The sequence below is a fragment of the Rothia nasimurium genome (assembly GCF_928392795.1).
GTDB classification, from domain to species: Bacteria; Actinomycetota; Actinomycetes; order Actinomycetales; family Micrococcaceae; genus Rothia; species Rothia nasimurium_F.
Map to the genome: position 1 here is coordinate 173,015 of NZ_CAKMTJ010000004.1, position 49,652 is coordinate 222,666.

At 61.2% G+C, this 49,652-nt stretch carries 38 protein-coding genes, 3 tRNA genes and 1 other RNA gene; 26 read left to right on the forward strand and 16 right to left on the reverse strand.

Features of this window, described 5'->3' with window-relative positions; genetic code table 11:
- Window positions 1-65 precede the first annotated feature (65 nt).
- Window positions 66-441, forward strand: a transfer-messenger RNA (tmRNA) gene (gene ssrA / locus L6963_RS06100).
- Between the two features lie 64 nt (window positions 442-505).
- On the opposite strand, the gene L6963_RS06105 is transcribed toward ssrA, so the two are convergent.
- Entirely contained in the window at window positions 506-1,882 is a 1,377-nt protein-coding gene (locus L6963_RS06105) for an MFS transporter (RefSeq protein WP_237207151.1), read from the reverse strand.
- A 142-nt stretch (window positions 1,883-2,024) separates the two neighbouring features.
- Between L6963_RS06105 and L6963_RS06110 the strand changes: the two genes are divergently transcribed.
- The 6 genes from L6963_RS06110 (at window position 2,025) to L6963_RS06135 (ending at window position 9,106) form a co-directional block, all read left to right on the forward strand.
- Window positions 2,025-3,230 carry a PucR family transcriptional regulator gene (locus L6963_RS06110; protein ID WP_237207150.1) on the forward strand — a complete coding sequence of 402 codons (1,206 nt, stop codon included), beginning with the start codon at window positions 2,025-2,027 and terminating at the stop codon, window positions 3,228-3,230.
- A 22-nt stretch (window positions 3,231-3,252) separates the two neighbouring features.
- Entirely contained in the window at window positions 3,253-3,528 is a 276-nt protein-coding gene (locus tag L6963_RS06115) for a hypothetical protein (RefSeq protein ID WP_237207149.1), read from the forward strand.
- A 158-nt stretch (window positions 3,529-3,686) separates the two neighbouring features.
- Complete coding sequence (locus L6963_RS06120; protein ID WP_237207148.1) at window positions 3,687-4,208, forward strand: DUF4190 domain-containing protein; 522 nt, start codon at window positions 3,687-3,689, stop codon at window positions 4,206-4,208.
- A 139-nt stretch (window positions 4,209-4,347) separates the two neighbouring features.
- On the forward strand, window positions 4,348-7,176 hold the full coding sequence (locus L6963_RS06125; RefSeq protein WP_336603538.1) for a GNAT family N-acetyltransferase: 2,829 nt from the start codon (window positions 4,348-4,350) through the stop codon (window positions 7,174-7,176).
- A 72-nt stretch (window positions 7,177-7,248) separates the two neighbouring features.
- The gene (locus L6963_RS06130; RefSeq protein ID WP_237199753.1) at window positions 7,249-7,872 is read left to right on the forward strand and encodes a DUF5998 family protein; all 624 of its coding nucleotides are present in this window, start codon (window positions 7,249-7,251) and stop codon (window positions 7,870-7,872) included.
- A 1-nt stretch (window position 7,873) separates the two neighbouring features.
- A complete protein-coding gene (locus tag L6963_RS06135; protein WP_237207147.1) occupies window positions 7,874-9,106 on the forward strand; it encodes an alkaline phosphatase family protein in 1,233 nt (410 codons plus the stop codon).
- Between the two features lie 33 nt (window positions 9,107-9,139).
- Here L6963_RS06135 and L6963_RS06140 read toward each other — a convergent pair whose 3' ends face one another.
- Entirely contained in the window at window positions 9,140-10,147 is a 1,008-nt protein-coding gene (locus tag L6963_RS06140; RefSeq protein ID WP_237207146.1) for a hypothetical protein, read from the reverse strand.
- Window positions 10,148-10,399: 252 nt separating this feature from the next.
- Window positions 10,400-11,734 carry a septation protein SepH gene (gene sepH, locus L6963_RS06145; RefSeq protein ID WP_237207145.1) on the reverse strand — a complete coding sequence of 445 codons (1,335 nt, stop codon included), beginning with the start codon at window positions 11,732-11,734 and terminating at the stop codon, window positions 10,400-10,402.
- A gap of 424 nt (window positions 11,735-12,158) precedes the next feature.
- On the opposite strand from sepH, the gene L6963_RS06150 reads away from it, so the two are divergent.
- Entirely contained in the window at window positions 12,159-12,458 is a 300-nt protein-coding gene (locus L6963_RS06150; RefSeq protein WP_083091691.1) for a DUF4193 domain-containing protein, read from the forward strand.
- Between the two features lie 111 nt (window positions 12,459-12,569).
- On the opposite strand, the gene L6963_RS06155 is transcribed toward L6963_RS06150, so the two are convergent.
- Complete coding sequence (locus L6963_RS06155; RefSeq protein WP_237207144.1) at window positions 12,570-13,037, reverse strand: DUF3093 domain-containing protein; 468 nt, start codon at window positions 13,035-13,037, stop codon at window positions 12,570-12,572.
- A 132-nt stretch (window positions 13,038-13,169) separates the two neighbouring features.
- On the opposite strand from L6963_RS06155, the gene dut reads away from it, so the two are divergent.
- The 3 genes from dut to L6963_RS06170 are packed head-to-tail and all read left to right on the forward strand — an operon-like array spanning window position 13,170 to window position 15,002.
- Window positions 13,170-13,613, forward strand: a complete 444-nt coding sequence (gene dut / locus L6963_RS06160) for a dUTP diphosphatase (protein ID WP_237207143.1) — start codon at window positions 13,170-13,172, stop codon at window positions 13,611-13,613.
- Between the two features lie 34 nt (window positions 13,614-13,647).
- Entirely contained in the window at window positions 13,648-14,460 is an 813-nt protein-coding gene (locus tag L6963_RS06165; protein WP_237207142.1) for a DUF3710 domain-containing protein, read from the forward strand.
- A gap of 5 nt (window positions 14,461-14,465) precedes the next feature.
- Complete coding sequence (locus L6963_RS06170; protein ID WP_237207141.1) at window positions 14,466-15,002, forward strand: asparaginase; 537 nt, start codon at window positions 14,466-14,468, stop codon at window positions 15,000-15,002.
- Window positions 15,003-15,083: 81 nt separating this feature from the next.
- Here L6963_RS06170 and L6963_RS06175 read toward each other — a convergent pair whose 3' ends face one another.
- Together L6963_RS06175 and L6963_RS06180 are read right to left on the reverse strand one after the other, a co-directional pair.
- Window positions 15,084-15,737: a potassium channel family protein gene (locus L6963_RS06175; RefSeq protein ID WP_237185374.1), complete on the reverse strand. Its 654-nt coding sequence runs from the start codon at window positions 15,735-15,737 to the stop codon at window positions 15,084-15,086.
- Window positions 15,728-16,420 carry a potassium channel family protein gene (locus L6963_RS06180; RefSeq protein ID WP_237199538.1) on the reverse strand — a complete coding sequence of 231 codons (693 nt, stop codon included), beginning with the start codon at window positions 16,418-16,420 and terminating at the stop codon, window positions 15,728-15,730. Before L6963_RS06180 ends, L6963_RS06175 begins: the two co-directional genes overlap by 10 nt.
- Before the next feature lie 190 nt (window positions 16,421-16,610).
- Here L6963_RS06180 and L6963_RS06185 point away from each other — a divergent pair, with 190 nt between their 5' ends.
- Together L6963_RS06185 and L6963_RS06190 are read left to right on the forward strand one after the other, a co-directional pair.
- Complete coding sequence (locus L6963_RS06185) at window positions 16,611-18,563, forward strand: APC family permease (protein ID WP_237207140.1); 1,953 nt, start codon at window positions 16,611-16,613, stop codon at window positions 18,561-18,563.
- A 38-nt stretch (window positions 18,564-18,601) separates the two neighbouring features.
- Window positions 18,602-20,062, forward strand: a complete 1,461-nt coding sequence (locus L6963_RS06190; protein ID WP_237207139.1) for a class I SAM-dependent RNA methyltransferase — start codon at window positions 18,602-18,604, stop codon at window positions 20,060-20,062.
- Between the two features lie 108 nt (window positions 20,063-20,170).
- On the opposite strand, the gene L6963_RS06195 is transcribed toward L6963_RS06190, so the two are convergent.
- Window positions 20,171-20,368 carry a DUF7455 domain-containing protein gene (locus L6963_RS06195; protein WP_135011882.1) on the reverse strand — a complete coding sequence of 66 codons (198 nt, stop codon included), beginning with the start codon at window positions 20,366-20,368 and terminating at the stop codon, window positions 20,171-20,173.
- A 196-nt stretch (window positions 20,369-20,564) separates the two neighbouring features.
- On the opposite strand from L6963_RS06195, the gene L6963_RS06200 reads away from it, so the two are divergent.
- The 6 genes from L6963_RS06200 to L6963_RS06225 all read left to right on the forward strand — a co-directional run bounded on the left by L6963_RS06200 (window position 20,565) and on the right by L6963_RS06225 (window position 31,279).
- Complete coding sequence (locus L6963_RS06200; RefSeq protein WP_237207138.1) at window positions 20,565-22,658, forward strand: DNA gyrase/topoisomerase IV subunit B; 2,094 nt, start codon at window positions 20,565-20,567, stop codon at window positions 22,656-22,658.
- A gap of 36 nt (window positions 22,659-22,694) precedes the next feature.
- The gene (locus tag L6963_RS06205) at window positions 22,695-23,711 is read left to right on the forward strand and encodes a malate dehydrogenase (RefSeq protein WP_237207137.1); all 1,017 of its coding nucleotides are present in this window, start codon (window positions 22,695-22,697) and stop codon (window positions 23,709-23,711) included.
- 283 nt (window positions 23,712-23,994) lie between these two features.
- On the forward strand, window positions 23,995-25,566 hold the full coding sequence (locus L6963_RS06210; RefSeq protein WP_237207136.1) for a cytochrome ubiquinol oxidase subunit I: 1,572 nt from the start codon (window positions 23,995-23,997) through the stop codon (window positions 25,564-25,566).
- A gap of 17 nt (window positions 25,567-25,583) precedes the next feature.
- On the forward strand, window positions 25,584-26,663 hold the full coding sequence (cydB, locus tag L6963_RS06215) for a cytochrome d ubiquinol oxidase subunit II (protein WP_237207135.1): 1,080 nt from the start codon (window positions 25,584-25,586) through the stop codon (window positions 26,661-26,663).
- A gap of 182 nt (window positions 26,664-26,845) precedes the next feature.
- A complete protein-coding gene (cydC, locus tag L6963_RS06220) occupies window positions 26,846-30,547 on the forward strand; it encodes a thiol reductant ABC exporter subunit CydC (protein ID WP_237207134.1) in 3,702 nt (1,233 codons plus the stop codon).
- Window positions 30,548-30,781: 234 nt separating this feature from the next.
- The gene (locus L6963_RS06225; RefSeq protein WP_237207133.1) at window positions 30,782-31,279 is read left to right on the forward strand and encodes a hypothetical protein; all 498 of its coding nucleotides are present in this window, start codon (window positions 30,782-30,784) and stop codon (window positions 31,277-31,279) included.
- Between the two features lie 158 nt (window positions 31,280-31,437).
- On the opposite strand, the gene L6963_RS06230 is transcribed toward L6963_RS06225, so the two are convergent.
- Both L6963_RS06230 and L6963_RS06235 read right to left on the reverse strand, forming a co-directional pair.
- The gene (locus tag L6963_RS06230; RefSeq protein ID WP_237207132.1) at window positions 31,438-34,005 is read right to left on the reverse strand and encodes a DNA gyrase/topoisomerase IV subunit A; all 2,568 of its coding nucleotides are present in this window, start codon (window positions 34,003-34,005) and stop codon (window positions 31,438-31,440) included.
- Between the two features lie 81 nt (window positions 34,006-34,086).
- Window positions 34,087-34,752, reverse strand: coding sequence for a hypothetical protein (locus tag L6963_RS06235; protein WP_237209161.1), 666 nt, complete (start codon window positions 34,750-34,752; stop codon window positions 34,087-34,089).
- A 390-nt stretch (window positions 34,753-35,142) separates the two neighbouring features.
- Between L6963_RS06235 and acnA the strand changes: the two genes are divergently transcribed.
- The gene (gene acnA / locus L6963_RS06240; protein ID WP_237207130.1) at window positions 35,143-37,827 is read left to right on the forward strand and encodes an aconitate hydratase AcnA; all 2,685 of its coding nucleotides are present in this window, start codon (window positions 35,143-35,145) and stop codon (window positions 37,825-37,827) included.
- 189 nt (window positions 37,828-38,016) lie between these two features.
- Here the strand turns inward: acnA and L6963_RS06245 are convergent, their stop codons facing one another.
- Both L6963_RS06245 and L6963_RS06250 read right to left on the reverse strand, forming a co-directional pair.
- Window positions 38,017-38,640, reverse strand: coding sequence for a mismatch-specific DNA-glycosylase (locus L6963_RS06245; RefSeq protein ID WP_237207129.1), 624 nt, complete (start codon window positions 38,638-38,640; stop codon window positions 38,017-38,019).
- Between the two features lie 79 nt (window positions 38,641-38,719).
- Complete coding sequence (locus tag L6963_RS06250; protein WP_237207128.1) at window positions 38,720-40,252, reverse strand: alanine/glycine:cation symporter family protein; 1,533 nt, start codon at window positions 40,250-40,252, stop codon at window positions 38,720-38,722.
- A 326-nt stretch (window positions 40,253-40,578) separates the two neighbouring features.
- Here L6963_RS06250 and dxs point away from each other — a divergent pair, with 326 nt between their 5' ends.
- Window positions 40,579-42,555, forward strand: coding sequence for a 1-deoxy-D-xylulose-5-phosphate synthase (gene dxs / locus L6963_RS06255; protein WP_237204820.1), 1,977 nt, complete (start codon window positions 40,579-40,581; stop codon window positions 42,553-42,555).
- A gap of 242 nt (window positions 42,556-42,797) precedes the next feature.
- Here dxs and L6963_RS06260 read toward each other — a convergent pair whose 3' ends face one another.
- The 3 genes from L6963_RS06260 to msrB form a co-directional block, all read right to left on the reverse strand.
- Entirely contained in the window at window positions 42,798-43,295 is a 498-nt protein-coding gene (locus tag L6963_RS06260; protein WP_237195618.1) for a Rieske (2Fe-2S) protein, read from the reverse strand.
- A gap of 9 nt (window positions 43,296-43,304) precedes the next feature.
- Complete coding sequence (locus tag L6963_RS06265; RefSeq protein WP_237207127.1) at window positions 43,305-44,576, reverse strand: HRDC domain-containing protein; 1,272 nt, start codon at window positions 44,574-44,576, stop codon at window positions 43,305-43,307.
- A 72-nt stretch (window positions 44,577-44,648) separates the two neighbouring features.
- The gene (gene msrB, locus L6963_RS06270; protein ID WP_185173061.1) at window positions 44,649-45,071 is read right to left on the reverse strand and encodes a peptide-methionine (R)-S-oxide reductase MsrB; all 423 of its coding nucleotides are present in this window, start codon (window positions 45,069-45,071) and stop codon (window positions 44,649-44,651) included.
- A gap of 83 nt (window positions 45,072-45,154) precedes the next feature.
- Between msrB and L6963_RS06275 the strand changes: the two genes are divergently transcribed.
- Entirely contained in the window at window positions 45,155-46,483 is a 1,329-nt protein-coding gene (locus tag L6963_RS06275) for an alpha/beta hydrolase family protein (RefSeq protein ID WP_237207126.1), read from the forward strand.
- On the opposite strand, the gene ybaK is transcribed toward L6963_RS06275, so the two are convergent.
- Window positions 46,421-46,915 (reverse strand): Cys-tRNA(Pro) deacylase, encoded by a 495-nt coding sequence (ybaK, locus tag L6963_RS06280; RefSeq protein ID WP_237207125.1) that lies wholly within the window; start codon window positions 46,913-46,915, stop codon window positions 46,421-46,423. The two genes, L6963_RS06275 and ybaK, sit on opposite strands and share 63 nt — an antisense overlap.
- A 231-nt stretch (window positions 46,916-47,146) precedes the next feature.
- On the opposite strand from ybaK, the gene zapE reads away from it, so the two are divergent.
- The gene (zapE, locus tag L6963_RS06285; RefSeq protein WP_237207124.1) at window positions 47,147-48,208 is read left to right on the forward strand and encodes a cell division protein ZapE; all 1,062 of its coding nucleotides are present in this window, start codon (window positions 47,147-47,149) and stop codon (window positions 48,206-48,208) included.
- A gap of 271 nt (window positions 48,209-48,479) precedes the next feature.
- Here zapE and L6963_RS06290 read toward each other — a convergent pair whose 3' ends face one another.
- A complete protein-coding gene (locus tag L6963_RS06290) occupies window positions 48,480-49,049 on the reverse strand; it encodes a GNAT family N-acetyltransferase (protein WP_237207123.1) in 570 nt (189 codons plus the stop codon).
- A 228-nt stretch (window positions 49,050-49,277) separates the two neighbouring features.
- On the opposite strand from L6963_RS06290, the gene L6963_RS06295 reads away from it, so the two are divergent.
- The 3 genes from L6963_RS06295 to L6963_RS06305 all read left to right on the forward strand — a co-directional run bounded on the left by L6963_RS06295 (window position 49,278) and on the right by L6963_RS06305 (window position 49,555).
- Window positions 49,278-49,350 (forward strand) — tRNA-Gly (locus L6963_RS06295).
- A 24-nt stretch (window positions 49,351-49,374) separates the two neighbouring features.
- A tRNA-Val gene (locus L6963_RS06300) sits at window positions 49,375-49,446 on the forward strand.
- Window positions 49,447-49,479: 33 nt separating this feature from the next.
- Window positions 49,480-49,555, forward strand: a tRNA-Gly gene (locus L6963_RS06305).
- Window positions 49,556-49,652: the final 97 nt, after the last annotated feature.

Sequence of the window (49,652 nt, forward strand, 5' to 3'; positions counted from 1 at the left end):
GATGAGTTGCGACTCGAAAGAGCACTGGAAAACGCTTAGCTTGGCGTTCTTTGATAAAAGAATATGGGGATGATCGGTTTCGACGATGTGAGTTGAGATGGATGAAGCGTGCCGAGGACGCAGGGTTATCTCGTTAACGCCCTCTGCAAAAAAATAAGTGCAGTATCTAAGCGCACTGACTTCGCACTCGCTGCCTAATAATCCCAGCGATGCAGTCTGGTAGCCTGAGCTTGCCTTTGGCTCAGCCCCTACCATCAGTTTAAAAGGCCACTGCTGCCCGTCCTTGTCGTAGGGCCGGGTGGGACTTTTATACGGCTAGGTTAGGCCTTGTAAGTGTTTGCGCAAGCAAGGTAGCCGAAAACACCGCTTTCACAAACTGCGCACGGAGAAGACCCGTTGACGCCACATCGGACCGGGGTTCGATTCCCCGCATCTCCACAGTATTGAGGCCCTCCGCCCGGATAATCCGGGCGGAGGGCCTTTTCTGTGTCTCCGCGAGTTGGCGTTACTTCTTAGGCTCTACCGTGGGGATAGATGAAGTAGCAACCTTCTCCATGAGGTCAGCATCGGCATCACGTACCCGCTGATAGTTTTTCTGAGTGGTAAACGCTGCGGCAAGGAACGAGAGAACCGCGCACCCGATGAAGAAGTACATGGGCGAGGTGATATCGCCGGTGGTATTCACCAGGTAGGTTGCGATAAAGGGCGCTGAGCCACCGAAGACCGCAACGGGAATGTTGTAGCCCATAGAAATGCCGGTGGCGCGAATGGACGTGGGAATCAGGTCGCTCATCACCGCGTAGGGGGTTGAAGAGTAGAGGCCAAAGAACACGCAAATCACCATAAAGGGCAGGAAGATTTCGGACGGGGTTGAGCCCGGGGCCGTGGTGAAGTACCAGTAGAGTGCGGGTATGGTGAGCGCAGAGGTTGCCATGAGGAACCAGCGCCGGCCGAATACATCGGTAATCAGGCCACCCAGGGGCATGAGGGAGGCTGCCGTTAGACCGCCGATGGTGATGAACCAGAAACGGGTGTTAGCTGAGAATCCTAGATCCTTGACGAAGTAGGTGGAGGAGTAGGTCAAAATAAGGTAGAACATGCTTGCCAGCAGGGCGATAGAGCCTGCGACCAGGGTGATGTTGAGTTTCCACTGGAAGGTGGCGCGGATGGGGCGCTTCTCCTGATGGCCGGATTCTGAAATCGCCTCAAACTGGGCGGTATCTTCTAGGCGGGAGCGGATGAAAGCTGCGATGAGGCCGAGCGGGCCTGCAATGATGAAGGGAATGCGCCAGCCGTATTCCTGCATGGCAGCATCGCCCAGGATTGAGGCAAGGCCGTTGGCTACGATGGAGCCTAAGATAAGGCCTGAGACTGCGATGGTCATGAGCAGAGAGGTAGCTAGGCCGCGACGTTCGGGACCGCCGTATTCGGCGACGTAGGAGGTGACGGTGCCGATTTCACCGCCCGCAGAGAGCCCCTGAAGGCAGCGTGCCAGAATCAGTAGAGCTGGGGCTACAAAACCGATGGTTTCGTAGGTGGGGAGCAGGCCAATCATGAAGGTAGAGCCCGACATGAGGAACATGACCAGGGCCATGGTGTTTTTGCGTCCGATGCGGTCACCGAGCGGGCCGAAGACGAAGCCACCGAGGGGCCTCATAAAGAAGGAAAGCGCAAAGGTTGCGAAGGAGGCGAGCAGGGCTACGGCCGGTGTGTTGGCTGAGAAGAAAGCAGCGCCTACGTAGATGGCGACGAAGCCGTAGACACCGTAGTCGTACCATTCGATGAGGTGCCCGGCGACAGCCCCGATAAAGGCTTTACGCTTTTGCTTTGTGGTACGTACAGGCTGCATCACCTTTTCTGCTTTGAAGATAGCTTCTGTCATCTTGGGTTCCCTTGGTGTTGTTTGTGCGGACGCCCCCGGTGCGGTAGGCGTTCCACTAACAGTAATAATGTGATTTACATCATGGCAATGTAGGTTTTTTCATTACATGTTGTGCTTGTGTGTAATTTCCTACAATGGTGATATGAGTGAGATACCTTACATTAGGCTGGATGTATTGCTGCAGTCTTTAGCGGTGGAAAAGGACGCCCTGGTGGTGGGGGCGGTTGGTGCTGTTGTTGATGAGCTTCCTGAGTATCGTGCTGTGCCCCGCGAGGAGCTAGTTGAGAGCGTAGCCGGTGTTTTTGATGCGGCTATAGCCTGCTTGGGTAGTTCTGCTTCTGTTGACGAGGTGTTGGGTGAGGGGGCGGGGAGCCTTTATGCGGTTGCTCCGCGCCGAAAATTGCAGGGGGTTTCTTTGGCTTCAGTCTTGAGGGCGCACCGTTTGGCTCTATCTGCAACCCAGAGTAGGTTGGCGCAAATGGCGGATGATTCTGGCTTGCCTCTTGAGGAGCGGTTGCGGGCGATGGGTGTGATCTGGGAAGTGGGTGAGTGGTTTATGGTTCAGGTTGCTCGTGACTATGAGCCTGCGCAGCTTGCCGAATCTGAGCGACGAGGGGTTGAAAAGCGAGATTTCTTGACTCGTCTTTTCCAGGGGTCTTTGAGCGCTGCGGAACAGCAGGTTCGCTCGAGTGGTTTGGGGTTACCTGGCGATCAAGAGTATCAGGTGGTTTTGGGGCGCGGGTTTGCGCCATGTGATTGGGTATCTGGGATTGAAGGAGCTTTTTCGTCGTTGCATGCGCCGGCTCTTGCTGATGACGTTGAGGGAGGTCTGGTGGGTGTGGTTCCGGTGCTGGAGAGTGTGGACGCTGCCACCTCCCGAGCGGGTGGCTGGCAGGAGCTTCGCGGTGGAGTTTTTGCTCTTGGGCGTCCTGTTCACATGGGTAATCTGGCGGCATCGCTGGAAGAAGCGCGAATCGTCTTGGCTTCGTTAGAACCGGGCAGCGTAGGTTGCTTTGATGTGCGTAGCCGGGGCTGGCGCCTAGCGGTTGCGTGTGCTCCCTGGCTGGGGGATGTTGTAGAACAAGGGTTGTTGGTGCCTCTGCGGGAGAATCGTGGCGGCGGTGAAGCCCTGCTGATGTATGTGTGGGCGTTTTTGGAGCATGGCCGTAGTTATCGTGATGCTGCCCAGGCTCTCTATATCCACGAGAATACTTTGCGGAATAAGGTCGCGAAATTTGAGCAGATCACCGGCTGTAGGTTGAATGACATTGATGTCTGTATCGAACTAATGTGGCTGCGGCACGATATGGCCCTGAAAGGTGCTCTTAGTGTAGGTGATTCAGTCTGAAGCATTTCTTGAGAGGGCTACCATGTCATGCCTTGCCGGGCTTGTATCGATTCTTGCCGCCATCGTCATGCTGATTGGAGGTGCCACCGTGTGGGTTGCAGCGAGCAACCAGCTCGCAGAAGAACTTCAGACCCGCCGCAACCTGGTGATGGACGCTTCTTTCTTGCGCGCTTCTCTCTTCACCTCGGTTGTTTCCTTTGGTGTATCAGCCCTGGTCATGGGACTGGGAGTTGTGCTTGGTTTTATCGGTGCCGCTCTGCTCAAAATTGCTCCGAAAAAGGTAGCTGTTACCGCCTAGTTCTCTGAGTAGCAGCAAGTCCCAGCCCCGTTTCTTCGCCTCTATGCGGTGAGTAGAAGCGGGACTGTTGCCTAGATTACGAGGTGACGGTGCTGGTAAGCTGACCATAGGATAAGGCCCAGTAGCGGGCCAATGGTTTTAGGAAGAAAGAGGACGCCGTGAGCACCCAGCCCCCCGCATACCCCCAGTCGCAAGCACCCGCGGGCACAGGCGTCCTTCTGCCTCCTGCGCTGGACTGCGAAACCCTCGGCGAACCTACCCAGTACCGGGTGCCTGATGCCCACCGTCGGCCCTATGGGGCAATGGTGCGTGACAAGCGAGGCCGTGGCTACTACCAGGCTGTCATGGCTCTATCGGTGGGCGTGGCGAGCTGGCTTGTAGTGCTCATGGCGGGCGTTTTTGCCCTGCTAGCTCTCATTCCTGCGGTGGCAGCTATCGTGCTGGGTATCAAAGCCTTACACGCTCGCAAGCGTAACCCGCGCACCCGCTTTCATGGGCAGACAGCCGGTATGGCCTGGGGCGGTATTGCCCTGGGCATTCTCTGCATCCCGGTGGCGGTCTTCTTTTACTTCATGGCGAGCTGGTTCCTGAACGGGGCCGAAACCGCAAACTGCGAAATCACCCACGCCGGGGACGAAGAAGCTATCGCGCGCTGCATCGAGAGCAACACCAGCTACTAAAAATGAGTGGGAATCTGCAGCGACTCTTATTCTTCCACAAGTCATCGAGAGGGCCCATCGCAACCATAGGGCTGTGAGCTCCACCTCAATCGCGTTATGATGGGGGAAAGCGCCCCCCCAGCACGCCCAGGAGCACCCCGTGACTGAATCAGAAGCACCCGCAGGCCGCTACGAGCAGGACGGCCAGGCCCCGCGTTTCACCCCGGCTGACCCAGCCCACCCCACAACCGACGAAATCCCCTTCATCTACCCGGCCCACTGGGAGGCGGACGTCGTCCTGCGCGACGGAGCCACCGCCAACCTGCGCCCCGTCGTCCCCACCGACCGGGCAGCCCTCGAAAAAATGTACGCGGGCCAGTCTGAACGCACTATCTACCTGCGTTTCTTCACCCACAAGCCCACCCTGAGCGACAAAGAACTAACCCGGTTCACCACGGTGGACCACAATAACCGGGTCGCCTTCGTCATCATGCTGGGCGATGAAATGATCGGCATCGGCCGCTACGACCGCACCCACAACCCCAACGAGGCTGAAGTAGCCTTCATGATTTCCGATGCCCACCAGGGCCGCGGCATCGGTTCGATTCTGCTAGAACACCTTGCAGCCGCGGCGAATGAGCGGGGTATCGACAGGTTTAGCGCCGAAGTGCTGCCCCAGAACCGGAAAATGCTCAATGTCTTTACCGATGCAGGTTACGAAATCTCCCGGGAATTCGAAGATGGCCTGGTCATGGTCTATTTCAACATCGACCCCACCGACCGCTCCCGCGGCGTGATGGAAGCCCGTGAACACCGCGCTGAAGCCAAATCTATCGCCGAGCTCCTTGCCCCCGACACCGTTGCCGTGATCGGTACAGCACCCCGCTGGGAAGCCAACGGCCACAAGGTCATTAAAACCCTGGTGGCAGGCGGATTCACCGGCACCCTCTACGGAGTTAACGAGGATCAGCTACCTGCCGGTGAGGTGCCCATTTACCCCAGCATCGGTGAAGTACCGGCCCGTGTAGATTTAGCTATTATCGCCGTCCCCATCGCCGAGGTAGCCGCAGCCGTAGAAGCCTGCGGCGAGGCGGGCGTCCGCGGCGTCCTCATCTACACCTCCGGCTACGCGGACGACGGGGCCCGCGGCCGCGCCCGCCAAAAAGCCCTGGTGAAATCAGCCCGTAGCCACGGTATGCGCGTCATCGGCCCTGCCTCCTTCGGCCTGCTGAACAATAACCCTGGCGTCCGCCTTGACGCCACTATCAGCGCCCAGGACCCCAAGCCTGGCGCCCTGGGTCTCTTTAGCCAGTCCTCAGCTATTGGCGCCATGTTCTCTAACACCGCCGTCAAGCGCAATATCGGTGTATCGTCCCTGGTTTCAGCGGGCAACCGCGCAGATGTGTCGGGTAACGACATCATGCAGTACTGGGAAGATGACGAAGCAACCCGCGTCTGCGCCCTCTACCTTGAATCTATCGGCAACCCCCGAAAGTTCTCCCGTATCGCCCGCAGGCTTTCCCGCGTCAAGCCCGTGCTCGTGGCCAAGAACGCTGTGACCGGCCAGCAGCTCCCTCCCGGGCATTCGGGGCGAACCTCCATCGCCCCCACCGAAGCCCTGGACGCCATGTTCAAGCAGGCCGGAGTTATCAGCGCCGAAACCTTCGACCAGGTGCTTGACGTTGCCCAGGTGCTGGTCTCCCAGCCCCTTCCCGCTGGGCGGCGTGTGGCTATCCTCTCCAACGCCTCAGCCCTGGGGCAGATTATCGCCGATAAATCTGAGGGCCTGAACATTGATGTGCGGGTGACTGAGTCCATGCTGAGGCTTACCGACGACGGCATCGACGGGCTAGAGGTGCTTGAAGATGTGGCAACCAGCGCCCTCGAAGCATCAGATATTGATGCTGCCATTGGCGTCTTTCTCACCGGCGACTCTATCGACCCCAAGGATGTTGCCCGCGTGCTCTACCGAGCAGGGCAAAAGACGGGTAAACCTGTAGTGGCCTCCTTCCCCGGCACCCTGAGTTTCGACGCAGCCCTTCGCGGAATCTGGGAAGACCCGGATGAGCGGACGCCCGCCCCGGCAGAGGGGGACACAGCGGGGGAGAGCGCCCCCATCCTGCAAGAAGGGCTGCCCTGCTTTGAGTCCCCGGGGGCTTCTATCCTGGCCCTGGCAAGCGTCATGGACTATGTGGAGTGGCGCGAGAAAGAAACCGGGGTTCTGGCTACTCCCGAGAACGTCAGCCCCAAGGCTGCGGCCGCTGACATTGCCCAGCACCTGACCCAGGTGAGCGGCGAGAACCTGCTCGATGTACCGGCTTCTGCCACCGAAGAACTCCTTGCCCACTATGGCATTAGCCTGCTGCCCGAGTACGGTTTTGACACCGCAGAAGAAGCGGTTGAGGCCGCTGCCCGGGCAGGCGGCTACCCGGTCGTTTTGAAAACCACAGACGACTTCCTGCGCCACCGCATAGATCTGGGCGGTGTGCGCCTGGGCATTGAAAGCGACGCCGAACTCATCAGCGAAATAGCCCAGATGCACCGCGTGCTTGAACCCTACGGCAGGTTCGACCTCACCGTGCAGAAACAGGCCCCGGCCGGCCAAACAGCGGTACTCACCGGCATCGAAGACCCCCTGATTGGCCCCGTGGTCTCCTTCGGCATGGCTGGGGATGCCACCAGTCTGTTGGAAGACTGGGCCCACCGCATCCCACCGCTGACCGAACGAGATGTCTACAAGATGGTGCGCTCGCCTAAGGCAGCAGCCAAGCTCTTTGCCGACGGCGACCTGCCCCAGGTGCGGGTTGACCTGCTCGAAGACCTCTGCGCCCGGGTAGCCCTGATGAAGGACAACCACCCCGAGATTGCCTACCTTGAGCTCAACCCCGTCCTGCTCTCACAAGAGACCCTCACGGTGGTGGGCGCCAAGATACGCCTGGGCAACCCCCAGCAGCGCACCGATTCTGCCCGCCGAACCATGAGCAGCTAAGTGTAACCTGGCCATGACCTAAGATGGAGGGTAGACCTACCGGCCATATCTACCCTAGAAAGAGACGAGACGATGAACCTCAGCGCAGCCGAAGCCCTCACCAGGGATATTCAGCAGGCAGGCTTTTACCCCGAGCTCGTCCTCGATACGGTCGATGAAGCCCTGGCGGGGCTGGTGCCTACCTCGCACCTGGTTCAGGTAGAGACCCACTTTGACCAGAACGAGGTGCACCGCCACATTACGGTGCTGGTGCTGGCCGGTCAGATGCTCCTGGTTGCCCACCTGGATGACCAGAACCTCGACGAAAGCGGCCAGCAGGTGCTCGCCCACGTGTCGGTTGAGACCCTGCACGTGAGCCGTATTCGAACCCTGACCATCAGTTACACCTACCCACAACCCCAGCACTACCGGGCCGGTAGCCCCGTTTCAGAAGTCTCAATGCTGATTGCCTGGACGGGCTCCCAGCGCCTTGACGTACAACCGGCAGACTGCCCCGACCCCGCTTGCGACGCCGACCACGGCTACACCGGCATGGGCCCCCGGGAAGACATGCTCCTGCGCGTGAGCGCCCCGGCCGACGGGGAAGAGGCTACCGCCCAGGCCCGGAGCTTCGCCCGCGCTCTGCGCTCTGCCCATATGGCAGCTATGAACCAGGTTGCCGCCCCAGCAGGCGGCCCCGCGCAGGCAGGAGCCTAAGATGAGCGTCCTAACCGATTACTGCGGTAACGCCCTACCCACCGAACCCGGCTATGGCGGTAACAACCTAGCTGACCTCTTCGAATCCTGCGGCACCCTGGTCGCCCAGGGATCTATCACCCCCGACCCGCACCCCCTGCACGGGGCAGGACGTCACGACCTGCTCGGCCTGGCAGACCGCCTGCGCGCCGCCGGGGTTGACCCTACCCGCTACCGCAGCGTCTGCCTGGTCATGGTCGACGGTCTGGGGCAGAGCCTGCTGAATGCCTACGGCTCCTATGCCCCCTTCCTGAAGAAGGCCACCCAGCTCGGCCCGATTCACTCGGCCGTCCCCTCAACCACGGTGGCTTCACTCAGTAGCCTGGGCACAGCAACCCCACCGGGCTACCACGGCATGGCCGGGTACGAGGTGAAAAACCCGGCGACAGGAACCGTGATGAACCAGCTGTCGGGCTGGGACAAAGCCGTTGACCCCCACCAGTGGCAGCCCCACCCCACGGTCTTTGAGCGCTACCAAAACCATCTGGATGTAGCGACAGTATCGCTGAGCAAGTACGCGGGCACCGGTTTGAGCGAAGCGGGTCTGCGGGGCGGACGCTTCGTACACGCAGCCGGGTATGCCGCCCGCACCACCCTAGCTGCTAGCCTGCTGAACTCCCGTAAGCCGTCCCTGGTCTACCTCTACTGGGGGGAAATTGACCAGGCCGGGCACAAGTTTGGTACCCGGTCCGACCAGTGGCTAGAGCAGCTTGAAGAGCTGAACCTCGCGCTGAAGTCGCTGGCTCGCAGACTGCCCCCGCACGTGTTACTACTGGTGACGGCGGATCACGGCATGGTCGATATCGCCCCTGAGAATCGCATTGATTACTCGGCCGATACGGCTCTGCTGGATAATATTGAGCTGACGGCGGGTGAACCCCGCATGGTGCAGCTCTACCTAAAGGACGCCAGTACTTCTGCTCGCCAGGACGCCCTGGGCCGGTGGGCTGAGGCATGGGGAGAACAGGCCTGGGTCTTTGACTCAGAAGATCTGTTCGATGCCGGTTATTTTGGTCAGCCGATAACCGACGAGGCCCGCCGCCGTATCGGCGATATTATCGTGGCTGCCCGCGAACCTATCGCCCTCTACGACATGCGGCACTACAAGCCCCACGCCCTGCAGATGGTGGGTCAGCACGGATCGCTCACACTTGAGGAAACACAGGTGCCCCTGTTGATGCTACCCACCGGCTAGAACCGGTGCGGACGCCCGCCCCGCCGCGCGCGGCTAGGGGCCGGTAGTTGCCGCTAGGGTGGGGTCTACGCTACTGCCGTCCGCAGCCGGAGCGCTAGATAGGCTCGCTGCGCTAGCAGTATCGGTAGCGGCAGTTTCAACGGAACGGTCCGGTTCTTCGGCAGGTGCAGCGTCATCAGGAGCTACAACTTCGCCCGGATCAGTAGCCACCTCAGTCGGCTCCAGAACCAGGGTTTCTTCTGCTACCGGCGTCTCTTCTACGGGAGCCGGTTCGGTAGCTTCAATGACTGTCTCAGCTGCTGTAGGCTCAGCGGCCTGCTCAACTATAGGAGCTTCTTCGGTCGGCGCGTAAAGAACACTGCCGGGGGCGACCGGCTCTTCGGTACCGCCGTCTTGTTCCGTGACAGTCGGTGCCTTGGTGTTAAAACTAGGAACGGGTGCCGCCGTTGAACTTTCTGCAGCCGCTGAGCTGGTCTCTGCTACCGTGGGTGTCGGGGTCGCCTCTACCGTGGTTTGTTGAGAGCTTTCGTCGTTGAGGGGTAGTAAGAAAGCGGCGACTAGGGTGATAGCGGCTGCCGTGAGTACCGCGGAACCGATAAAAAAGACCTTTGACCCGGTCTTGCGTTCTTCCTGCTCCTCTTCCGCATGATGGGGGTTCAGCTGATCACGTTCAGCTGCTGCGGCCGCCGCTGCGGCAAGAGCCGCCTGCCTGCGGGCCTCTTCTGCCCGTTCAGCTTCTTTAGCTGCGGCCTTTTCGGCAGCCCTGTCTGCCCGTCGCTCTTCCCGGGTGAGTTTCTCAACGACGTCGCCGTTGCGCATGAGGCCAAAGGCCAGAGAGTCGTCGTCCGTATCTACAACAGTACGGGTGCTCCCGTTATCTTCAGTCACGTACTCGTAACCGTTAGCTAGCGGCATAGCTTCGGTTGCATCATCGGTAGCGCCCTCGGCAGCGGGGGAAGGGAAAGCTTCTGTGGTGTCGTCGGCGGTGGTGGGCTTCTGGTCTTTAGAATCTGGTGACTGGTGGGAACGGGGCGTGGTCACGGTTTCCTTATCAAGTATTTATAAGCCCTTTACCCGTCTGCGAAAGGGGCGCGACATGGGCTGGTGCGGTGAAAATAAGAGAGATTACTGTATCTAGTGTACGCGCTGAAAGCTTGCCGGTGCTGTGGTGCCTCTAACGAAAATGTTGGCGGTGCGGGGCAATCCCTTCAGCTTCTCGTTAGACGGTAAGGCCCCGCGTTCTACCTAGACAGGCGGACGCGGGGCCATAACCTACACCGGATAACGGTGGCTCTATCGGCGCTGGTTGCCGAAGATGATGTCATCCCAGCTCGGTACGCTCGTGCGCTTGGCCCGGCTCGACTTGGGCTGCTGGGTCTTAGGCTCTTCTGCCTGCTCGGCCTGAGCCTCAGGGGTATCTTCTACAGCTTCGGTGAGGGGAGCATCAGCATTCTGGGCGTCGTTTTCACTCTTAGACTCCACAGCGACGGGCGAGCCCTCAGCTCCCTGGACCTGCTCATCAGGCAGGGCGCCCTGAGCAGTTGAAGTCTCGGCGGGCAGGGGGGCTTCTTTAAGAGCTGCCGGAGATTCGGCACCCATCTCGCTAGCCTCCTCAGGCACCTGCTGCTCTACGGTATTTTCACTAGCGGTATTTTCGCTAGCGACTGTCTGCGGCTGGGCTGTTTCGTCGACTACCGACGCAACAGGTTCTTCGGCTTCAGGGGCAGGTTCGGCCTGCACCTCGGCCGCGGGGGCAGGACGAGAGCTGCGGCGGGCACGTTCGAGTAGGTCGGCCAGTTTGCGCTCGCTGGCGGGGTCAAAGGAGCGGACGCCGCGGCGAGCGGTGAGCTCGTCGAGCAGCTCGTTCTGTTCCTTCTGCTCGGGAACGCTCACGCGGGTCAAACGGGGTTCAGCGACCTGAACACCAACGGGGGCGGGGGCTGCCTGTTCAGAGGCTTCCTCCGCAGAGTCCTCCTGATGAGCTGCAGCCTGTTTAGTCGGGCCCGGAATGGGAGCATCGTGGGAGTGGTCGCGGCCCATGAGGAAGTAGGCAGCTTCATTGGACGCGTAGATGCTCTGGTTGGCAGGGTTGAAGTTCCATCGGGCAGGGAACATGACGCCGCGCGGTAGGTTGGCCTGGGCGTCCTCGCCTAGCTCTACATCGACAGACACGGTCCACTGGCCAGATTCCTGCTGCCAGGTGCTCCATTCCATGGGGGCTTGGGCGAAGCCGAAGCGCTCAGATACGGCTTCGATGTGCTGGTTGAGGCTTTGTGCCGCTCCGCCCTGGCCGGGGGCGGGGGAGATGACCACGGTGCGGGCTGTCTGGATGATGTTGGCGCGTTCAGCGACGATGGGCCACTCGTAGCGGCGCACGCGCTCCGGCTCCCACCCTGACTCTGCGGCAATCTCTTCAACCGTTGCGCCCTGGCGGAAACGGGTCTGGATGTCGCGGGGGCCAAAGGTGCCGCTAGCGCTTCCCCCGCGCAGGGGGCTGATACGGCGGGCGCGGGCAATGCTCTGCCGTAGGTTCTGGTCGATGGGCAAGAGGTAGGTTGCGCCGTCAGATGATTCGAGGACAAGGTTTTCACCGTCGTCGTGAATGCCAGCAAGTCGCAGTTCTCGCACTGCTCGGTCTCCTTAGATGGGGCCGGGCACCACCTCAACAGAGAGGGGTGCTCACTTCAATCTTTACACTTACTTGAAAGACTACCGGCTCAAGCTGTGCTTGAAAGCTAAAGTAGCTGGGGACGGGAGAGAAGTTTTGGAAAAACCCGGTTTTTCAAGGGTTTTTCGCTCAAGTTCAGCAAGAGCTTGAAATATTTTTCTGCTCCCGTATCAGCCCTGTCTGAGCCATTGTGACTCGCTGAGAGAGAACATGAAGTTTCCACTTGCATTATCGGGGGCAATGGTGAACAATTCTACCCGTCACCTCAACACAGTCGTAGACCCTGACGAGCGCAGAGTTGGTCGACACCAAGACCGAGGTGCAGGTACCCCAGACCAGACAGAGGGGGTATCTACCCTTCGCACACTTAATACGGAGAAAACCATGGCAACCGATTACGATGCACCTCGCAAGCAGGATGAAGAGAGCAAGGACCAGTCCTTTGAGGAGCTGCGTTCACGCCCCTCAGAAATGCAGTCAGGTGCAGTGGATGAGGACGAAAACGCAGCGGCCGAAAGTTTTGAGCTGCCCGGTGCTGACCTCTCCAATGAAGAGCTGAACGTTGTGGTGCTCCCTGCACAGGACGACGAGTTCACCTGTGCTTCTTGCTTCCTAGTGCGTCATCGTTCCCAGATTGCCCGCGAAGAGGGCGACCTCAAGTTCTGCATCGAGTGCGAGAGCTAAAGACTAAGAAACTTCAAAAGTAAGAGGGCGGGCCCGCGTTATACAACGCGGGCCCGCCCTCGTATCGCCTAGAGACTTAGGTCTGCCAGGTACTAACAGTCTTTGGGTGTCTTAGTCTTCTTTGGGCAGCCCCTCATTCAGGATGGCGGCAATTTTTTCGGGGTGGCGGGAGGACGCAATCCAGTAGGGAGTGGGGTCTGCCGGGTCAGTAATCTGAACACGAATGACCGAGGTAATCCACCCGCGGAAACACATGTAGGCACGGCCATCGAGGGCCGGGCCGGTAGCGAGGCGGGCCTCTTCACCTCGGAAGGCGTAGGCTCGACCAACATAGTCACGTTCGATACGGGCCCTGCCAAAACGCACGGTGGTCTCGGTAATTTCGATGGTGGGGGAGCTGCCGTAGAGTATTCCGCCGACCAGAAGGAACATCACGATACCGGCAATAATGCCAGCGGTGATATTAATCGGTGCGCCGACAAGGAAAGAGGCTAGGCCAACACCCAGGCAGCCTATCCACAGGCCGATTCCGGGGGCCAGACGTTCACGGTACAGCACGGTGGGGGCGGTAGCAGGCATAGCTTCCTTCGACGAGGGACAAATTGTGAAGTATGAGCCGGGGCAAACCCGGCGCACAGGTTCTAGTCTAAGGGGTTTTGGCGCCCGATGTGGGCGGCACCGGAGAGCTTAAGCCGGTACAGTAAAGGGGTGATGAACCAGATTAAGATTGATATCAAGATGCTCGATGAGGGAATTGAGCCCCCTGCCTACGCCCAGCCCGGGGATGCCGGTGCTGATTTGCGCTCGCGCGTGGACCTCACCCTGCAACCGGGTGAGCGGGCCCTGGTGCCGACCGGTGTGGCGATCGCCCTGCCTGAGGGCTATGTGGGTCTGGTGCACCCCCGTTCGGGTCTGGCTGCTAAGCACGGCATTACGATTGTGAACGCACCGGGCACAGTTGATTCCGGGTATCGGGGCGAGCTCATGGTCTGCCTGCTCAATACCGACCGAGAGCAGGCTTTTGAGATTCAGCGCGGTGACCGCATTGCGCAGCTGGTTATTCAGCGGTTTGAGTCGGCTACTTTTAATGTGGTGGAGAGTTTGAGCGAAACTGAGCGTGGAACTGCCGGGTTTGGTTCAACGGGCGTACAGTAAGAGCAGTAGATAGGCGAGGGCCGAAGGAGGCACTATGTTTGGTTTTGGTAAGAAAAAGAAGGACGCGGACGCCGCAGCTGAGTCTGAGCAGGGCAAGCTAGCGGCAGCTGTAGAGAGCGACGAGAAAGAAGCTGCCACTGACGATGCGCCTGCGGAGGCTCCCCAGGGCGGCACCCAGCAGCCTGCGGCGTCCTTCGTGGAATTTACCCGTGATAACGGCCCCTTTGACATCACCGAGCAGCGTACTGGCTCTAGCTACATCGATCTGGGCGGCCTGATGGTTAAGAGCAACCCGGGGCTGAACCTGCGCCTTGAGGCTGACCAGAAGACCCAGCAGGTTATCGCGGTGACCCTGCAGCTGGGCGAGGGCACCCTGCAGGTGCAGGCTTTTGCGGCTCCTAAGAGCCGCGGTATCTGGGATGAGATCCGTAAGGAACTGTCTGAGAGCGTGCGCCGCCAGGGTGGCCAGGTTGATATCAATGACGGCCCCTTCGGGCGTCAGCTGATCTCCCGCGTACCCGCTGAACTCCCCGACGGACGCAAGGGCTTCCGTATTGCCCGCTTTGTGGGTGTGGACGGGCCCCGCTGGTTCGTCCGCGGTGTCTTCTCGGGCAAGGCCGTGCTACCCGGTGAGAGCGCTACCGCCCTTGAAGAGGTCTTCCGCACCATCGTGGTCAACCGTGGCTCTGACCCCATGCCCCCGCGCGATCTTTTGCCCATGCGCGTACCCCAGAACATTCAGGACGCCGCAGCCGCCCAGGCCGCTGCCGCAGCGGCTGCCCAGGCTGAGAAGAAGCCCACCGTTGAGGTGCCCCGCCGCGGCCCCGAAATCACTGAAATTGGCTAGCGCCCATGCCTGAGACTGAGTCTCCCTTTACCCAGCAGCGGGCTGCCGGGCCGGTGACCCGCCTGGAAGAGTACCCCGAGCGTTTTCGCGCCAGGGCCGCCGGGCGGGTGACCCGCGTGCATATGTCGCATGTGGGGGCTAATCCCCGGTTCGAGGTGACCTTGCTGGTCGATAAGTCTAAGCCCCTGCCTCCGGCGAAGACCCACCCCATGACGGGTATGCCCATTGCAGAGACCGGTGAAGATCTTGATGACACCACCGATGTGAGCACCACCGAAGACACCTCAACCGGCCAGTTTTCTGTGCTGGATGAGGAGACCGGCTTCACCACCCGGTTTAGCGTCAACAGGCCGGCTCCCCGGGTGCTCTACCCGGAGTTCCCGCCCCTGAGCCCAGGTACGGTGCTGACCCTGATTTGGCAGGGCCAGCGTCAGGTGCCGGGAATAGAGGCAGGCGGCTATCTTCGGGTCTCGGGCATGCTGAGCACCCGCGAGAAGCCCCTCATGTACAACCCTCGCTACGAGATTGTTCCGGCCCTCTAGTAGCAGTAACAAGGACGCCAGCCCCACCTTCGGCGAAGAAGGTGGGGCCGGCGTCCTTTTTGCTGATAAGCAGGAAGAGGGCTAGCTAAAGAGGGCGCGGATGTCGTCCTCACCGGTGGGGGTGGTGATGAAGAAGAGCTCGTCGCCGCCCTCAATCACGTCGTCGCCGCTCGGGGTAATCGGTACCCCGTCGCGCAGAATAGCGGTAAGGGTGGTCTCGTAGGGCCACTGAACGTTATCGACGGTGTGGCCAATAATCGGGTGGTCGGTAGGCACGGTGTACTCGACCAGGGTGGCGCTGCCGGTCTTGAGGGTCAGCAGGCGCACGACGTCGCCCACCTCAACGGCCTCTTCCACCAGGGCGGTCATGAGGCGCGGGGTAGAAACCGCAACGTCCACGCCCCAGGAGTCGTCGAAGAGCCACTCATTTTTGGGGTTGTTCACGCGGGCCACGGTGCGGGGCACCCCGAACTCGCTGCGGGCCAGCAGCGATACCACCAGGTTGGTTTTATCGTCGCCCGAGGCTGCCACAATGACGTCCGCGTTCTCGGGCTTGGCCTGACGCAGAACGGACAGCTCGCAGGCGTCCCCAATCACCCAGTGGGCGTGCTGAATGTCGCTGCGGGAAATCGCCTCGGGCTTGATGTCGATAATGGTGACCGTGTGGCCGTGAGAAAGCAGCTCGCGGGCGCTTGATGAGCCCACCGAACCAGCGCCGATGATGATTACTTCCATTCCAGATCCCCCTCAGCGTTGCGTGCCGGGGGAGCACCCAGCACCCTGGCAATGTCGTTGATGTCTTCGGTGCGCATCATGGCGTGCACCGTATCGCCCTGCTGGTAGGAGGTTTCCTTGGTGGGGAGCATGCCCTCCCCAAACCGGGTCAGGTAGGCCACGCGAACACCCGCTGCCTGTTCAATCTCGGTGAGGGCGTGACCGGCCCAATCCTCATGCAGCTGGAGCTCGCCCAGCATCAGACGGCCCGAAGCTTCACGGAAGTCACCGGCCATGGCCTGCTCCGGCAAAATTCGGCGCAGCACCTGATCGGTGGACCAGCGCACTGCCGCTACCGTCGGAATACCAAGACGCTGGTAGAACTCGGCCCGGTTGGGGTCGTAGATACGGGCCACCACGTGCTGCACCCCAAAGGTCTCACGGGCCACACGGGAGGCAATAATGTTGGAGTTATCGCCAGAAGACACCGCGGCAAAAGCGTAGGCGTGCTCAATACCGGCCCGCTTGAGGGTCTCGCGGTCAAAGCCCACACCGGTCACCTTCTTACCCGCAAAATCCTTGCGCAACCTGCGGAAAGACCGGTCATCCTGATCGATCACAGCAACCGAATGACCCGCATCTTCTAGGGTATGGGCCAGCATAACGCCCACACGACCAGCACCCATAATCACAAAATGGGGCACTTAGCACCTCACGAAACCACGACGGAAACAAACATAAACCCCGCACAGCAGGGTTGCCTCTAGTCTACGCCCGGCGGCCCCACCACCCAACCGGCGCGCCATAGCCGCGCGGGGGGGCGTCCTGACCCACGAGCAAAATGTGGTGTGTATAGCTGTGTTTTCCCGGCTCTACCGACTACGGTTAGAGCCTGTGAGAAATATTAGGAGCGCGGCCACCCGCCTGATTTTTGGTGCCCCCGTCACCAGCAGGCACGCCAAGAAGGGCAACCTGCCCAAACGCCGTGCCCTACCCCTCTTCGGGGCGGACGGGTTCTCGTCGGTTGCCTATGCCCCCGACGAAATTCTGCTGACCCTGCTCCTGGCCGGCCACGGTGCCTTAGCCTACTCGCCCCTGGTGGGGCTGGGTATTGCCCTGATTCTGCTGGTTGTGGTGGGTGCCTACCGCTATAACATCCAGCATGTGGGGGAGCACGGCGATTTCGCCCTGGTGCACCAGAACCTGGGGATAACCGCCGCTATCGTGCTGGGCGCTGCCCTGATGGTTGACTTTATGCTCACGGTTGCGGTGTCGCTGTCTTCTGCTGCCCAGTACCTTGAATCGATTACCCCGGTACTGCTGGGGCATCAGCGGCTGATTGCCTGTTCCCTCATTGCTCTGGTGACCTTTATCTGTCTGCGCGGCCTCAAGGTGATGCTGCGGGTGTCGCACCTTCCCTCCTACGTCTTTTTGGTGCTGCTTGCAGTAACCGTGGCCTGCGGTCTCATTGCGGACGCCACCGGGCAGCTCGGGCGCGCAGTATCGGCTGAGTACACGGTGGTGGTACCCGACGGTGCTGCCGAGGTGCTGACCACCCAGCTCGGTGTTGGCCTGCTGTTGGTGAGGGCTTTTGCCTCGGGTTCTGTGGCGCTGACCGGGGTAAACACCGTCAGTAACGCCGTGAAGGCCTTTGCGCCGCCGCGTCAGCGCAACGCTGCCACCAGCCTGATGGTGATTGGCGGCCTGTCTGCCCTGTCCCTGCTGGGGGTGCTCTACCTGGCCCGGCAAACCGGGGTGGTCAGCGTCCTTGACCCAGCTCAGGGGCTACTGATTAACGGGCAGCCCGCGGGCGAAGACTTCCACCAGGTACCCGCTCTACTCCAAATCACCGACACTATCTTCGGCATCCCCCTGGCCAGCGTCCTGCTGGGTGCAGCCACCATCGGCGTGCTCATCGTGGCGGCCATGACGGCCTTCACCGGCTTCCCCATGCTAGCGACCACCATCGCCGCAAAACAGTACCTACCGGTGCACCTCTCAGCGCGCAGCTCCACCGCGCTCTACGCCAATGGTGTGCTGGCCCTGGGCTCCAGCTCTATGCTGCTGGTCGCTATCGTCGGGCCCAACGTGCATGCCCTGGTACAGATGTATATCGTGGGCGTCTTTACCGCCATGACCCTCACCCAGTACGCGGTGCTTCGCAACCGCTGGCGGGCCCAGCGCATCACCCTCGACACAAAAAAACGCCGCACCCTCTGGCGCGATATCGGTATCAGCGGCATCGGTACCGGCGCCTCGGTTACCGTACTCGTGGTCATTATTCTTACCAAGTTCACCCACGGTGCCTGGTTCACCGTACTCCTCATACTTTTTCTGACCTGGCTCATGATAAAAACCAACAAACACTACAGCAGTATCGACCGGCAGCTAGCCCTCTCAGCCGACCCCGACCAACTGGCCGCAGACCGGGCACTGCCGTCCCGCGTCCACGCCCTCATCTACGTTGAGCGGGTACGTAAACCCGTGCTCCGGGCCCTCGCCTACGCACGGGCCTCCCGCCCCTCGTCCATCGAAGCTCTCGTCGTGAACGTAGACGAAGCCCGTACCCGCGAAAACATCGACACCTGGGAAGCCCTCGAACTGCCCGTCGACCTGACCGTGCTCGACTCGCCCTACCGCAACCCCGCCGCCAGCGTGCTCGAATACGTGCAGCAGATGCGCCAAAAATCCCCCCGCGACGTGCTCGTGGTCTACCTACCCGAATACGTGGTCTCCTACTGGTGGCAGGGCATCTTCCACCGCCGCACCGTGCACAAACTCAAAGCCCGCCTGCGCCACGAACCGGGCGTCGTTGTAGCCTCCGTGCCCTGGCAAATCGAACGATAAACTAAAACCCACCGAGCCACCCTCAAAGCGAGAAACACATGTCTACCACCCCCACCACACCCGAACCCGCTATCGGTGACCTCCTAGAACTCACCCCCGAGCGTCCGGCCCACGGCGGCGCCCTCGTCGCTAGAGCGGGTGACCGCGTCATCTTCGTCCGCCACGGAGTCGTGGGGGAGACCGCCACCGCCCGCATCACCGGCCGCGGCCCCAAAGGCCGCTTCTTCTTCGCAGACGTCGTCTCCGTAGAGACCCCCGCACCGCAGCGCCGCCCCCACCCCTGGGCACCGGCGGACGCGCTCGCGTCCGCTCACCCCCTCGGCGGCATGGAATACGGCCACCTGGACCTAGCGACTCAGCGGGCCTACAAGCAGCAGATCGTGAAGGAACAGCTGGTGCGCCTGGGCGGGGTACCTGAACATCACCCGCTGCTGGCTTCACTGCCCGTTCACGCCCTGCCCGGCGATGACCGGGGGCTGCACTGGCGCACCCGTGTGCATTTTGCGGTGGAGCGCGAAAGCCAGCAGATTGCCATGTTCCCGCACTCAAGCTCAACCCCCGTGCCCGTCACCGGCTTTCCCCTGGCCGATGAGCGCATTGAGGCCCTCGAACTGCACCGGCTCAAACTGACCGGTATCACCCGGGTCGATGTGGCTGTAGCCGCCACCGATATGCTGGCGGTGGTCTTTACCGTGTCATCGCGGACTACGCCCGCTGAGGTCGCCGAAGGCATCGAAGAGCAGGCCCGGGCCCTGTGGGGGCCGCTGGAAGAGCGCATGATTACCCTGGTCTTCACCCCCGAGAAAAAGGGCGGACGTCGCCGCGGCACCAAACCCGCTGACGTCATCGCCGGTGCCGCCAACCCCAACCTGCTGGAGACCGCCACCGTCTACGCCCAGGACTTCTACTGGAACGTGGCCGCTACCGGCTTCTGGCAGATTCACCGGGCTGCTCCCGAGGTGCTGGGTAACGCCGTGCTTGAGGCCGCCCGCCTGAAAAAGGGGATGACGGTCTACGACCTCTACGCAGGTGCTGGCTTCTTCACCGCCCTGGCCGCTGACGCGGTGGGGGACAGGGGCACGGTGCTGTCCGTTGAGGGATCCCCGTTGACCAGCGGCAACGCCTCCGAGAACTTTGGCGACGAAGGCCCATCACGTACCCACAGGTCTGAGCGGACGCGCGTGCGCGTGGAACGCGGGGACGTCGCCCGGGTGCTTGAGAAGATCAGCGGTGAGGTGGCCGAGGGGCGCTACGCCGCCCCTGACGTGGTGATTTGCGACCCGTCCCGTGAGGGCGCAGGCCGTACCGTGATGGAGCAGGTATCTGACCTGAACCCCTCCACCCTGGTTTATGTTGCCTGTGACCCGGCAGCCCTGGGGCGCGACACCGGCTATCTGCGCGCAGCGGGCTGGCGACTTGTACGCGTTGAAGCCTTCGACATGTACCCCAACACCCACCACGTGGAAGCGGTGGCGGTGTTTAGCCGGTACGGGGCCTAGCGGTTCCCAGAAAAGACCATTTAAATCAGAAAAACCCACCTAGTTGGTGGGTTTTTCTGATTTAGGTGGTACCTACCCGGCGGGGCGGGCGGGACAGGGGAGCAGACGTTAGCTCAGGCGGTCAGTCTGGTCGTCCCACTCGGCCGCTACAGCGCGCAGGGCCTCTTCCTTGGCACGAGCATGGTGGCCGCAGAAGAGCAGGTCGAGACCTGACTCCATCACCACACGCACATAGGCCTGGGCGCCGCAGGCATCGCAACGGTCAGCAGCAGTCAGTTCGCGGCGGGTCTCAAGAGTTGCACTCACGATAGGCTCCTTTCAAAAGCTTTCTTCCTCACCCTCCATACAACCACCGACCGGGCCGCCCCGCACGTCCTTTCGCCCACAGCGCTAAACCCGCCCTCCCCGCCTGCCGCGGGCGTCCGCGCCGCCAAAGACCCACCAAACCGAACACGTGTACTACACTAGATAGGCACCCCGTCCATACCTGCAGGAGAGTTTCGTGGCAGCAAACAACTACACCGCCCGCAACCTATCGGTGCTCGAAGGCCTCGAAGCCGTGCGCAAGCGCCCCGGCATGTACATCGGCTCCACCGACTCGCGCGGCCTCATGCACTGCCTCTGGGAAATCATCGACAACTCGGTCGATGAAGCCCTGGCAGGGTTTGGCCAGTCCATCCAGGTGATTCTCTACAAGGACGGCTCAGTTGAGGTGCAGGACGACGGCCGCGGCGTACCCACCGACATTGAACCCCGCACCGGCCTCTCCGGCGTTGAAGTGGTCTACACCAAGCTGCACGCCGGCGGTAAGTTCGGCGGTGGCTCTTACAACGCTTCGGGCGGTCTACACGGTGTGGGTGCCTCGGTTGTTAACGCCCTGTCCTCCCGCCTGGACGTGCAGGTAGATCGCGGCGGCAAGACCTACCAGATGAGCTTCCGCCACGGTGTTCCCGGCATCTTTGATGATGCCCGCACCCCCAAGCCCGATGCCCCCTTCACCGCCTCCTCGGACGCCCTGCAGGTAGTTGGTAAAGCCAAGCGCGGGGTGACCGGAACCCGCGTGCGCTACTGGGCTGACCCCATGATTTTCACCCCGGACGCCCGGTTCAGCTACGAGAACCTGGCAGCCCGAGCCCGCCAGACCGCCTTCCTCATTCCCGGCCTGCGCATTGCCGTGCGCGACGAACGCCGCCTGCCCGGAACTCTCGGCGAATTCGAGACTGTTGAGGAGGTCTTCCAGCACGACGGCGGCATCTCCGAGTTCGTGGACTACCTGGCTCATGACCAGGCGGTGACCGACATCTGGCGCTTCACCGGCACCGACACCTTCACCGAGACCGTCCCTGTGCTCGATGCCGATGGCCACTCCCAGCTCACAGAAGTTGAGCGCGAGTGCGAGGTGGATGTTGCCCTGCGCTGGGGTACCGGCTATGAAACCAAGCTGCGTACCTTCGTCAATATCATTTCCACTCCCAAGGGCGGTACCCACCAGACCGGCTTTGAACAGGGCCTGCTCAAGACCTTCCGCAAGCACATTGCCGATAATGCGCGTAAGTTCAAGGCGGGCACCGACAAAATTGAAAAGGACGACGTACTGGCGGGGCTGACCGCCGTGCTCACCGTGCGTCTGGCCGAGCCCCAGTTTGAGGGCCAGACCAAGGAGATTCTGGGTACCCCGGCGGTGCGCCAGATTGTCTCCAAGGTGGTTGCCAAGCAGCTGGCGGCCAAGCTGAACTCCACCGCCCGGGGCGAGAAGACCCAGGCAGCGGCTGTGTCTGAAAAGGTGGTCGCCGAGATGAAGTCGCGTATTTCGGCGCGAGTTCACAAGGAAACCCAGCGCCGCAAGAACGCCCTGGAAACCTCATCCATGCCCACCAAGCTGGTTGACTGCCGCTCCACTGACGTGGAGAAGTCCGAACTCTTCATCGTGGAGGGTGACTCAGCGCTGGGCACCGCCCGCCTGGCGCGTTCATCGACCTATCAGGCCCTTCTGCCCATTCGCGGCAAAATCTTGAACGTCCAGAAGGCCTCGCTGACCGACATGCTGGCGAATGCCGAGTGTGCCGCCATTATTCAGGTCATTGGCGCCGGTTCTGGCCGCACCTTTGATCTAGAGCAGAAGCGCTACAACAAGATCATCATGATGACGGACGCGGACGTGGACGGCGCCCACATCCGCACCCTGCTGCTGACCCTCTTCTACCGCTACATGCGTCCGCTGGTTGAGGCAGGCCACGTGTACGCCGCCGTACCGCCCCTGCATCGGGTTGAGGTGGTCAACCGGGGTAAGGCTAATGAGATGGTGTACACCTATTCTGAGAAGGAGCTGCACGAGCTCTTGGATAGGCTGGAAGCTGAGGGTAAGAGCTATAAGGAGCCAATCCAGCGCTACAAGGGTCTGGGTGAGATGGACGCTGACCAGCTAGCGGAAACCACCATGGACCCCCGGCACCGTATGCTCCGCCGGGTGCGAGTGGAGGACGCAGAGGCTGCTGAGCGGGCCTTTACCCTCTTGATGGGCTCAGAAGTGGCACCGCGTAAGGACTTCATCATTCGCGGTGCGACTAAGCTCGACCACACAGCTATCGACGCCTAAGCGTGTTGTGGGCAGGGGAAGGGTAAAATGTTGTGCATGACACATGCAATGAAGCACCCTGTTACTGTCACCGTTACTGGCGCCGCTGGCCAGATTGGGTATGCCAGCCTCTTCCGCATCGCAGCAGGTGAAATGCTGGGCCCAGATACTCCCGTGCGCCTGCGCCTGCTCGAAATTCCTGCCGGTCTCAAGGCCGCTGAGGGCACCGCAATGGAGCTTGCCGACTGCGCCTTCCCCCTGCTTGAATCTGTCGATATCACCGATGACCCCTCCGTTGGCTTCGACGGCACCAATATCGCCCTACTCATTGGCTCCCGCCCCCGCACAAAGGGCATGGAGCGTGCCGACCTGCTCGAAGCTAACGGCAGTATTTTCTCGGTGCAGGGAAGGGCCATTAACGACCGGGCTGCTGACGATGTGAAAGTAGCTGTGGTGGGTAACCCGGCTAATACCAACGCCCTCATTGCCGCCTCCCATGCGCCGGACGTCCCCCTGGAACGCTTCACCGCCCTCACCCGCCTTGACCACCACCGGGCGGTTGCCCAGCTGGCTGCCGCCACCGGTGCTACCGTGCCCGAAATTGACGGCATCACCATCTGGGGTAACCACTCTGCCAGCCAGTACCCCGACCTCTTCCACGCCACCGTCGGCGGCCGCCCCGCTATCGACGCACTTGCCGACAATAACCTTGGCCAGACCTGGATCGAAGAAACCTTCATCCCCACCGTTGCCCAGCGTGGAGCCGAAATTATCGCGGTGCGCGGTGGGTCGTCCGTCGCCTCAGCTGCCCACGCCGCCCTAGCCCACGTGCGTGACTGGGTGCTGGGAACGGGGGAGCGGACCACCTCTATGGCGGTGCCCTCCGACGGCTCCTACGGGGTGCCCGAGGGGCTCATCAGCTCTTTCCCCGTCAAATGTTCATCAGGTGGATATGAGATTGTTCACGGTTTGCAGCACTCAGATTTTGCCAGCCAGCGCATCGCGGCCTCTGTGGCTGAGCTGGTTGAAGAGAAGGACGCCGTCGCCCAGCTTGGCCTGCTCGGGCCCCGCTAAGACGCCCGCCCCGGCGTGACTAGACAAAGTGTCACTAACTGGGTGCCCGGTGTAAAAAACCTGCTGAGACTCCCGCTGAACCCTCTAGGTCAGCGGGAGTCTTAGCGTTTAAGTGACCTTTAGTGAAGCGTCAAATCACCTGGTGAAGAGGTCAAAACTACCCTAAGGGTACGCTCATGCAAGCCCGCTATCCTAGAGCAAAACACACCCGCACCGTTGCGCCGGGCCCACGGCGGCATGCCAGCCCGCAGACGGTGCATCACTTTAACTCTCAAGGATGTCAATGGATCCCCTCGAACTAGCGCGGTGGCAATTCGGTATCACCACCGTCTACCACTTCATGATGGTTCCGCTGACCCTGGGCCTGGGTGCCGTTGTAGCTGGCTTCTACATCGCCTACGTGCGAACCAAGAAGCACGAATACAAGCGCATGACCAAGTTCTGGGGCAAGCTCTACCTCATCAACTTCATCATGGGCGTTGCAACCGGCCTTGTGCAGGAATTCCAGTTCGGTATGGCCTGGAGTGAATACTCCCGCTTTGTGGGCGACGTCTTCGGTGCCCCCCTGGCCATGGAAGGTCTGCTGGCCTTCTTCGTCGAGTCCACCTTCTTGGGCCTCTTCATCTTCGGCTGGGACAAACTTGCCCCCAAGGTGCACGCAGCCTGCCTGGTGATTGCTGTAGCGGCCTCCTGGCTCTCTGCCTACTTCATCATCGTGGCTAACTCCTGGATGCAGCACCCTGTTGGCGTTGAAATGATTGACGGCCGCCCGGTCATGACCGACGTCTTAGCTGTGCTGACCAACAACACCGCCCTGGTCGCCTACCCCCATGCTATCTTCGGTGCCCTGCAGGTTGCCGGTGGCTTCCTGGTCGGTATCGCCTGGTACAAGCTCTGGAAGCGCCGCCGCGACGGCATCGACACCATCGGGGAAGACGGCAAGGTTATCGTCGGCGAAACTACCGAAGGTGCCCGCGACAAGACCGACTTCAACGTCTGGTTCAAGTCCCTGCGCATCGGCGCTATCGTTGGCTTTGCAGCCTTCATTGGCACTGCCTTTACCGGCCACCACCAGGCCCAGCTCATGATTGAGCAGCAGCCCATGAAGATGGCAGCTGCCGAGGCAGCCTGCCACGACGGCACCGGCTTCTCTGTCCTTTCTCTCTCATCACCTGGTGCCCAGAACTGTGACGAGGTCCAGGCAGTGATTGAAATTCCCGGCCTGCTCTCCTTCCTGGCCTACAACAACTTCACCACCGACGTCCCCGGCATCACCACCCTGCTGCCCCAGTACGAAGAAACCTACGGCACCACCATCCCCGATAATCCCGAGCTCTACGGGGAACGCGCCGGTACCGAGGTCGAGTACCTGCCCCTGATGGAAGTGACCTACTACGGCTTCCGCGGCATGATCACCTTCGGCGGCATCAGTGCCCTCTCCTTCCTCTACGTTCTGTGGGTAACCCGCAAGAAGGGTGAAGGTACTGTACCCGAAGCCAAGTGGATTTCCTACCTGGCAATCGCGGGCATCCTGGCCCCCTTCGGTGCCAATGCCACCGGCTGGATCTTCACCGAAATGGGCCGTCAGCCCTTCGTGGTTGCCCCCAACCCCGATGGCAACCCCGCCATCATGATGTTTACCGCCGCAGCCGTCTCACCCGGTGTTTCGGGCTACGAGATTCTCTTCTCGCTCATCTCCCTGGGGCTGCTGTACGGCATCCTCATGGTTGTTGAGGTCTACCTGCTGGCTAAGTACGTCAAGGCAGGTGTCGCAGCGGCCATGCCCGAGCTGGTCGAAGACCCGCACGATAATGACGAGAAGAACGACCGCGACGTGCTCGCGTTCGCCTACTAAGAAAGGGGCTTACACACATGTTTGAGCTTTTTGCTGACCAGCCTCTTCTGCCGACTCTCTGGTTCGCCGTCATCGGCTTCTTCTGGGTGGGGTACATCATTCTGGACGGCTTCGACCTGGGCGTAGGTATGCTCATGAGCCGAATCTTCGCCAAGAACGAGAAGGAACGCCGCCTGCTGCTGAACACCATCGGCCCCGTCTGGGACGGTAACGAGGTGTGGGTTGTTACCGGCGGTGCCGCCACCTTCGCAGCCTTCCCGCTGTGGTACGCCTCCCTCTTCTCGGCTCTCTACATCCCGCTGACCCTGGCCCTGCTGGCCCTAATTTTCCGCGCTGTTGCTATCGAGTACCGCGGTAAGAAGGATTCAGAGCGCTGGATTGCCGGCTGGACCCTGGCTATCTCCCTGGGCTCCTTCTTCATCGCCTTCCTGGTCGGTGCCCTGCTGGCCTTGACCTCCACCGGCCTGCCCATCAACGCAAACGGTGACCGTGTGGGCGGTGCCTTCGCCTGGCTGACCCCCGCTGTCTTTATGGGCGGCCTAGCCATGGTCGGTGTTTCCCTGGTTATGGGTCTTGCCTTTATCGCGCTGAAGACCGACGGCGAGGTGCGCCACCGCGCCGGTGCCGCCCTGGTCAAGTTCTCACCCCTGCTGGTGCTCCCGGTTGTCGTCTGGGTCGTTTACATGCAGGTGACCACCGGTAACGGCATCTCCTATGCCCTGACCGTCCTTGCTGTATTGGCTCTTGCCGCTGCCTGGTTCTTCGCCAGCCGCAGGAGCGAAGGCAAAGCCTTCTCCGGCTTTGCGGTATTTGTGGGCTTCGGCGTCCTGGCCATCTTCCTGGCCCTGTACCCCAACGTCCTGCCCTCAACCCTCGATGAGGCCTACAACATCACCATCGCTAACGCATCAAGCTCCGAGTACACCCTGCGCGTGATGAGCTGGGTCGGTCTCTTCGGCATCCCGATTCTGCTCATCTACCAGAGCTGGACCTACTGGGTCTTCCGCAAGCGCCTGCGCGTTGAGAGCATCCCCGATGCCCACGACGCCACCGAGCTGGCCACCCGCGCCACTCGTGCAAGCGCCCACAACGCCTAGCAGCTAGCACAGGCGCAGTGACGAAAGGACGTCGGGAGCCGCTCCCGGCGTCCTTTCGCCTACCTTGAGGGGCAGTGTGCTGACACCCACTGCCCAGCTATCGACATCGGGGTCTACCCCACCCAGAAGTTCCCACTAGAATAGTGAACAAACTATTCGCGGCACCAAGGACACTATCGAGAATGACCGCTCCCACAACGAGCAAGCGGCCCCCGCTGGGGCCCCACGCCAAGAAAAACCTCACCGTTTTTGCCGTGCTCACCGCACTCAAAACCCTGGCGCTCATTGTCTTTGCCGCGGTGCTGGGCACCGCCATCACCCTGCTAGCCCGCATGACCTACGCGGTGCTCTACGAGGGCAAAACCTACGAGTCTGCCCATGCCGAGCAGCTTGCCGTCTTCGCCGGTAACGGCCAGGCCCAGCTCACCGGTATCTTCTTTGCCGCCCCCTTCATGCAGCCGGGCCTGCTGTCCTTGGCGGTCACCGGCGTCATTGCACTTTTGGTGCGCGCAGCCGCCGACTGGTCCCTGGGCTTCTACGCCCAGCAGGCAGCGGTGGGTGCCAAAACCACCATCCGCCGCAAACTCATCCGCCGCGTCCTGGCTACAGGCGGTATCGATACCCCCGACGGCACCGGTGCCACCGCCGTCCTGCTTTCCCGAGGCCTCAACGCCCTGGATGACTACTACACCAAGACTCTTACCGCCTTTGTCTCCACGGCCGTAGTGCCCACCCTGCTGCTCATCTTCATCGCCTTCTACGACTGGGTCTCAGCCCTGGTCATCATCTGCACCCTGCCACTGATCCCCCTCTTCATGGTGCTCATCGGCCGAACCACAGCAGAAGACACCGCCCGCGCCCAGCGCGACCTGCTGCGTCTTTCTGACCACATCGTCGAACTGGTCAAGGGCCTGCCCGTGCTGGTGGGCCTGGGGCGCTCGCGGGCCCAGTCCAAGGCGCTGGGTGATCTAGGAGAGCGCTACCGCAAGGCCACCATGTACACCCTGCGGTCGGCCTTCCTTTCATCGCTGGCCCTGGAACTGATTACCACCATCTCGGTAGCCCTGGTGGCGGTGCTGATTGGCCTGCGCCTGGTGGAGGGGAACCTGGGGCTCGACGTCGCCCTCTTCGCCCTGCTGCTGGCCCCCGAGTGCTACCAGCCCCTGCGCGATGTGGGCACCGCCTACCATCAGTCTGAGGACGGCGTGGCAGCCCTCCGCCGCGCCGAGGCTATCATTGACCAGCCCATTCCCCACGCCACCGTCGCTCCCGGCGGCGACCGCATCTCGGTGCGCCAGCTCTCTGTCGCCTACCCGGGCCGCGACCGCACCCTCACCGGCGTGAGCTTCACCCTGCGCCACGGAACCACCACCGCAATCACCGGGCCTTCCGGCTGCGGTAAAACCACCCTGCTCTCGGTACTGGGCGGAGCCCTGCGCAACGATCTGGTGCCCACCGGAACCACCGAACCGGTACACGTCTCTGGTCTGGTGTCCGGTACCGGATCCACCGTCTGGATCAGCCAGTCGCCCACCTTCATTGCCCCCACCGCCCTGGCAGAGGTCGCCCTCTACGCCACCGTAACCCGCGGCGAAGGTGCCCTCGAAGGCATCAACTACGCCTCAACCCTGCTCGATGATTCCGTCGCTTTCACCGCTGAGGACCGCGATTACTTCACCTCCTTCCTGCACTCCGTAGGGTTGGCTGACCTCGCCGACCTGCCGCCGGAAGCCCTTTCAGCCGGCCAGATGCGCCGTCTTGCTATTGCCCGCGCCCTGGCTCGCGTTGCCACCCTGCAAGCCCAGGAAGAACGCGTCACCGTACTGATTGACGAACCCACCGCCCATCTTGACCCGGTTTCAGCGGCCAAGGTGAACGTCGCCCTAGCTGCCCTGCAGGAGACCGGCGCAACCCTGATTATCGTCACCCACGACACCGCCCTGGCTGCCGCCACCAACAACCTGCTCCAGGCGACTTCAAAGCCCCACGGCGTTACCTGGGAGCTCACCGCCCAGAACACCGACGGGCTGGGTGGTTACGCTCTTGCAACCCTGGCGGACGCCGTCGCCACCGGCGAGCTCGAAGACTCGGCCCCCGTGCAGGCTGCTGCAAGCTCAACCGAACAGGCGGCAGAGCCGGCCGCGGCGGGCGTCCTGAAAACCCTGCGCCACCTGGGGGAGCTCACCGGCATTCGCAAGCGCGATATGGCCCTGCCTATCCTGCTGTCGGTACTCACCGTGGTCTTTGCTGTCAGCCTTACCGCGCTTTCTGGCTGGCTCATTGTGCGCGCCGCTGAGCAGCCCGCGATGATGTACCTGCTGGTAGCCGTTACCGGTGTCCGCTTCTTTGGCCTGGGCAGGGCGACCTCCCGCTACGCCGAGCGCCTGCGCACCCACAACCTGGTGCTGGGGGCGGCTAACACCCTGCGCGTGCGCGCCTGGGATGCTGCTGGCCGTACCGTCCTGTCGGTGCGCTCCCTGCTGCGAGGGGATAAGATCCTTGACCGACTGGTCGGCGACATCGACGAGCTGCGCGACGCTATCCCGCGCGTCATCTTGCCGGTTGCCGCCCACCTGATCGTGATGCTGCTGGTGCTGGGCGTGACGGCCTGGGCTACCCCGCAGGCCCTGCTACCGGTCGTCATCGCTATTCTTATCTCTACCTTCGTGATTCCGGCAGTGGTGCTGCGTGCGGACGAGCGCGCAGACGCCGTTGCCCGCCGGGAAACCTCAGCCATGCTCCGCCTGGGCGTCTCGGCCCTGGACGCTGCCACCGACCTGCACAATAACGGCCTTGACCAGACCGTTGCCCTGGCTGTCTCCCGCCAGGACGGCTATGCCCAGGCCTCCCGCCTCAAGAGCTCCCGCGCTATCGGCGTGGGTCAGGGCCTGATGGTCGTTACCTGGTGGGGTGCGGCTCTGGCTGTGATTGCCAGCGTCTGGCCTGCCGTTGAAGCTGGGGAGGTTACCGCGCCGACCGCAGCTATCGTTATCTTGATGATGACCGGCCTGTTTGAGACCACCGCAGCCCACCTGGACGCCGTTCGCGGCTGGCCCGCCTTCGCAGCCCTGGTTGCCCGCACCCGCGCTAACTTTGAAACGGTGGACGCCGCCGCTGCGGTTGAGGGGCAGGACGCCGGTCAGGGAGAGATTCGAGATATTCTCGGGGACCCCGGTATTGGTGCTAAGAATCGTGCCGCTCATAAGTCCATCACCCTGGAACTTGATTCGCTGGCCACCCGCTGGCCTGATATGGATGACCCGGTCTTTAGTGGACTGTCGGCATCTGTCTCTTCAGGCCAATGGTTGGGTATTACCGGCCCCTCGGGTTCCGGTAAGACAACCGCCCTTGCAACTCTGTTGGGCTTCTTGCCTGTTGAGCAGGGTCAGATTCGGGTGAACGGTCGTGCCTTCGATGCCCAGTCCCTGCGAGGGTATGCGGCCTGGTGCCCCCAGTCGGCCTATATCTTTGAATCCACCATTGCTAACAACCTGGCGATTGCCCGGTCGGCGGACGAGCGCCCCACCGATGAAGAGATGTACGAGGTGCTTGACCGGGTAGGGCTGGGCGATTTTGTGCGGTCCCTGCCTGCTGGCCTGCAGACCCTGGTGGGGGCTGGTGGTTCTTATGTGTCGGGAGGCCAGCGTCAGCGCATCGCTATTGCCCGCACCCTGCTGGTGGATTCGCCCCTGCTGCTCATGGATGAGCCGACCGCCCACCTCGATGCCCCCGCTGCGGTGGCTCTGATTAATGAGGTTGCCCGCGGTACTAAGCGCGCCCCCGGCCAGAAGCTTAAGGGCAAGACCAAGCTGCCTGCGGTCGTCCTGGTCTCCCACCGTGCCGAAGATATCGCCGCCTGCGATACCGTGGTGAAGCTTCGATAGTAGCTAGAAAACCCCTCCCAAGGTTCTTGCAAAAGGACGCTGTGGGAGGGGTTTTCTCTATCTAAGGGTGGGCTGCTGCTAGCTAGGGTCGCTGGCCTATGTCTAGGAATAAGACGGGAGTGTGTGGAGTCAAGGGACTCTTGTTGGCTGTCTGGAAATTTACTATGGGGGGGGTAAAGTGTGTTCTAGATAATAATTTTCTAGAGCCTGAGTGGCAGATAGTGAGTGAATCCCATGCCTACTCTTCAAGAGCACAGCTACCTTGCGCCCCTGACTAAGAAGTTCAAGCTGTTTCTTTGCGGGGTCATAGTTTTTGTGCTGCTGAGTGTTGCACTGCCCATCATGATTTTTGGCCCCGTTGATAAGGACGGCACCAGCCAGGGGCTTCTCGTTTCAGCGCTTGTGGGAGCTTCCGCAGCGCTGGTTATTATTCCGATGATCTTTAGCAGCACCCGCATTGACCTGCTCGATACTTCTCTCAAAATCACCACCATGAAGTTCTTCTCGAAAGAGCTACCCTACAGCGAGATTGAGAAGGCAGAAGTGGGTCCAGAAACCGGTCTGGCACAGGGGGCCGGTCTCAGAATTATGGGCGGAGGTAACACTGGCTACCTCACCGGCGGCCCTTCCGTTACCTTTACCCTGGCCAACGGTAGGCGGGTGACGGCGTCCGCTACCAACCCCGAGCAGGTGGTTGCTGAGGTGAACTCCCGGCTGCGTTCAGCAGTGTAGCGGAAGAAAGTAGCGGGCGCGCCCGTAACTGACTGCAGGGGAGGGAGTGTTGGTGTGCCTGCTGGCTCGGGGCTGGCGTGAATTGGGCGAGCGCCCCAGCGCGAGCCCAAGAGGGTCGGCAGGCACACCAACATTCCCTTTCCCGCTATCCAGGTTTATTAGAAGAGAGCATCCTCTTCAACCTGAACTTCAGGCTGGTCGGCGGGTTCTTCTGACACCGCTGATACAGGTGCAGGGGAGGTTAGTGCCTGGTAGTTGGGGCCGATTGCGTCGATGCTCTGGGCTAGGAGCACGCCGGATCCGTCGCGGGGGCCGAATTCGGTGGGTAGGGTGCGGGCAACACCGGCTGCTGAGACTGCCTTAGCGGGGCCGACGCCCACCCAGGCTAGAGCCAGAGCGGTTTCGCCCTTGAGGAAGCGGTGGGCTCGCATGCCGCCGGTTGCGCGGCCCTTTTGGGGGAACTCGGTGAGTTCGGTGACTTTGGCGGTGGCTCCGTCTTCGCCGCCGTCGGTGATGGTGACGACTTGGGCGTCCGCGCCGGGAGCGGTGACGCCGAAGGCGATGAGTTTGTCGTCGTCGGCTACCTTAATGCCGGCCATGCCGCCGCCGGTGCGTCCTTGGGGGCGGACCTTGGAAGCATCAAAGGTCAGAAGCTTAGCCTGCTCGGTAATAAAGGTGAGTACCGCGTCGTTAGAATCGCAGACAGCTACGCCCACTATGGCGTCTTTGGGCTTGAGCTTCATGATCTCAAACTCGGTGGCGTTGAGCGGGTAGTCGGGGTTGACTCGTTTGACGACGCCGCGTTCGGTGGCCAGGGCCAGGATGGCGTTGAGCGGTGCTAGGCCGACGAGTTTTTCGCCGCGGGCTAGGGTGATGGCGTCTGCAGCTTTGACGCCGCTGGTGGGCTGGGGGGTGCCGCCGGTCTCTTCGAGGACGGGTAGGTCAATGACGGGCACACGAATCAGGCGGCCGCTTGAAGTTACCGCACCGATTTCACCGCGGGCGCTGGTGGGCACGATGGAGAGGTAGGCGTCGTGTTTGATGCGTTTGCCCGGGTCGAGCAGGGTGGGGCGTTGGCCCTTGACGCCGCTGGTGCGCCCCAGTTGGCCCGAGGTGGAGAGCAAGACCCAGCAGGGGTCGTCCGCGATTTCGAGGGAGAGGCCGGCTTCTTTTTTGGCCTTGGAGGCGGACGCCGACAGGGCGGCCACGGCGTCGGCCAGCTCGTCCTTGGTGACGATTTTGGTGCGGCGGTCGGTGCCGTATTCGTCGGCGACCTGCTGTAGTTCTTCGGAGACCAGGGCGCGGAGTTTTACGTCGGAGCCGAGGATTTCTTCGAGGGAGGTGATTTCTGCTAAGAGTTCGTCGCGTTCGGCTTCAAGCTCGATGCGGGAGTACTTGGTGAGCTGGCGCAGGCGCAGTTCGAGAATGTGGTTGGCCTGTACCTCGCTCAGGTCGTAAATCTGCATGAGGCGCTCACGGGCCTGGGCGGTTTCGTCGGAGGAGCGGATAATCTGGATCACCTCGTCGATATCGACGATGGCTACCAGCAGGCCCTCGACCAGGTGCAGGCGGTCGCGGCGCTTGCCCAGGCGGTGGTTGGTGCGGCGGCGCACGACGTCCAGGCGGTGGTTGACGTAGACGTGCAGCAAATCGAGCAGGCCCAGTGTCTGGGGCTGGCCGTCTACCAGGGCGACGTTATTGATACCGAAGGAATCTTCCAGCGGGGTGTGCTTGTAGAGGGCCGCCAGCACGGCCTTAGGGTTGAAGCCGTTCTTGATTTCAATGACCATGCGCAGGCCGTTTTTGCGGTCGGTCAGATCAACGACGTCAGAAATGCCCTGGAGCTTCTTGGAATTGACGCCGTCCTTGATTTTTTCGATGACCTTTTCGGGCCCAACCAGGTAGGGCAGTTCTGTGACCACAATGCCCTGCTTGCGGGCGGTGACCTGTTTGATGGACACCTTGGCGCGAGTCTTGAAGATACCGCGGCCCTTTTCGTAGGCGTCCTTAATGCCGGAGGTGCCCACGATGGTGCCGCCAGAGGGCAGGTCGGGGCCGGGCACGAACTTCATGATGTCCTTGAGGGTTGCATCGGGGTAATCGAGCAGGTGGCGGGCTGCGGCAATGACCTCGCGCAGGTTGTGGGGGGCCATGTTGGTGGCCATGCCGACGGCGATGCCGGCTGAGCCGTTGACCAAAAGATTGGGGTAGGCAGCGGGCAGGACGGCCGGCTGCATGAACTGGTTATCGTAGTTGGGTACGAAGTCCACGACGTCTTCGTCCAGATTGGCGGTCATGGCCAGGGCTGCCGGGGCCATGCGAACCTCGGTGTAGCGGGAGGCTGCCGGGCCGTCGTCCAGGGAGCCAAAGTTACCGTGACCATCGACCACGGGCAGGCGCATGGAGAAGGGCTGGGCCAGGCGCACCATAGCGTCGTAGATGGCGACGTCACCGTGGGGGTGCAGCTTACCCATCACTTCGCCGATCACGCGGGCGCTTTTGACGTGGCCCTTGTCGGGGCGCAGGCCCATCTGCTGCATCATGTAGAGGATGCGGCGCTGCACGGGCTTGAGGCCGTCGCGGGCATCGGGTAGGGCGCGGGAGTAGATGACCGAGTAGGAGTATTCCAGGAAGCTGGTTTCCATTTCGCTGGTCACGTCGATATCGACGATATTTTCGACGACGTCGGTGGGGTAGTCATCGTGCGCGGTGGTGCGGCGAGCCATCGAGACCTCTTCCTGGGAATTCGAACATAGGTTCGTTTATTCTACCGCGAAAGGGGACCGCTAGCAGGTTGGATGCTGGTGCTAGCGGGTACGGGCAGGTACAAAGAGCCCGTAGATGCCCAGCGCGCCGAGCACGAGGGTAGCTACCCCAAACGGAACAGCTGTGGGGGAGTGCTCACCGCCGGTCGTTATGAATGTATCTGCCAGCCCCACGCCCATGTGCCAGCCCCACCCCAGAAAGAGAAGGAAGCAAGCGATAGCTACAGCAAGAGAACAGAAACCGATAGCGCGTTTGGTGCTGTAGGATGCCATGCCCCGCAACCACTCGTGCACGTTCGGCAGAGCAGCTAAAAGAAGCGCGACGAAAAAGCCCCACACAACCACGACAAGGAGGCTAAACTGGTTGGTCTCCTTCAGCAGGCTGTAAATCTCGCTGAGAGTGTAACCCGGGGCTGCAGCCAGCGGGTTCCACCAAAAGGCATGCAGGCCGTAGTAGATAGCTAGCAGCAACCCGAGCACACAAAAGGTAAGAGGCAGGCGGACGCCCGGGGTCGGCTTTCCCTGCAACGTGTTGGTTTTTGGTTCGGCGGCGGACGAACCGCGAAAAATCTCGGTGATACCAACGCCCAGCAAGGCGGCGGCGCCTGCGAGGAAGGAAAGCCCTGCCGCCCAGTTGATGAGGGAAGCGAACTGAATTGAAGCTGGGTGGGGGAGAGCTATCGCTCCTGAGGTAGCCAGCGCAAACACCGCAGCGCTACCGATAAGGAGCCAGCGAAAGACTGCATTGAGTGTGTTTGCTACGGGCCTAGGCTGTGCCCGATGCAAGCGATCAGGAGAAACCGTCATGCTCCTATTCTGGCACGAGAACGCAATATATTAACGGCACATTTTCCTTGCCAAAGCCGAAAAATCGCGCCCGAGGTGGGGCGCGCGTCCGCTCCCTGAAAGATGCAGACGAAACATTTGCTTACGAACCGTCTTCAAAATATGTGAACAACGTGATACGCGGTACACTAAAAAGCAGTGGCCTCGTGCCCACCGGCTCAACAGCGAGCATCACACACCCGTCGCGCAGACGCGACGGTGCCCACAGGCGCACGAGCCAATCGCAAGACAGTGTCGAGAGGAGTCCCACATATGAGCACTGTGGATAGCTTCGGTTCAAAGGGCGTACTTTCCGTCAACGGAACCGACTATGAAATTTTCCGTCTAAAGGCAGTAGAAGGCTCACAGAAGCTGCCTTACTCCCTGAAGGTTCTACTCGAAAACCTTCTGCGCACCGAAGACGGTGCCAACATCACCGAAGGCCACATCAAGGCACTCGCCAACTGGGATCCCTCAGCGGAACCCGACACCGAAATCCAGTTCACCCCCGCCCGCGTCATCATGCAGGACTTCACCGGCGTACCCTGTGTCGTTGACCTTGCCACCATGCGCGAGGCCGTGAAGGAACTGGGCGGCGACCCCTCCAAGATCAACCCCCTGGCACCTGCCGAACTGGTCATCGACCACTCCGTGCAGATTGATACCTTCGGCACCGCCGACGCTATCACCCGCAACATGGACATCGAATACCAGCGCAACGGCGAACGCTACAAGTTCCTGCGCTGGGGCCAGACCGCCTTCGACGACTTCAAGGTCGTTCCCCCGGGCATGGGCATCGTGCACCAGGTCAACATCGAATACCTGGCCCGCACCATCATGGCCCGCGAAGTCGGCGGCGTACTGCGCGCCTACCCCGACACCGTCGTAGGTACCGACTCCCACACCACCATGGTCAACGGCCTGGGCGTGCTCGGCTGGGGCGTTGGCGGCATCGAAGCTGAAGCAGCAATGCTCGGCCAGCCCGTCTCCATGCTGATTCCCCGCGTCGTCGGCTTCAAGCTCACCGGATCTATCCCCTCCGGCGCCACCGCAACCGACGTCGTCCTTACCATCACCGAAATGCTGCGCGAACACGGCGTCGTCGGCAAGTTCGTTGAATTCTACGGCGAAGGCGTAGGCCAGGTGCCCCTGGCAAACCGTGCAACCATCGGTAACATGAGCCCCGAATTCGGCTCCACCGCCGCCATGTTCCCCATCGACGAAAAGACCCTCGAGTACCTGCGCCTGACCGGCCGCAGCGAAGAGCAGGTCGCCCTGGTCGAGGCCTACACCAAGGAACAGGGCCTCTGGCACGACCCCTCCGTCGACGTCGAATACTCCGAGTACCTGGAACTGGACCTCTCCACCGTGGTCCCCTCCATCGCAGGCCCCAAGCGTCCCCAGGACCGCATCCTGCTCTCAGAGTCCAAGAGCCAGTTCGAATCAGACATCAAGAACTACGCCAAGGACGGCGAAACCGACAAGTCAGCCCAGGTCTCCATGGCAGACGGTCGCGAGTTCGAGCTCAAGAACGGTGCAGTGTCAATCGCCTCGATTACCTCCTGCACCAACACCTCAAACCCCTCGGTCATGATGGCAGCAGGCGTGCTCGCCCGCAACGCCGCAGCCAAGGGCCTGACCGCCAAGCCCTGGGTCAAGACCTCCATCGCCCCCGGCTCAAAGGTCGTCACCGACTACTACGAGAAGGCAGGCCTGTTGCCTGACCTCGAGAAGCTCGGCTTCTACGTCGTCGGTTACGGTTGCGCCACCTGTATCGGTAACTCCGGCCCCCTGGAGCCCGAAATCTCAGAGGCTATCCAGAGCGAAGACCTCTCCGTCACCGCGGTTCTCTCGGGTAACCGTAACTTCGAAGGCCGTATCTCACCGGACGTCAAGATGAACTACCTAGCCTCACCGCCGCTGGTCATCGCCTACGCCCTGGCCGGTACCATGGACTTCGACTTCGAGAAGGACGCCCTGGGCACCGACGCCGACGGCAACGAGGTCTACCTCAAGGACATCTGGCCCGACCCCGAAGAAGTACAGAAGATTATCGACGAATCAGTCGATACCGACATGTACACCAAGGAATACGGCACCATCTTCGACGGTGACGAGCGCTGGCAGGCTCTGGAGACCCCCACCGGTTCCACCTTCGAGTGGGACGACAAGTCCACCTACGTGCGCAAGCCCCCGTACTTCGAGGGCATGACCATGGAAACCACCCCCGTCGAGGACATCAAGGGCGCCCGCGTGCTGCTCAAGCTGGGCGACTCGGTCACCACCGACCACATCTCACCGGCCGGTTCCTTCAAGTCAGACACCCCCGCAGGTAAGTACCTGATTGAAAACGGTGTTGAGCGCAAGGACTTCAACTCCTACGGCTCCCGCCGCGGTAACCACGAAGTTATGATTCGCGGTACCTTCGCCAACATCCGCATCAAGAACCAGCTTCTGGACGGCGTTGAAGGCGGCTTCACCCGCGACTTCACCAAGGACGGCGAACAGTCCACCGTCTACGACGCATCCATGAACTACCAGGCTGCCGGCATCCCGCTGGTTGTTCTGGGCGGTAAGGAATACGGTACCGGTTCATCCCGTGACTGGGCTGCTAAGGGCACCACCCTGCTGGGCGTCAAGGCAGTGATCGCTGAATCCTTCGAGCGTATCCACCGTTCAAACCTGATCGGTATGGGCGTTGTACCCCTGCAGTTCCCCGCCGGTGAATCTCACGAATCACTTGGCCTGACCGGTACCGAAACTTTCGATATCACCGGCCTGACCGAACTGAACGAGGGCACCACCCCCAAGACCCTCAAGGTCACCGCCACCGCTGAAGACGGCAAGGTCACCGAGTTCGACGCTGTAGTTCGCATCGACACCCCCGGTGAAGCCGACTACTACCGCAACGGCGGCATCCTGCAGTACGTTCTGCGTAACCTGGTCCGCGGCTCCTAAGTTATAGCCGCTCACAGGTAATAAAGTCTGTGGCCCCCACTTTCGAGTGGGGGCCACAGACCTTTTTGTTTGTTTTCTATGGAGTTTGGGACCAGATAACTGTTCGAAGTATCGGTAGGCATTGAGGATTTGGGGAGGAATCTGGTCCCTTATGTGTGGTGGCGGGGACTGGGGTAGGGACGGGCGTGGCTAGGTGAGCGGTTGCGTGGAGTCCCAGACCTGCCGCCACTTATCCGCTAGGGAATCAATATTTTCGTGGGCGTTCAAACCGCTAGGCTGAGGCACGACCCAGAGCTGGCTCGCCGGGTTCCACCCCTCAATCTGGGAGGTGTCTTGTCGCCCCAGCTGAGCCTTCCTATCGCCGAAGGCTGTCCGATAGGCTGTAATGCCGGCAATGGCTACAGTCTGGGGGCTATAGGTGTGGGTGAGCTCAATCAGCCGGGGGAGAGCGTCCTTCATCTCCTGGACTGTGAGCTCGTCAGCCCGTGCCGTTGCCCGGTCAACCAGATTGGTGATACCAATTCCCAGGTGGGCTAGCTGTTCCTCTACCTCGTCGCTCAGGCCGCGTGAGGCGTCCACCCTAGGAGTGACGATTCCGGCGCGATCCAGCGAAGGCCAGAAACGGTTGCCAGGAAAGGCAAAGGGGGCGTTAACGGCGGACGTCCACAGCCCAGGGTTGATGCCAACAATGAGCATGCGCAGGGGAGTACCAGCTACGGGCAATCTGTCATCTAGGGTTCCGTTGACAAAGTTTTGGAGTTGCTCCCGAGTGGGGCGCTGGTCGCCCAGCGGGGAGGGATGAAGAGTGCTCATGACCCCACCCTACACGCAGAAGCGCCCCGCACAATCCTTGACTGTGCGGGGCGCCTGAGTAGCTAAAGCCTAGTTTGTCTTACTTGGCGTCCTGAACCGGGATAGCACCGGTCTTCACATCGTAGTAGGTCTCCCAGAAATCAGCGTTCTTGATGCCGAGAGGTCGGGGGTCGAACATGGGGTCAAGGCCCTGCTTCTTCTGCTGCTCGTAGTCCTTGAGCACCTGTAGAGCGGGCTTCTGAATGACCAGAATACCCACGATGTTCAGCCAGGCCATCAGACCTACGCCGATATCGCCAAGGGCCCAGGCGGCACCTGCGGTGCTGACGCAGCCAATAACGGTTGCGGTCAGAATCAGCAGCTGCAGCAAACGCAACAGGGCGTTGCCCAGGGTCTTGTTCTGCAGGTTACGGGTCAGGTAACGCAGGTTGGTTTCTGCCATGTAGTAGTAGGCCACGATGGTGGTGAAGGCGAAGAAACCCAGTGAAACTGCGATGAAGATCGGGCCAGCACCGGGGATCAGCGTATCGAAGGCGGACTGTGCAAATGCCGGACCAACGGTAGCGCCTTCGGCCAGGTTGCCCGAGCCCTCAGCCAGGACCGGGGTATCGGCTGAGCCGCCCTCGTAGACGCGGTACATGCCGGTTGAAAGGATCAGGAAGGCAGTAGCGGAGCAGACGAAGAGGGTGTCGATGTAGACTGCCATTGCCTGTACGAAGCCCTGGGCAGCGGGGTGCTTGACCTCAGCGGCGGCAGCAGCGTGGGGGCCGGTGCCCTGGCCAGCTTCGTTGGAGTAGATACCGCGCTTGACGCCCCATTCAACGGCGGTGCCGATGATGGCGCCGAAGGTGGCGTGCAGACCAAATGCTGATGAGAAGATCAGGTTGATAACGTCACCCAGCATGTTGATGTTGATGAAGGCTACGATTATGGCCAGCACGATGTAGATGATAGCCATGAAGGGAACCACAACAGAGGCGAAGGTTGCAATACGCTTGACGCCACCAACGACAATGAAGGCCAGCAGGATGGTGATACCGGTGGCAGTCATCCAGGGGTGAACCTCGGGGAAGGCTCCCTGCATGGAGGTAGCAATACCGTTAGCCTGAACGCCCGGCAGGAAGAAACCGCAGGCAAGGACGGTGGCAAAAGCAAAGATGGAGGCGTAGACCTTGAAGAGCCCGGAGTACTTGGTGTGGCGGTAGGCCTTTTCAAAGTAGTAGGCAGGGCCACCGCGGTACTCGCCGGTGACCTTATCGCGTTCCTTATAAATCTGGCCCAGGGTGGACTCGATGAAGGAGGTTGATGAGCCCAGGAAGGCTACGGTCCACATCCAGAAGACGGCGCCGGGTCCGCCGAAGGCTATGGCGGTGGCAACGCCGGCGATGTTACCGGTGCCTACGCGGCCAGCGAGTGACATGGCAAGGGCCTGGAAGGACGAGACGCCGTCCTTAGATGACTCGCCCTTGAAGGTCGCGCGAATCATGGTGGGAATCTGACGGATCTGGAGCAGGCGGGTGCGGATGGTGAAGTACACGCCAACAGCCAGGCAAAGATATACCAGCACGGGTGACCAGATAATACTGTTCGCCCAGTCGATTGCTGCGGTCATAGAAGAAATCCATTCGTGCGGGGCTAGTGAGGGAACTAGCCTGGTAATGATTCAGTCTCACTGTGACCTATATTTGTGTGCCAGTGCACAGTGTGAGCTGTTGAACACTGATACTAGCGGCTCGTATATACATTTGAAAAGTGCCACGCGTGATGAAACCTAACTGAAACACAAGCGCTACACTGCTTCCCACACTGTGAATCGCTAAACCAGCACTGAGCGGGTAAAGTTACTTAATTGCAACACACTAGACTTTTGACCGGTGACCGCCGCCCACAGCTACAAGGACGTTGGGGTGCAGCTAGCCGGTGAACGGGGGAGTAATCGTGGGACTACTAGAAACTATTGGTGAGCCGAGCGACCTGAACGCTCTGAGCTCCGAGCAGCTCACCGAGCTTGCCCAAGAGATTCGTGAGTTCCTCGTTAACAATGTCTCGCGAACCGGCGGGCACCTGGGCCCCAACCTGGGCGTTGTTGAACTGACCCTGGGCATTCACCGGGTCTTCAATTCCCCCCACGATTCCATCGTCTTTGATACCGGCCACCAGTCCTACGTTCATAAGCTGGTGACCGGCCGCCAGAATTTTGAAACCCTGCGCCAGAAGGGCGGCATTGCAGGCTACCCTGAGCGCGCAGAATCTGACCACGACATCGTTGAGTCCTCGCACGCGTCCTCGTCTCTTTCCTGGGCAGACGGCATCTCCCGCGCCTACCAGCTCACCGGGCAGGGCGACCGCTACACCGTAGCCGTCATCGGCGACGGTGCGCTTACCGGCGGTATGGCCTGGGAAGCGGTCAACAACATCGCAGCGGATAAAAACCGCAAGGTCGTCATCGTTGTCAACGACAACGGCCGCTCCTACGCCCCTACCGTCGGCGGCTTTGCCAACCAGCTGGCTGCCCTGCAGCACGAACTGCAGAACCGTCTCGATAAGGTGCGCCTGGATTCCCGTTACGAGCGCACCCTGGCCGCTGCCCGCACAAAGCTCCAAAAGGGCGGCTCGGTAGGCCAGATGATTTACCGCGGCCTGCACGGCATGAAGGCCGGTATCAAGGACGTCATGGTACCCGGCGGTATCTTCGAAGACCTCGGCATGAAGTACGTGGGCCCCATCGACGGGCACGACCTCGAAGCCGTAGAAACCGCCCTGGAATCCGCTAAAAACTTTGGCGGGCCCGTCATCGTGCACGCCATCACCGAAAAGGGCCACGGCTACGCGCCGGCCGTCAGCGACAAGGACGATATGTTCCACGCCGTCGGCGTCATCGACCCCGATACCGGCGAGGCCCTGGCGAAGTCGTCCGGAAAATCCTGGACCAGCGTCTTTGCCCAAGAAATCAAAGACATCGCCGATGAACGCGACGACATCGTCGGTGTCACCGGTGCTATGCTCATTCCTGTTGGCCTCAAGCCTATGGCTGCCGCCCACCCCGACCGCGTCATCGACGTGGGTATCGCCGAACAGCACGCTATCGCTATGAGCGCGGGCCTGGCCTACGGCGGCCAGCACCCCGTGATCGCCCTCTACGCGACCTTCCTCAACCGCGGCTTCGACCAGCTGCTCATGGACGTTGCCCTGCACAAGGCCGGCGTAACCATCGTGCTGGACCGATCCGGCGTCACCGGCCCCGACGGGGCCTCCCACCACGGCATGTGGGACCTTGCCCTGCTGCAGTTCATCCCCGGCCTGCACTTAGCTGCCCCCCGCGACGCTGTAACCTTGCGCGAAGAACTCCGCGAAGCCGTCGCCATCGAGGACGCCCCCACCGTGGTGCGCTACCCCAAGGGCTCAGTGGGCGCCGACATCCCCGCACTTGAGCGCCTGGCAGACGGCACGGACGTCCTCGCCCGCCACGGCGAACCCAACCCCGAAAGCGGCCAGCGCGACGTGCTCCTCATCGGAGTCGGTGCCTTTGCCCGTCTCGCCCTCGACACCGCAGACCTACTCGCCGAGCAGGGCGTGAGCGTAACCGTTATCGACCCCCGCTGGGTCATGCCCGTACCCGCCAGCGTAGTAACCCTCGCCGGCGAACACCGCATCGTCGTCTCCATGGAGGACGGCGTGCGGGCAGGCGGCGTAGGCTCCCGCATCCGCCAAGAAATGCGAGCAGCCGGGATCGACACCGCCCTCAATGAACTCGGCCTGCCCGCCGAATTCATCAAGCACGCCGAACGCGGCGAAATCCTCGAAGAAGTCGGGCTTACCCCCCAGAAAATTAGTGCCGATATTCTCGCGCAGCTCGCCGGGAACATGGTGCCCTTCGCCCGCACCGAAGGGGAGAAGCCGAAGCACACTAGCTAATTACTCGTGAACTATGTCGGGGTTTGCTTAAAAGGGAGGGGCGCAGGCTCACAGCAAAGCTGTTGGCTCGGATGAAGTGAGCGGGTGCGAGCGCGCGAGCACATAAGAGCGAACGGAATCCGCCGTTGGGCGGGGCGTGAGGGTCAGGCTTGCGCCTATTGCGCCCGCAGATTTATTTCCTCGCGCGCTCGGAATCTGCTGGGCTCCATCGAGCGTGAGCCTGCGAACCCCAACCTTTTAGCTTAGGAAACCCAGATCCTGCCGTCCTTGACCTCCACCGTGAACTCGGGCAGGGCGGTTTCTGCTGGGCCGCCTTGGACCGAGCCGTCCTCCAGTGAGAATACTGAGGCGTGGCAGGGGCAGGTCATGGTCTTTTCTTTCTGTGCGTTCAGCTGGCAGCCCTGGTGGGTGCACACCGATGAGAACGCGTGGAAGGTGCCCTCGGTCGGCTGGGTGATCATCACGGTCACCCCGTCGTTGTTGGCCTGAATGACGCCGCCTACGGGGACGTCCGCAACCGCGGCCATGTCGGTGGCCTGTGCCGGGCGGCCGTCGTTGGCGGTCAGGCTCTCAGACTCGTCAGAAGAACCGCAGGCAGTTAGCAGCGCGGCACCGGCGCCCAGACCCGCAGTGCCCGCTACCGCCTGGCGGCGGGTGAGCCCGCGCCCACCGGTCTCGACCTGCTCAGCGGGGGCGGGAGCGTCCTTGTTTTCCTTCTGACAACCACAGGTGGTGCACATAATAAAACCTTACTTTTTGGGTGAGTGTCTGACCCGAGCAAAAATATCAGCCAGGTCAGGGGCTATAAGTTCAATCTGCCACTGGCGTGCCCCAAGTTCAAGCAGGGCTACCCTAAGTTCCTCAACGGACGACCCGGCAGGCGGGTCCCAGCACAGGCGGCGCAGCACATCGGGGGCAAGGACGTTCTCCTGCGGCATGTTCAGGCGCTCGCCCACAGCGAGCACCGCAGGTTTTGCCTCAGCAATGAGCAGGGCGGACTCGGGGCGCTTGACCTCCCACGCCTTCAGCGGCGGGGGACCGGACGCCGGGGTCGTGAAGGGGACGGGCTCCGCCTCCTTCTTCGCGTCCGCCAGGGCCTTCAGCCAGCGCGGAGCCTCCCGCTTAAGAGCGCGGGTTTGAAAGCCGGGAATCTGCAAAATAGCCGGGACGGTGCGCGGCATGAGCCGGGCAGCAGTAATCAAGGACGCATCGGGCAGCAGGCGCTTGGGGGCAACGTCCTTCTTCTGCGCCAGGTGCTCACGCTCGTACCAGAGGTTGCGCAGGGCGGTGAGCTGTCGGCGGGTCTTCAAATCGCGAATGCCCTTGGTCTTGCGCCAGGGGTCGGGCTTCTCTTCACGCTCAGGGTGCTCGCACACGTAGCGGAACTCCTCAAGCGCGTAGGCCAGCTTGCCCTGGGCTCGCAGCTCATCTTCCACCGCATCGCGCAGGTCGAGCAGAATGTCAACGTCGAGGGCAGCGTAGTTGAGCCAGGCTGCGGGAAGTGGGCGGTGGGACCAGTCCACGGCAGAGTGCTCCTTGGCCAGCTTGTAGCCCAACAGGTTCTCTACCATGTACCCCAGCCCCACGCGCTCAAACCCGGCCAGGCGTCCGCCCAGCTCGGTATCAAAGAGGGCATCGGGGTACATGCCGATCTCCGCCAAACACGGCAAATCCTGGGTTGCGGCATGCAAGACCCACTCAGCCCCGGCCAGGGCATCGTTAATCAGGGTGAGGTCGTCAAAACTCTCGGGGTCAATCAGAATCACCCCGGAATTACCGCGCTTGAACTGCACCAAAAAAGCTCGCTGACCATAGCGAATGCCAGAAGCTCGCTCGGTATCAACAGCAACCGGGCCGCTCTCGGCCGCCAAAATATCGGCAACGCGGTGCAGGCCGCGTTCGGTGTTAATGACGCTCGGCGTGCCTCCCTCAGGCTCGTCGAGATACACCACCTCGGGGATACTAATCCCCTCAGGTAAATCAAACTGAGAACCTGTTCCCCCTACAGGTTGCGCCACCATAAAACTCCCTCCCGGTGGAAAACTACCTCCCTATTATGCCAGCTTTACCCCGCTGGCCGGGGCTAGTGCGCCCTAACCTTCGACCGGCTTCTCGTGCAGCGTCAGGCTAATTGAGTTGATGCAGTAGCGCAGGTCGGTGGGGGTATCGTAGCCCTCACCCTCAAATACGTGGCCCAGGTGGGAGTCGCAGGCGGCACAGCGCACCTCAACGCGCACCATACCTAAAGAGCGGTCCTCGATGTAGCGCACCCGGTCAGCAGCGAGCGGCTCAAAGAAAGAGGGCCAGCCGCAGTGGCTCTCAAACTTCTCGGTCGACCGGAACAGTTCTGTGCCACAGGCCCTACAGGCGTAGACGCCCTCGGTGGTGGTGTCCCAATACTCACCGGTAAAAGCCCGCTCCGTGCCGCCTTGGCGCAGCACCGCGTACTCATCGGGGTTCAGAACTTCCTTCCAGTTCTTGGCAATGGCACCAAGGCCGGGCAGAGAATCACTCATGGCTTGCTCGCTTTCATCACGGCTGTATCTGTGCACCAGTATAAGCAGGCGCAGGGGGCTCTTATTCCCGTAAACTGGACATTATGGCTACTGAGCACGCACACCCCACACCCGCCCGCACCCTCACCCTAGCTACCGTAGCGGGGGTTGCCGGGGCCGCCGGAGCGACCCTGGCCTGCGCCGCTGCCCTGGGCACCGCAGGAATCGCCACCCACTTCGCCCGCAAAATTGTGGTTCCCCCCAAGGCGCCGGTTGAGGACGTCCGCGTGCACTCCCTGGGCTACAGCAGCGCCGACATCGCCGAGGGCCAGCAGCCTACCAGCATCCGTATAGACGCCACCGAGCGCACCCTGGCCCCGGGGCACTACGGATTCTACTTCTCGGGCGGGGCGGGCTTTGCCCTGCTGGGGGAGCTGACCTCCTACCTGCCGGGGGATAGGACCGTGGTACGGAGCATCGAAAAAATTTACCGGGGCACGATGGCAGATATAAAGCGCGGACGCCTGACCGGAGTCGTTGCCACCGACCCCGCTATGGCTGGCTATCGGGCTGAAGATATTGAGCTGTCCCTGCCGGTAGGCCCCGCCCCTGCCTGGGTCGTACACCCCAGGGCGGCGCTGGGCGAGCAAACAACGGAAGGCCAAGTAACTGGCGAACCCGGTACCCCTGAACCGAGCGACACCTGGGCCATCATGGTGCACGGCATGGGCGCAACCCGCGCCGAAACCCTGCGCGCCCTCGACGCCACCCAGGCCCTGGGTCTCACCAGCCTGCACATGAGCTACCGCAACGACCGCGAAGCACCCGCCAGCGAAGACGGCCGCTACGGTCTGGGCTTCACCGAATGGCGGGACGTCGAAGTCGCTATCGACTATGCCCTGGCCCACGGCGCTCGCAGCGTGGTGCTCTTTGGGTGGTCTATGGGCGGGTCAATCTGCATGCAGACCGCCGACCTGGCCCGTAACCGCCGGGCTATTCAAGCCCTGGTGCTGGACGGCCCTGCCCTGGACTGGCTTGAGCTCATCCAGTACCACACGCACCTGAACAAGATCCCGCTACGCATCGGTCAGCTGGGTGTACAGATGATCACCCATCCCGCTCTCAGCACCCTCACCGGGCTGAAAGAACCCATCAGCCTGCAACAGATTTCCTGGCCTCACCGGGCAGGCGACATTACCGTGCCTACCCTGATCATGCACTCGGTCGATGACACTTACGTGCCCTACCAGCCCTCGCAGACCCTGTCGGAACTATCTCCTCTGGTGGACTTTGTGCCCTTCGAAAAGGCCCCTCACACCAGGGAATGGAACGTAGACCCGCAGCTCTGGTTCGACACCGTCACCGGCTGGCTAAGCAGCCGCAATATCGGCGTAAGCCCCCTGCGTCAGCGCAACCAGGTCGTCGGCAGCTAGCTCCACATCCAGGCCGCGGCGCCCACCCGACACCAAAATCGTGTCAAAAAGCTGGGCGGTTTCGTCCACCAGGGTAGGGTGAGCAGTCTTCTGTCCCAGGGGAGAAATACCGCCCACCACATACCCGGTGCGCTTCTCCGCCACATCGGGGGCAGCCATCTTCGCAGACTTCCAACCCAGCGCAGCCGCAGCGGCCTTCACATTCAGCTTGCCACCCACCGGCACCACACAGACCGCAAAATCCTTCTCGTGGGTAATCATTAGAGTCTTAAAAACCTGCTCGGGGGAGCGGCCCAGCTTTTCGGCAGCCTCCAGACCAAAGTTGGTTTCACCCTCCACATGCTCGTACTCGCGCACCTCAAAGGCGGTACCCGTCTGCTGCAAGAGCGCCAGGGCCGCGGTAGCTGCCCCCTTTTTCTTTGCCTTAGCCATATGTAGTTATCCTTTCCCTCAGCTCTTTAGTCTGCACCTACCAGCCTAAAACGAGAAGCCGCCCACCGGCGTCCGCCCAGAGCCTGACCATCACATCTGTGAACAAGCCAACCGGCTTAGAGTCAGGTTCGCCCTAAGACCCCCGCAACATTGGGCAACCTGAGACCCAGCTACTAGACTGTGGGTGTACGAATCACCAGCGCACCGTCGCGCCCAAGGGAAAGACCACACGTGGCAACCTACACCCACCTCACCGACCGCACCCCCCACGTATCAGCCGATGAACTCCTCTCAGGGTTCAGACCCTCAGAACGCTTCGGTGAAGTGTCTTTCAACACCTACCGCCCCGACCCCGCCCAGCCCTCCCAGCAAGCGGCAGTCGACGCCCTGCGCGCCTTCGGCGAAACCATCAACCGCGGCGGATCAACCAGCGGGGGTGGCTTCTTCGGCAAACTCTTCGGTGGCGGCAAAAAGAAGGACGACACCAAGGCCGGCCTCTATCTCGACGGCGGCTTCGGCGTGGGTAAAACCCACCTGCTCGCCTCCCTCTGGCACATGGTCGAAGGGCCCAAAGCCTTCGGCACCTTCGTCGAATACACCAACCTGGTCGGCGCCCTGACCTTCCGCAAAACCGTCGAAGCTCTCTCTAACTACAAGCTGGTCTGCATCGACGAATTTGAACTCGACGACCCCGGCGACACCGTACTCATGTCCCGCCTCATGCGCGAACTCGCCGAAGCAGGCGTCAAACTCGTCGCCACCTCCAACACCCTGCCCGGCGCCCTCGGCGAAGGACGCTTCGCCGCAGCCGACTTCAAACGCGAAATACAGGTACTCGCCGACCAGTTCGACGTGCTGCGTGTCGACGGCGAAGACTTCCGCCACCGCGGCCTACCCGCCGCCCCCGCACCTGTCGCAGATGCTGATTTCGACTCCCTGGTCGATAGTCGTTTCGACGGGCTCGGCACCGTCGCCATCGACGACTTCGAAGCCCTCATCGACCACCTCTCCCGCGTGCACCCCTCCCGCTACCGCCAATTCATCGACGGCCTCGACGCCATCGCCTGGCGCAACGTCACCACCATCACCCAACAAGCAGTCGCCCTGCGCTTCGTCGTCCTCGCCGACCGCCTCTACGACAAAGACCTCCCCATCATCGCCTCCGGCGTACCCTTCGACCGGGTCTTCACCGAAGAAATGATGACCGGTGGATACCAGAAAAAGTACTTCCGTGCGGTTTCACGCCTCACAGCCCTGGCGCGTGAAGGTATGTTGGACGATAAGGCGGCGTGAAACCACTCCGTTCGCTCTAGCGGTGGCTCAGATCAGGCTTATTACGGATTCATTAAGGCTTCGCAGGCTCAGCCAATTCGCTCCGTTTTCTATTTCGCTTCGCGGAAAACGGGAGCTCATCCCGCTCACTCCGTCTCGCCTCACAGCCCTGGCGCGTGAAGGTATGTTGGACGATAAGGCATAAGATAAGGCCTAAAACAAGGACGCCGGGGCGCACTCACCTGCTACAGGCAGGCGGGCGCGCACCGGCGTCCTTATTTCCCGCAGAGCCTTAGCCGGGGAAACCCAGCTCAGCCCAGCGGTCGCGCGTCAGCTCAGCGGCGCGCATATCAAGCAGGGGAGTGGAGCCGTCCTCAAGCGGGCGGCCCGGCTGACTTTCCACCAAAGTACGGAAATCGGTAAACCCAACCCTGCGAGCCACCCGCTCAGAGGCATCATTATCAGCAAGCGCCTTCCAACTCACCCGATCAAGGCCAAGCCCCTGGGGGTCCAGGGCAAAGCCCACCACCATACCCAGGGCCTCGGTCAGAAAGCCCTGACCGCGACTCCCCGGCGCCAACCAGTAGCCAACCTCAGCCGAAGAACCCGTGACGTTAAACAGACTCACCACACCGGCGAAAACCCCGCTCGCATCAATACCCCACACCAGCTCATGCCCGCTCTCGCTCGCCTGATGGGTGTAGGCAACAAAATCACGGGCAGTCTCTTCCGTATAGTTCAGGGGTACGGATAGACAAAAACGAATAATATCCGGGTCCTGGCAAGCCTGAGCCATCGCTGCTGCGTCAGTCTCGCGCAAGGGGCGCAGGGTAAAACGTTCGGTGAGAAGCTGGGGGTGCATGAAAACTCCACGATGAATAGAAGTGTTTTTTACAGTGTACGTGCCCAAAGATGTGGTGCAGGGCATAGAAGAAAAATTTTGAGCTGGGTGGAGCTGTAGCGGTAAAAACCGCGAAAACACGCGGTAAAAAAGGGTTTGCGTGAAGGTGTATTCCGATTTGGCAGGAGCTAGAAAAGAGTGTAAAGTATTTACTCGTTGGTTCGGTTCCCTAAAGAACTGAAACACAATGCGGTTGTAGCTCAGTTGGTAGAGCACCACCTTGCCAAGGTGGATGTCGCGAGTTCAAGTCTCGTCAACCGCTCGCAACACTCCTTGCGAGTGTAATGCGCGATTGGCGCAGCGGTAGCGCACTTCCTTGACATGGAAGGGGTCACTGGTTCGATCCCAGTATCGCGCACTGGATGAAAATCCATTGCAAATAATTGCATATGCGGTTGTAGCTCAGTTGGTAGAGCACCACCTTGCCAAGGTGGATGTCGCGAGTTCAAGTCTCGTCAACCGCTCCACGTAAGCCCCGGCTCAATGAGTCGGGGCTTTTGTTTTATGTCGTGTGCGCGTGGCGCACGATTTGAGGTTTTTCTGCCGAGCGTGCACCAAATCGCC

What these genes read in the sequence shown, in the direction of transcription:
- L6963_RS06260 (WP_237195618.1), bottom strand. Translation starts at nt 43,295, where the DNA reads ATGTGCACCACCTGTGGTTGTCAGAAGGAAAACAAGGACGCTCCCGCC.
- L6963_RS06290 (WP_237207123.1), bottom strand. Translation starts at nt 49,049, where the DNA reads ATGCACCCCCAGCTTCTCACCGAACGTTTTACCCTGCGCCCCTTGCGC.
- dut (WP_237207143.1), top strand. Translation starts at nt 13,170, where the DNA reads ATGAACCAGATTAAGATTGATATCAAGATGCTCGATGAGGGAATTGAG.
- L6963_RS06265 (WP_237207127.1), bottom strand. Translation starts at nt 44,576, where the DNA reads ATGGTGGCGCAACCTGTAGGGGGAACAGGTTCTCAGTTTGATTTACCT.
- msrB (WP_185173061.1), bottom strand. Translation starts at nt 45,071, where the DNA reads ATGAGTGATTCTCTGCCCGGCCTTGGTGCCATTGCCAAGAACTGGAAG.
- L6963_RS06135 (WP_237207147.1), top strand. Translation starts at nt 7,874, where the DNA reads ATGAGCGTCCTAACCGATTACTGCGGTAACGCCCTACCCACCGAACCC.
- L6963_RS06105 (WP_237207151.1), bottom strand. Translation starts at nt 1,882, where the DNA reads ATGACAGAAGCTATCTTCAAAGCAGAAAAGGTGATGCAGCCTGTACGT.
- L6963_RS06190 (WP_237207139.1), top strand. Translation starts at nt 18,602, where the DNA reads ATGTCTACCACCCCCACCACACCCGAACCCGCTATCGGTGACCTCCTA.
- L6963_RS06250 (WP_237207128.1), bottom strand. Translation starts at nt 40,252, where the DNA reads ATGACCGCAGCAATCGACTGGGCGAACAGTATTATCTGGTCACCCGTG.
- ybaK (WP_237207125.1), bottom strand. Translation starts at nt 46,915, where the DNA reads ATGGCTAAGGCAAAGAAAAAGGGGGCAGCTACCGCGGCCCTGGCGCTC.
- L6963_RS06150 (WP_083091691.1), top strand. Translation starts at nt 12,159, where the DNA reads ATGGCAACCGATTACGATGCACCTCGCAAGCAGGATGAAGAGAGCAAG.
- L6963_RS06130 (WP_237199753.1), top strand. Translation starts at nt 7,249, where the DNA reads ATGAACCTCAGCGCAGCCGAAGCCCTCACCAGGGATATTCAGCAGGCA.
- L6963_RS06275 (WP_237207126.1), top strand. Translation starts at nt 45,155, where the DNA reads ATGGCTACTGAGCACGCACACCCCACACCCGCCCGCACCCTCACCCTA.
- cydC (WP_237207134.1), top strand. Translation starts at nt 26,846, where the DNA reads ATGACCGCTCCCACAACGAGCAAGCGGCCCCCGCTGGGGCCCCACGCC.
- L6963_RS06170 (WP_237207141.1), top strand. Translation starts at nt 14,466, where the DNA reads ATGCCTGAGACTGAGTCTCCCTTTACCCAGCAGCGGGCTGCCGGGCCG.
- L6963_RS06175 (WP_237185374.1), bottom strand. Translation starts at nt 15,737, where the DNA reads ATGGAAGTAATCATCATCGGCGCTGGTTCGGTGGGCTCATCAAGCGCC.
- L6963_RS06110 (WP_237207150.1), top strand. Translation starts at nt 2,025, where the DNA reads ATGAGTGAGATACCTTACATTAGGCTGGATGTATTGCTGCAGTCTTTA.
- L6963_RS06230 (WP_237207132.1), bottom strand. Translation starts at nt 34,005, where the DNA reads ATGGCTCGCCGCACCACCGCGCACGATGACTACCCCACCGACGTCGTC.
- L6963_RS06205 (WP_237207137.1), top strand. Translation starts at nt 22,695, where the DNA reads ATGACACATGCAATGAAGCACCCTGTTACTGTCACCGTTACTGGCGCC.
- L6963_RS06245 (WP_237207129.1), bottom strand. Translation starts at nt 38,640, where the DNA reads ATGAGCACTCTTCATCCCTCCCCGCTGGGCGACCAGCGCCCCACTCGG.
- L6963_RS06155 (WP_237207144.1), bottom strand. Translation starts at nt 13,037, where the DNA reads ATGCCTGCTACCGCCCCCACCGTGCTGTACCGTGAACGTCTGGCCCCC.
- L6963_RS06115 (WP_237207149.1), top strand. Translation starts at nt 3,253, where the DNA reads ATGTCATGCCTTGCCGGGCTTGTATCGATTCTTGCCGCCATCGTCATG.
- acnA (WP_237207130.1), top strand. Translation starts at nt 35,143, where the DNA reads ATGAGCACTGTGGATAGCTTCGGTTCAAAGGGCGTACTTTCCGTCAAC.
- cydB (WP_237207135.1), top strand. Translation starts at nt 25,584, where the DNA reads ATGTTTGAGCTTTTTGCTGACCAGCCTCTTCTGCCGACTCTCTGGTTC.
- L6963_RS06210 (WP_237207136.1), top strand. Translation starts at nt 23,995, where the DNA reads ATGGATCCCCTCGAACTAGCGCGGTGGCAATTCGGTATCACCACCGTC.
- L6963_RS06165 (WP_237207142.1), top strand. Translation starts at nt 13,648, where the DNA reads ATGTTTGGTTTTGGTAAGAAAAAGAAGGACGCGGACGCCGCAGCTGAG.
- L6963_RS06225 (WP_237207133.1), top strand. Translation starts at nt 30,782, where the DNA reads ATGCCTACTCTTCAAGAGCACAGCTACCTTGCGCCCCTGACTAAGAAG.